This window comes from Rheinheimera muenzenbergensis, from assembly GCF_036984005.1.
Classification (GTDB): Bacteria; Pseudomonadota; Gammaproteobacteria; order Enterobacterales; family Alteromonadaceae; genus Alishewanella; species Alishewanella muenzenbergensis.
The window spans coordinates 1-57,671 of the sequence record NZ_JALAAR010000019.1 but is presented as its reverse complement, the minus strand read 5'-3'; the positions used below and the strand labels follow the sequence as shown (position 1 = coordinate 57,671).

The following is a 57,671-nucleotide window of genomic DNA, read 5'->3' as shown; positions in this document are numbered from 1 at the left end:
GGCAGCAGGCAATATAGGATTGCCGGTGCTGGATGCCATTATGCAACCGGACATTGACGTTTACGTGCTGGAATTGTCCAGTTTTCAGCTTGATACGCTGCATAATCTGCATAGCGTTGCCAGTACAGTGCTCAATGTCAGTGCCGATCATCTGGACCGTTATCACACTATGGCGGCCTATACGGCGTCAAAACAGCGGGTCTATCAGCATACCGCACTGGCGGTGTTCAATCTGGATGATGCCGCCACTATACCGCAGCAGGCAGAGCACAGCCTTGGCATTAAACTGGCTGACGCCGGCTATGGCATCTGCGATCACAAGGGCGAACGCTGGATAAAGGTCGCTGGTGAACCGCTGCTTAGCGTGGCGCAGATGAGCCTGTTTGGTGCCCACAACGAATTTAATGCCCTGGTCGCCTGTGCGTTGGCGCTGGCCGCCGGTGCAAACCGCAACGGTTTGATTCAGGCCCTGACGACATTTCAGTCGTTACCGCATCGCTGCACTCTGGTAGCAGAACACAAGGGTGTGCGCTGGATCAACGATTCCAAAGCTACCAATATCGGCGCCACACTGGCCGCGATTGCCGGCTTAAAGCCAGGCGTCACTGGCCGGCTGATCCTGATTGCCGGCGGCGATGGCAAGGGCGCCGATATGTCTGAGCTGCAAACCGTGCTGGATACTCAGGTCGATGCGCTGATCACTCTGGGGCAGGATGGCCCGGCCATAGCGGCACTAAAACCAGATGCGGTGCAGGTAAAAACCTTGCAGGACGCAGTAAAAACCGCAGCTAAACTGGCAAAATCCGGCGATATGGTGTTGTTGTCACCCGCCTGCGCCAGCCTGGATATGTTTAAAAGTTACAGTGAGCGCGGCGAGCAGTTCAGCGCAGCCGTTAAGGCGGAGGTGCTATGAAACAACTGGCACTTAAGCTATTAAATCAGCCTTGGGCTAACCCGGTGCAGCGCTTTAGCGACTGGTGGCGCTCTGAAGACGGCGCTGCTTACGACAAGTTTTTTGTTACCCTGCTGTTGTTGGTGCTGGCCATTGGTGTGGTCATGGTCACCAGTGCTTCGGTACCGGTAGCGGCCAGGCTGTTTGATAATGAGCTGCATTTTACCATCCGCCATCTTATTTACCTGGCAATAGGTTTTTCTGCCGGACTGATAGTGTTAAACCTGCCGGTACAATGGTGGCATAACAACAACATGCTGCTGTTGTTGGCTGCGCTGGCCATGCTGGTAGCGGTACTGCTATTTGGCCGCAATGTAAACGGCAGTACGCGTTGGCTGGCGCTGGGGCCGATAAATATTCAGGCTGCTGAGCCGGCTAAATTGTTTTTCTTCGTTTATCTGGCGAGCTATCTGGTGCGGCGGCACGAAGAAGTACGTGAAAACCTCAAAGGCTTCGTAAAGCCATTGCTGGTGTTGTTCGCTTTTGCGGTATTGCTGTTAATGCAACCGGATTTAGGTACCGTCATCGTAATGTTTGCCACTGCGGTAGCTCTGCTGTTTTTAGCCGGTGCCCGTTTGTGGCAATTTTTTGGCCTGATATTTACCGGCTTGTTGGCGATAGCAGTGTTGATAGTGTACAGCGAGTATCGCTGGAAGCGGGTAACAGCTTTTCTTGACCCCTGGGCTGACCCTTTTGGCAGTGGCTACCAGTTAACCCAGTCTTTGATGGCGTTTGGTCGTGGAGGTTGGTTTGGTCAGGGCCTGGGCAACAGTATTCAAAAACTGGAATACCTGCCCGAAGCGCATACCGACTTTATTCTGGCTGTTATTGCTGAAGAAACCGGCTTTGCCGGTGTGGCAGTGCTGCTAAGCCTGTTATTTATGCTGGTTTACCGCGCGCTGTGGATTGGTCAGCATGCACTGGCTAAACAAATGAGTTTTCACGGCTTCTTAGCGTATGCGATGGCTATCTGGATAGGATTTCAGTCGGCCGTCAATATTGGTGTGGCTACCGGCGCTTTACCGACTAAGGGTTTAACCCTGCCGTTTGTCAGCTCTGGGGGCAGCAGCCTGATCATTATGCTGATGGCTGCAGCTTTGCTGCTTCGCATCGACTTTGAAGTGCGTTTAAAAGGTAAACAGGCTATCAGCGGAGGCCGGGATGACTAAACCGAGCGCGCTGATTATGGCCGGTGGTACCGGCGGGCACATTTTTCCGGCGCAGGCGGTGGCAACGGCACTTCAGGACGCCGGTTGGCAAATTCATTGGTTAGGCAGTGCCGATCGGATGGAAGCTAAATTGGTGCCGCAATTTGGCTGGCCATTTTATGCCATTAGTGTGTCCGGTTTGCGCGGTAAAGGCGTGCTGGCGTTACTCAAAGCGCCCTTTATGTTGCTGCAGTCGGTGCTGCAAGCCCGTGCAGTGTTAAAAAAGCTACAGCCGCAACTGGTACTGGGTTTTGGCGGCTACGCCAGCGGGCCTGGTGGTGTTGCGGCCTGGCTGCAAGGTTTGCCGTTGCTGGTGCATGAGCAAAATGCCGTCGCCGGCAGCACCAACCGGCTATTGGCGCGGCTGGCGCACAAAGTGTTAGTAGCGTTTCCAGAGGCCTTTGCCGGCAATGCCAAACAGTTACTGGTGGGTAATCCGGTACGTACCGCGGTAATAGATGCCGCGGCCGGTCATGATTACAGTGGCAGTTTAAAGGTATTGGTGGTGGGCGGCAGCCTGGGCGCCAAAGTATTAAACGAGCGCTTGCCGGCAATTTTTGCTGCTGCAGCGCAAATAGCCCCATTGCAGATAAAACATCAAACCGGTGCTGCGTGGCAGCAACAAACCGAGCAGGCCTATCAGCAACAGCAACAGGAAGGCTTAAGTGTTGAGGTCAGCGCTTTTATTGCCGATATGGCGCAGGCCTATGCCTGGGCTGATCTGGTAATTTGCCGCGCCGGTGCCTCTACTGTCAGCGAACTGGCCTGTGCCGGCGTAGCGGCGCTGTTTGTGCCGTTGCCAACCGCCATCGACGACCACCAGAGTGCCAATGCCCGCTGGTTAAGCCAGCAACAGGCCGCTCTGATACTGGCACAGCATGAATTTAACCAGCAAAGCTTATTACCGCTGCTGACACGCTGGTTGCAGGATAAAACTGAATTAAAACAGATGGCCGCCCGGGCGCGTGCCTGTGCGCTGGATAATGCCAGTGCCGAGGTAGTAGCGCAATGTCAGCAGTTGGCAGGCCAGACAGGACAAGCATTATGATTACGACACCACAACAGAAAAAACTGGCCATGCGCCGGGTAGAGCGGATCCACTTTGTCGGTATTGGCGGCGCCGGTATGGGCGGTATTGCCGAAGTGCTGCTGAATGAAGGTTATAACGTATCGGGCTCCGACATAGCGCCTAACGGCGTAACGGAACGCTTAATCACACTGGGTGCTAAGGTGAGTTTTGGCCATGCCGAAGCTAATGTTAGCGGAGCCAGCGTGGTTGTCGTCTCCAGCGCTATTAATCCGGCAAACCCGGAAGTGGCGGCCGCGCGTGAACTGCGCATTCCTGTGGTACGCCGCGCTGAAATGCTGGGCGAGCTGATGAGGTTTCGCCATGGTATTGCCGTAGCCGGTACCCATGGTAAAACCACTACCACCAGTTTACTGGCCTCAATTTTTGCTCAGGCCGGCACCGATCCAACCTTCGTAATTGGTGGTTTGCTCAATTCTGCCGGCTCCAATGCCCGCTTGGGTGAAGGCCGCTATTTAATTGCCGAAGCTGACGAAAGCGATGCCTCTTTCCTGCATTTGCAGCCGCTGGCAACCGTGATCACCAATATTGAAGCCGATCATATGGACACCTATCAGGGTGACTTTGAAAAGCTAAAAGCCACTTATCTGGAGTTTTGTCACAACCTGCCATTTTATGGTGTAGCAGTAGTTTGTATTGATGACCCGGTACTGCGTGGCTTGCTGAGTCAAATTGGCCGTACCGTACTGACCTATGGCTTTAGCGAAGATGCCGACTTTGTGATCAGCGAGTTTAGCCAAACGGGCACCCGCAGCCGCTTTGTTATTACCGATCCGGAGGGGAATCAGCGCGAAGTGGTGCTGAACCTGCCTGGCAAGCACAATGCGTTAAACGCTACTGCTGCTTTTGCACTGGCGCGCGACGAGGGTATTAGCGAGCAGGCAATCTTAACCGCCTTAAATCAGTTTGAAGGCATTGGCCGGCGGTTTCAGCAATATGGTGAATTTAATACCGGTAACGGTCAGGTGTTGCTGCTGGATGACTATGGTCATCATCCAACCGAGGTGGCCGCTACGATTGCGGCGGTGCGCGCTGCCTGGCCAGAAAGGCGCTTAGTCATGGCCTACCAGCCACATCGCTATACCCGTACCCGCGACCTGTACGAAGACTTCGCCAAGGTGTTATCCAGCGTCGATACCCTGTTACTGCTGGAAGTGTATGCCGCAGGTGAAACAGCGATAGCCGGCGCTGACAGCCGCAGTTTATGCCGCACTATCCGTAACCGTGGCGCACTGGACCCAATTTATATAGCGACACCGCAGGATTTGGCCCCCAGCCTGGCAACCGTGTTGCAGGATGGAGACGTGGTACTGACTCAGGGCGCTGGCAATATTGGCGCCCTGGTGAAAAAGCTGGCCGCTATGCAATTAAATATCAACCAGTTAAAAGCCAGTGCAGGAGAGCAAGCATGAGCAGTAATCTGCAAACCTTTGGCAAAGTCGCCGTGATGTTTGGCGGAGTGTCGGCGGAGCGCGAGGTGTCATTGCGTTCGGGTAAGGCGGTATTAACTGCTTTACAGCAGGCTGGCGTTGACGCTTTTGCTTTTGATCCGCAACAGCAAAACCTGGCTGAGCTGGCGCAACTTGGCGCGCAGCAGGTGTTTATTGTGCTGCATGGCCGTGGCGGTGAAGACGGCAGCATGCAGGGAGCTTTGCAACAACTTGGCCTGCCTTATACCGGCAGTGGTGTGCTGGGCTCGGCGCTGGCAATGGATAAAATTCGTTGCAAATGGTTGTTTCAGGCGCAAAACCTGCCAACAGCACCGTTTGCCGTTGTGCACAGCAGTGACGCTGATTTTGCCGGCTTGCTGGCCAGCCTGGGCGGTAAAGTAATGGTGAAGCCGGCCAATGAAGGCTCCAGCATCGGCATGAGCGCCGCCAGCAGCGCCGCAGAGTTACAACAGGCGATTAACCAGGCGTTACAGTACGACAGCGAAATTTTGGTTGAGCGCTGGATTAACGGTCGTGAATTTACCATCGCCATTTTAAATGGCCAGGTGCTGCCGGTAGTAGAAATGCGTACGCCAAGGGCGTTTTATGATTACGAAGCCAAGTATCAGGCCAACAGTACCGAATATCTGTGTCCGGCACCGTTAGATGCACAGCTTACTGCCGCTATGCAGGACAGTGCGTTAAAAGCTTTTAATGCGGTCGGTGCCAGTGGCTGGGGCCGGGTAGATATTATGCTGGACGACAGCGGCCAGCATTACCTGCTGGAAGTAAACACTGTACCCGGCATGACAGAAAAATCGCTGGTACCGATGGCAGCCAAAGCTGCCGGCCTGAGTTTTCAGCAGTTAGTGCTGGCCATACTCAGCCAGAGTAACAGGAGCTAAACCGATGAACTGGCGCTTGCCTACTACAGCGTTGAAGCAGCGTCCGGCGTTTTTCGCCGGCGTGCTGTTTTTTCTCTGTGCGGTGGCAGGGCTGAGCTGGGCAATGGTAGCAGCCAGTGACTGGTTGCATAGCCAGCAAAGTGCACCGGTGCAGGAAATACGCCTGTACGGTGATTTTCAGCATATTGATGCGGTAGCACTGCATCAGGTGCTGACACAGGAGTATGTAGGTAACTTTTTTAGCGTGAACGTGGATCAGGTACAAGCGTTTTTGTTACAGCAACCCTGGGTATATCAGGTGGCCGTGCGCAAACAATGGCCTGATGCCCTGGTTGTGGTTGTTACAGAACAACAGCCGGTAGCTATCTGGAATCAGCAGCAATTACTAAATGACCGCGCAGAAATATTTGACGCGCCACTACAGCAGCTGAAAACGGAACTGCCGATGCTAACCGGCCCACAAGGCAGCCAGCAGGACGCCCTGACCATGTTCCGCCATATGCAGGGCTTGCTGGCCCTGCATAAATTTAATGCCGTATCGCTGGGGTTAACCGAGCGATTTTCCTGGCAGCTTAACCTCAGTAATGGCGTAAAGCTGAAGCTGGGCCGTGAAGATACGTTAAAGCGCGTACAGCGTTTTATTGAGTTGTATCCGGTAATAACAAAACATAAAACCGACGCTGTCGCCGAAATAGATTTACGTTACGACACCGGTATCGCCGTGCGTTACAGCAGTGAACAAAAGAGAAAAGCATGACAAAGTCGTTGGATAGAGATCTGATAGTAGGCCTGGATATCGGTACCGCGCAAATAAAAGCGGTAGTGGGCGAGATTACGCCAGACGATCGCTTAAGCATTGTCGGTGTAGGTACTCATGTATCACGCGGCATGGATAAAGGCGGCGTTAACGACCTTAACCTGGTGGTACAGGCGGTACAGCGCGCGATCGACGAAGCTGAGTTGATGGCCGACTGCCGGGTATCTTCAGTGTATCTAGGCATTACCGGCAAACATATCCGCTGCCAGAACGAAAGCGGCATGGTACCGATTAACGATACGGAGGTGACGGCAGAAGATGTCGCCAGCGTGATCCATGCTGCCAAATCGGTGCCTATTTCAGCCGAGCGGCGCATGTTACACGTGCTGCCACAAGAGTTCTCGGTTGATATGCAAGAGGGCATTAAAAGCCCGGTTGGCATGTCCGGTGTGCGGATGGAAGCCAAAGCCCATATTGTTACCTGTGCCAATGACATGGCCAAAAACATTGAAAAATGTGTCGAACGCTGCGGGCTGCAGGTAGATCAGCTGATTTTCACCGCGCTGGCCTCCAGCTTTGCCGTGCTGACCGATGACGAAAAAGAGCTGGGTGTCTGCGTAGTAGATGTCGGCGGCGGTACCATCGACATTGCCATTTACACCAATGGCGCTTTGCGCCATACCGCCGTGATCCCGGTGGCCGGTAATCAGGTAACCAGCGACATTGCGAAAATTTTCCGCACACCAATCAGCCACGCCGAAGAAATCAAGGTGCAATACGCCTGTGCGCTGCGCAGTATGGTAGGCAAAGAAGAAAGCATTGAGGTACCCAGTGTCGGTGGCCGGCCGGCGCGGTCTATGTCACGCCATACGCTGGCCGAAGTGGTAGAGCCCCGCTATCAGGAACTGTTTGAGCTGGTGATGGAAGAAATTAAAAGTTCAGGCCTGGAAGAGCAAATCGCCGCTGGCGTAGTGCTTACCGGTGGCACCGCTAAAATGGAAGGTGCTGTTGAATTTGCTGAAGATATTTTCCAGATGCCGGTACGCGTTGGCCTGCCAATGCATGTCAGTGGTTTAAAAGAATATGTGCAGGATCCGGCCTACGCCAGTGTCGTTGGCTTGTTACTGTACGGCAAAGATGCCCGCACCCAGCAGAAAAAAGTGGCGGATGTGCGTGACTCAGTCGGCAGTTTCGTGAAACGGATCAGCAGCTGGTTTAAAGGCGAGTTTTAACAATTTAGTAAGCGTAAAAACGGAGAGAGAGCTATGTTTGAGTTAATGGAAAACCACAGCGAAGAAGCTGTCATTAAAGTAATAGGTGTTGGCGGTGGTGGCGGTAATGCTGTCGAATATATGGTTGCCAGCAATATTGAAGGTGTAGAGTTTGTTGCGGCAAATACCGATGCGCAGGCTCTGCGTAATTCGTCAGCCAATGTAACCCTGCAGTTAGGCGCTAACGTGACCAAAGGCTTAGGTGCCGGCGCTAACCCGGAAATTGGCCGTCGTTCAGCTGAAGAAGACCGCGAAACCATCAAGAAAACCCTGCAAGGCGCGGATATGGTGTTTATTGCCGCCGGCATGGGTGGTGGTACCGGTACCGGTGCAGCGCCTATCGTTGCTGAAGTAGCGCGCGAACTGGGTATTCTGACTGTTGCAGTAGTGACCAAGCCGTTCCCGTTTGAAGGCAAAAAGCGCACTACTTTTGCAGATGAAGGCATTCTGGAGCTGGCAAAGCATGTCGATTCACTGATCACTATCCCCAATGACAAGTTGTTAAAAGTGTTGGGTAAAGGCACCAGCCTGCTGGATGCGTTTAAAGCAGCGAACAACGTTTTGTTAGGCGCAGTGCAGGGCATCGCCGAGCTGATTACCCGGCCTGGCTTAATTAACGTCGACTTTGCTGACGTACGTACCGTGATGTCTGAAATGGGTACTGCGATGATGGGTAGTGGTCGTGCTACCGGTCCGGATCGGGCCGAAGAAGCGGCAGAACAGGCTATTTCCAGCCCGTTACTGGAAGATATTGACCTGTCAGGTGCTAAAGGTATTCTGGTTAATATTACTGCCGGCCTGGATATCAGCATTGAAGAGTTTGAAATTGTTGGTAATGCGGTTAAAGCCTTTGCCTCAGAAAATGCTACTGTAGTTGTTGGTGCAGTTATCGACCCGAATATGCAGGACGAACTGCGTGTAACTGTAGTAGCAACGGGTATTGGTGCTGATCGCCGGCCGGATATCAGTCTGGTGCCGGGTAGCCGCCCGGTAGACGTGCAAAAGCCGGTATATGGCACCCATGGTGGCGCTGCATTAATGCCGCAACACGAGGTGCAAACGGTTAAGCATGAGCAAACTGCGGTAAATGCCAAGGCCCAGCCAGAGAGCAAAGCCAATATTGATATCTTTGATATCCCGGCATTTTTACGCAAACAAGCTGACTAAAGCTATACTCGGTTGTTAGCCGGGTTTAGCCGCCGGCAGGCTTAGTGCCGCTTTAAGTTGCGGATCAGTGAAATTTGGCATAATTGTCACGTTATGCTATGCTTCGCCGCCATTTTATGATTGCTTATTATTTGAGCAGGAAGAAATATGATTAAACAACGTACCATCGGCAAAACAGTCAGCTCCATTGGAGTAGGATTGCACAAAGGCGAAAAGGTTACGCTTACTCTCCGACCTGCGCCGGATAACACGGGCATAGTGTTCCGTCGTGTTGATCTTGATCCGGTGGTTGACTTTAAGGTAACGCCAGAATTAGTGGGCGATACCGTGATGTGTACTTGTTTAATCAATGAAAACGGCGTGCGGTTATCGACCACTGAACACCTGATGGCGGCCATTGCCGGCCTGGGCATCGACAACCTGGTTATTGAAGTTGATTCGGCCGAAATTCCGATTATGGACGGCAGCGCCAACCCCTTTGTCTATCTGTTACTGGAAGCCGGTGTCGCCGAGCAACGTCTGGCGAAAAAGTTTATCCGTATTAAAAAAGCAGTACGGGTAGAAGATGGCGACAAGTGGGCAGAATTTAAGCCGCATCATGGCTTTAAAATCGACTTCGCTATCGAGTTTAATCATCCGGTTATTGCAGAAACTACCCAGCATATGCAAATGGATTTTTCTGCTGCTGGCTTTATTAAAGACATCAGCCGGGCTCGTACTTTTGGTTTTTTACACGAAGTAGAATACCTGCGGGCAAATAATCTGGCGCTAGGCGGCAGTTTTGATAACGCTGTGGTGCTGGATGAGTTTCGCGTATTAAATCAGGACGGTTTGCGCTACGAAGATGAATTTATTAAACATAAAATTCTCGATGCAGTAGGCGATTTATATATGGCGGGCTACAGCATATTAGGCGAGTTTAAAGCCTTTAAAACCGGCCACGCCTTAAATAATCAGTTGTTATGCGCGGTATTGGCCAACCAGGAAAACTGGGAGTTTGTCAGCTTTGAAGACAAAGCCGATATGCCAATTTCTTATCTGGCACCCCAGCTGGCATAACGCTAATCGATACTAACAAAACCCGGTTGTACCGGGTTTTGTCGTTTAAGAGTTCTGCCCGCCTGACGTAGCGTTTTCTGCCAGCTTTAATAGCGCTTGTTTTAAAGCGCCGCTGCTGCCCTGTGCTGCAGCACGCAGAGCAGTTGCGGCATTGTCGGATAAATGGTGGCTGTTTTTCTGCGGTATATTCAGCTGCGGTTTGTTTATCTGGCCACTAGGCGAGGCTTCAATTTCTAATCCGGCTAAATCAGGCAAGATTTTTCGGCGAAAATTGTCTAGAATGGCGTCGCGCTGTAATTTTAACCGGGTTAGCCAAGGCGGCGAGGCACACAAAATAACGGCCCTGCCATCACGTATGGTGCTAACCTGGCAAAAACTGAGTTGTTCCAGTTGTAATACCTCAGCCAATACCTTGTTCATCTGCTGCAACAAACTGGCCTGCTGTTGCTGCGAGGCTAAGCTACTGCCGGCCAGTAGCTTGCTAATGTCCTGGGGTTTTTGCGTATAGCGGGCCATGGCCTGTACACCTGCAGCTGTAATTTATACCGCACAGTGTAGCAGCTTCTGCCTGGGCAAAACACGTGCCCTTGAAAGCATTAGCTTCGGCCACCATATCTGGCGTAATATGTTGGGCTTATGCTCTGATTTACCGGCGTAATAATATGCTGCCGGGACTGCAATGCAGTTTTAACTTAACATGGTATTTGGATAATGTTTGGAAAACTCTTTACCAAAGTATTTGGTAGCCGCAACGACCGCTTCTTAAAAAAATTAGAAAAACAAGTCCAGCAGATCAATGCGTTAGAGGCAGAGTTTAGCGCCTTATCCGACGACCAGCTGAAACAGAAAACCAACGAATTCAAACAACTGCTCGCCAATGGCAGCAGCCTGGACGATATTTTACCCCAGGCCTTTGCCACGGTACGTGAAGCCAGTAAGCGCGTATTTAATATGCGTCATTTTGACGTACAGTTAATGGGTGGCATGGTACTGCATCAAGGCAAAATCTCTGAAATGCGTACCGGTGAAGGTAAAACCCTGACTGCCACGCTGCCAGCTTATTTAAATGCATTAAGTGGCAAGGGCGTGCATGTTATTACTGTTAACGATTATCTGGCTAAACGTGATGCGCAAACCAATGCGCCGCTGTTTAGCTTTTTGGGCTTAACCGTAGGCGTAAATGTGCCGGGTATGGCGCATCCGGAAAAACAACAGGCCTATCAGGCAGATATTACCTACGGTACCAATAACGAGTTTGGTTTTGATTATCTGCGCGATAATATGGCGTTTTCTCCGCAAGACCGCGTGCAGCGCGATCAGGCTTTTGCCATTATCGACGAAGTTGACTCTATCTTAATCGACGAAGCCCGTACGCCGCTGATTATCTCTGGCCCGGCAGAAGACAGTTCAGAGCTGTACAAGCAAATAAACGTGCTGGTGCCAAACCTGGTTAAACAAGATAAAGAAGACGAAGAAGGTGCGCACGGTGACGGCCATTTTACTGTCGATGAAAAAGCCCGCCAGGTTTATCTGACCGAGCAAGGCCAGATTGAAGTCGAAAATATGCTGCGTAGCAAAGGCATGATTGGTGAGCACGATACCCTGTTCTCTGCCGCCAATATTACTTTGCTGCACCATGTGTACGCCGCGCTGCGTGCGCATCAGTTGTTTAAGCGTGATGTAGATTACGTCGTAAAAGACGGCGAAATTATTATCGTTGATGAGCACACCGGCCGTACCATGGAAGGCCGGCGCTGGTCTGAAGGCCTGCACCAGGCAGTTGAAGCCAAAGAAGGCGTACGTATTCAAAACGAAAACCAGACGCTGGCATCCATTACCTTCCAGAATTACTTCCGCCTGTACGACAAGCTGGCAGGTATGACAGGTACAGCCGATACTGAAGCTTTTGAATTTCAACAGATTTATGGTTTAGAAACTATAGTAGTACCGACTAACCGGCCTATGGTGCGTAACGATATGGCTGATTTAGTCTATCTAAACGCTGAAGATAAGTATCAGGCGATTATTGACGATATTATCAAAAACCGTGACGCAGCCCGTCCGGTACTGGTAGGTACGGCGTCGATCGAAAGCTCTGAGTATTTATCTAACCTGCTTAACAAAGCCAAGATTAAACACCAGGTGTTAAACGCTAAGTTTCACGCTAACGAAGCGCAAATTATCGCTCAGGCGGGTCAGCCTGGCACGGTAACTATAGCCACCAACATGGCAGGCCGTGGTACCGATATCGTATTAGGCGGTAGCTTACAGGCAGAATTGGCCGCTTTAGCTGCAGATGCCAGCGACGCGCAAAAAGACAAAGTTAAGGCCGACTGGCAACAGCGCCATGATGCGGTAATTGCTGCCGGCGGCTTGCATATCATAGGTACAGAACGTCACGAGTCACGTCGTATCGACAATCAGCTGCGTGGCCGTTCTGGTCGTCAGGGCGACCCGGGCTCAAGCCGGTTTTACTTATCGCTGGACGACGCCCTGATGCGCATTTTCGCCTCAGACCGTATGGCAGGCATGATGCGCCGGCTGGGGATGGAAAAAGGCGAAGCCATTGAACACCCCTGGGTTAGCCGCGCTATTGAAAATGCTCAGCGTAAAGTTGAAGCGCGTAACTTTGATATCCGTAAGCAACTATTGGAATTTGATGATGTTGCCAATGATCAGCGTAAAGTGGTTTACGAGCAACGTAATGACCTGCTGGACGTTAGCGATATCAGCGAAACCATTAACGCTATCCGTGCCGACGTAGTAGACAACGTGATCAGCGAATATATTCCGCCACAGTCACTGGACGAAATGTGGGATGTGCCAGGGCTGGAGCAACGCTTAAAAGCCGACTACGCGCTGAACTTGCCAATAGCTCAGTGGTTAGCGGACGACAAAAAACTGTTTGAAGAAAAGCTGCGCGAGCGCATCGTGCTGGAAGTCGACAACGCCTATCAACAAAAAGAACAGATGGTAGGGCCGCAGGTACTGCGTCAGTTTGAAAAAGCCATTATGTTGCAAAGCCTGGATACGCACTGGAAAGAGCATCTGGCAGCAATGGACCATCTGCGTCAGGGGATTAACCTGCGCGGTTATGCGCAGAAAAACCCGAAACAGGAATATAAGCGCGAAGCCTTTGAGTTGTTTTCGGCCATGCTGGAAAACCTGAAAACCGATGTTATCGGCGTACTTAGCCGGGTACAGGTACGGGCAGCAGAAGACGTTGAAGCCGTAGAAGAGCAGCGCCGCAAAGCAGATGCCGTGCCGCACAATTACCAGCACGCTGAAGCAGAGCATGTCGGTGGCGATGTGCCGGACGACCTGCCGCGTGGCCCGGTGTTCCGTGAGCAGGATAAAGTAGGCCGTAATGACCCTTGTCCTTGCGGCTCAGGTAAAAAATACAAGCAGTGCCACGGTAAGTTGGTATAACACCAGATATAGGTTAAGACAAAGTCAGCTGCGGCTGGCTTTGTTGTTTCTGCAGGAGTTAAAAAATGACAAGCAAGATTATCCATGTCGCGGTAGGTGTAATTCTGCGCGATCAGCAAATATTACTGGCGCTGCGCAGCAGTAAGCAGCATCAGGGCGGTAAATGGGAATTTCCCGGTGGTAAAGTAGAAGATGGCGAAAGCGTGCAACAGGCACTAAGCCGGGAGTTGCACGAAGAAGTTGCCATCGATGTCACGCACAGCCAGGCGTTTATGCAAATAGAACACGCCTATCCGGAGAAAACCGTGTTGCTGGATATCTATTTAGTAAGCGGTTTTACTGGCGAGCCGCACGGCCGTGAAGGCCAACCATTGCGCTGGGTCACTATAGCCGAGCTGAGCAATATCGATTTTCCTGATGCAAATCAGCCGATAGTTGAGCGGATTCAACAACATTTTTCCAAGCAGCAGGGCAGTTGACAGGGTAACGGCTTTGCTACCCAGATCAGTGTTTAAAAAACTCATTATCCTGGGTAATAAACTCTTGTTCTAACTCTGCAAGATATTCTTCCGACAATGCGCTATCTATAGGTGCCTTGTCGGGGATGCGGTGGTTTTCTGCAGCCCAGTCACCTAAATCAATTAGTTTACAGCGCTCAGAGCAAAACGGCCGGTAAGCTGACTTTGCCGTCCACACTACGTCTTTGTCACAGGTTGGGCATTTAACTTTCATAGATTAATTCTCCTTCTAAGCGGCTATTCTACCAGTCATCTGCAACGGCACTAATGGTTTTCTGGCGCTAAAGTTTCAACCGCAGTGGCGGCTTAAATTACCGGCGGTTTGCATTTAGCAGCAGGCTAACTCGAAGTTGATGGTTTTTTCGCTGCTACAACGGCCGCTGTCATCGGATAACAGCATAAAACGGATGGCATAGCGGTATTTGTTGCCGCTCACTGTAGGGTAAGCCCCCACAGCAGGCTGGTATCTGATGCGCAGCAATTCGTGTTGTTCGGTGTTGCTTTGATAAAAACCGTTATCTGCCGTTACAGTGTTAAACTGGCCTTTACCGCGGCAAAACTGCAGTACCAGCTGCAACGCTTGCTGCAGCAGATTAAATTCGGTATACCACACTGCAGCGGCTTGCTGGCGCACATCAGCTGGTAAATTGAACCAGTATTGCAGTTGTGGCAAGTCAAAAAAACAGGTGCCGCCCGGTACTGCAAAGCGTTGGCGTAATGGCGCCAGAAACTTATCATCTTTTAAACTGGTTACAAATTTACCGCAGCGCAGCAAATCACTTTGCAGCCTGACAGCCTGTTGCAGCAGCGCCTGCAGTTTGTCGTCGGCCACCGACGGATGGCTGGCCCATTTTACCAGGGCGGCCTCGCTGCGCTCACAGTCTTTAATCAGATCCGGGCGGATATCATTGCGATCCAGCACCTCGATCAGATCGAACAGAGTATTAAAAAAGGCTTGTTGCTGCCATTCGTTTTGTAACGGCGTTAGCTGGTGCAATTGCTGTAGCAAGTACTCCAGGCGCAAGTAGGTGCGTAGTTTTTCGTTTAACGGGTGTTCGTAAGTAAGCTGTGTCATCAGTGTCTGCTAAATGTCCTGTTATAGCAGCACACCGGGCTTATGGCGTTAAGCCTGCCTGCTGCAGATAAAATGTGTGCAAACGCGCAACCTGTGTCTGCAAAGCTGCTATGCTGGTGTCGTTATGTACAATGTCGTCGGCGGCGGCCAGCCGGTCTTGCCGCGATATTTGTGCCGCCATAATGGCTCTAATTTGCTGCTCGCTGGCATTATCGCGCGCCATAGCACGCTGTAACTGCAACGGCTCGGGTAAGTCTATTACCAGTACCCGGTTAACATAAGTGTTAAGGCCGTTTTCCAGCAACAAGGGCGCAACCAGTAAAGCGTAGGGCGATGTTAGCTGTGCCAGCTGTTGTAACAGCGCCTGGCGTATTGCCGGGTGTAATAGTTGCTCGAGCCAGGCTTTGTCTGCACTGTGGCTAAATACACGCTGGCGCAATGCAGCGCGATCCAGTTCGCCATTTTGCAGCAAGATGTCACTGCCAAACTGCTGCTGTATCGCCTGCAGGCAGGGTGTGCCGGGCATTACCACCTGGCGGGCAACAATGTCAGCGTCTACCGCCTGTATACCCAAATCAGCAAAGCATTGCATCAGCGTGGTTTTACCACAACCGATGCCGCCGGTCACACCAACAATATAGTTAGTCACAATAGTTAGTCACAATAGCTAGACACTACAAGCCAAGATAACGCAGATAGGCAGTAGTGAGCTGCTCACCCCATAACAGCGCTATCCAGCCTGCTGCAGCGATATAAGGGCCAAACGGAATAGGCGTAGCTTTATCTTTGCCCTGTACCGTTAATAAAACTATCCCCACTACTGCACCAACACAGGAAGACAACAGGATAATTAACGGCAGCTGTTGCCAACCGAGTAAAGCACCAAACACGGCCAAAAGTTTAAAGTCGCCATAGCCCATGCCTTCTTTGCCGGTAAGCAGTTTAAACAACCAATATACGCTCCACAGGCTAAGATAACCGGCAGCGGCGCCAATAATGGCTTCGGCCGGGTTAACCATGGCTGAATCGCTGAGGCTAAACAGCAGCGCGAGCCATAACAGCGGCAAGGTAAGCTGATCGGGCAGCAGCATTTTGTCGATATCAATAAAACTAAGCGCAATCAGCAGCCAGGTTGTAACAATAACAACTGCCGCAGCTGCGCCAAAACCCAGCTGCCATGCCACAGTGGCCGATAACAGCCCGGTTAGCAGCTCTACCAGCGGGTAACGCGCACTTATCGGTGCCGCGCACTGCCGGCACTTGCCTTTTAGCAGCAACCAGCTTAGCAGCGGGATATTGTCACGTGCCTGTATTGGCGCATTGCAGCAAGGGCAAGCCGAGCGGGGCACCGCCAGGTTAAAACGCGCTGGTGTGGCAGGGGCAGCAGCGGCAGTATCCGGCGTAAAATAAGCCTGGTACTCCTGCTGCCATTCGTTTTCCATCATTTTTGGCAGCCGGTAAATTACTACATTTAAAAAACTGCCTACCACTAAACTAAGCAGCAGCACGGCGCCGGTAAACAGCGCTGGATACTGCTGCAATAAACTGATTAAATCTGTCATCAAATTAACCAACCACCTGGCCCATTTGGAAAATAGGCAGGTACATGGCAATAATCAAGCCGCCTATTACCACCCCCAGCACCGCCATGATCATCGGCTCCAGCAGGGCAGTTAAGCCATCTACCGCATCGTCTACTTCCTGCTCGTAAATATTGGCTACCTTAGACAGCATTGAATCGAGCGCGCCGGATTCTTCACCAATAGACACCATTTGCACTACCATCTCAGGAAACTGGTCGGTTTGCTTCATCGCCAGGTACATCTGGTTACCGGACGAGACTTCTTCACGGATAAATAAAATGGCATTTTTATACACTTCATTGCCGGCAGCCCCGGCGGCCGATTCCAGCGCCTCTATCAGCGGTACACCGGCGGCAAAGGTGGTAGACAAGGTGCGGGCATAACGGGCGACCGCGGCTTTATTCAAAATGCTGCCTAATACCGGCAAGCGGATAATACGACCATCGGCCCAGGTACGAAAGGTGAGATTATTGCCATAGGTTTTTTTAACGACAAAAAACAACGCTGCTATTGCAGCCAGTACCACCCACCAATACTGTTGCATCATTTCAGAAATGCCCAGTACAAATAAAGTAAAGGCCGGCAGCTCGGCACCGAAGCCGGCAAAAATTTCGGCGAACTGTGGCACCACAAAAATCAGCAAAATAGAGGTAACAATAGATGCCACGACCAAAACAGCGATAGGGTAAAACATGGCTTTTTTGATTTTTGATTTAAGCGCTTCGGCCTTTTCTTTATAAATGGCCAGCCGGTCGAAAATGGCATCCAAAGAGCCGGAGGCTTCGCCGGATTTTACTAAGTCGCAGTATAGATCATCAAAGTACTTCGGATGTTCGCGCAGTGTTTCTGACAGCGGCAAACCGGCCTGTATTTTTACTGATATTTTTTGCATTAGGGTGCGCAGGCTTTTATTTTCAGAGCCATTGGCTATTAAATCAATAGACTGCACCAGCGGCACGCCGGCGCCTAGCATAGTAGCAATCTGGCGGGTAACAATAGCAATATCCAACGGCGAAATCTTTTTTTCACCGCCAAACAGTGATTTTGGCTTACGCTTAACGCCGGATGGCGTAATGCCCTGCTGGCGCAATAAGGCCTTAACCTCAGCAATGCTGGTGCCTTTTATTTCGCCATCTACCTTGCTGCCCTTGCGGTTTACGCCTTTGTAGACGTAGGCTTCCAGCTCTTTTATTTTAAATTGTTGGGTTTGAGCCATTTGTTTTGTCCTGTTGCTGCGCTACTGCGCAATATTCACAATGTTATATCAGCTAACCAATAAAAACTAAACACTCACCATTCAACACTAAGCAAAGCGTTTAGCCTTTAGTCACCCGGTTAATTTCGGCCAGGCTGGTTAAGCCGGCTGCTGCCTTTACCAGGCCAGACTGGCGCAGGTTATTCACGCCTTCTTTTTGCGCCTGGGTGGCAATATCCAGCGAGTTACCGCCCTGCATAATAATATCTGCCATAGCTCCGCTTACCGGCATAACCTCGTAAATACCGACCCGGCCTTTGTAACCATTGGTGCAGTGCTCGCAGCCAATGGGTTTAAATATTTTTACTGTCGAAAGCTGGGCGTCGGTAAATCCCTGCCTTAACAGTTCGGCTTCGGGCAGTATTTCTGACTGTTTACAGTGGCTGCATAAGCGCCGTGCCAGGCGCTGGGCAATAATTAACGACACTGAACTGGCGACGTTATAAGCCGGAACGCCCATATTTAACAAACGGGTTAAGGTTTCCGGTGCCGAGTTAGTGTGCAGGGTAGAAAGTACTAAGTGGCCGGTTTGTGCTGCTTTAATGGCAATTTCGGCCGTTTCTAAATCACGTATTTCACCTACCATTACCACGTCCGGGTCCTGGCGTAAAAAAGCTTTTAATGCCGAGGCAAAGGTTAAGCCAGCGCGCGGGTTTACCTGCACCTGGTTAATACCGGCCAGATTTATCTCTACCGGATCTTCAGCGGTAGAGATATTGGTTTCTTCGGTATTCAAAATCGCCAGGCCGGTATATAACGACACCGTTTTACCCGAACCGGTAGGGCCAGTTACCAGTATCATGCCCTGTGGCTGGGCTAATGCGGCTAAATACAGTTGCTTCTGATTATCCTCGTAGCCCAGCACATCTATACCCAGCATGGCACTGTCTGAGTCGAGAATACGCATTACTATTTTCTCGCCCCACAAGGTAGGCAGGGTGCTTACGCGAAAGTCGATAGATTTTTTTGCTGACAGCTTTAATTTTATCCGGCCATCCTGCGGCACACGTTTTTCGGCAATATCCAGCCGCGACATAACTTTTAGCCGCGCCGACAAACGGGTAGACAGTGCCACTGGCGGGCTTGCGACCTCATGCAAAATGCCGTCGATACGAAAGCGGATACGGTAGCTTTTTTCATACGGCTCAAAGTGTAAATCTGATGCGCCTTTACGTATGGCATCCAACAGCATTTTATTAATAAAGGCAATAATTGGCTGATCTTCTTTATCTACCTGTACACCAGCGCCGTCTTCTTCTTCTTCCTGCACTATACCGAGCGAGCCAAGATCCCAGTCGCTCTCTGAAAAATCGCCGCCCAAGCTGCTGTCAAACAGCTTATCCAGCAGTTTATGCAGTTTGTCGTATTCAACCACCACCACTTCGGCGTTTAAGCCGGTGTTAAACTCAAAATCTTCAATGGTCTGAATATTGGTCGGGTCTACTACCGCCAGGTACATACTGCGGCCGCGCTTACCCAGCGGCAACATATCGGTTTTGCGGATCAGCTTTTCGTTGCGTAAATCTTCTGGTACATAGTCGATATCATACTGCTCTATATCCAGGCAAATGGCCTGGCTTATACCGGCCGCAGCCAGGGCCAGCTTTTCTGAGGTTATCAGTTTTTCGGTTATTAACAGCTCAGGCAGAGTCTTAAACTGGCCGCCTTTGTCGGTAACAATTTTAGTCGCCTGTTCGCCGTTAAGCAGGCCCAGCTGAACTAAGCGTTTAAACAGGGTAGAAGTGGTGGTAACGGCCATTAAGCGAAAACATCCTGATTTTGCTAATAAGACTTTGCATAATCAGTTGATTATGCCACTAAACCAGCGTTATTCAAGTTTAAGGCGTGCTTACAACAATAAAGCTAAATGTAAGATGCACAATAAATAAAAAGCCAGCTAATATGGCTGGCTTTTCTCTAGCAAGATCTTATCGATTTGGCTTTAAATCAATAATTAAGCTGCAGTACAACCAGCAGGTCTGAACTTAGCGTCGGCATCAGTTGTACAAGACCATACACCTGCAGCAGAGCGGTTAAGGTTGATCTTTTTGCCATTTACAGCAGCATTTGCATTTTTGATAGTACATTCAATAACAGTTGTGCCTGTCAGAGCGAGTGTACAGTAACGACCGCCGTTAGCTGTTTGGCCAACATAGCCTGCGTCTGTATCTGTCAACGATGGGGCAACTGGCTGATTCATGGCTACTTCAAAGTTAGTTTTTAAAGAGCTAACTTCAGCATAAGCACCGCCAACTTGTGACTTGGCTGTGTAGTCTTGGTACTGTGGCAGAGCGATAGCTGCTAAGATACCGATGATCGCTACAACGATCATTAATTCAATTAAGGTAAAACCTTGTTGTACGCGTTTCATAATTTACTTCTCCTGATGTTTAATTAGCCGCTGGGGCTACGGTCTATTTTGGCAATTTCTGGCCAAGCCGCAAGCGAAATGTTACTAAATTTTTCAAAATGGCACAAATAGTTGTATTAAAAAGAAATATTGTCTATTGCCGCTTGTTCGTTAAACAAACGCTATAGTACAAAAGTGCTAGTTTAATAGCTCTAAAATATAACCAAAAAAAATTACCAGACTATTTATCGCTGTTACAGCACTGCTTAACGTATGGCTTTGTCGCCTTTAGCAGCGCTGAAATGGTGATTAAACCAGCGGATTTTGCCTTTGCTTCGGAGTTCTCTTCTGCCAAAAGGCTATGATTTTGCTGTCAGGTCGCGCAGGATTGTGCAGTGTTTTATGCTTCTTGACGCATTAAAAATTAGCAAAGCTAAGGAAGATTTTCTCAGGCTGTAAGCAAAATCTGGCGAACTTGCTATGGCGTTTGATGAAAGCAAATTACCTTATGCGGTAGATGTGAAAATACTGCTAGACATGCAAAGCATGCCATTGCGTGAGCTTATACACCCGTTGATAAACTTATTTATCCGCTGTTGGCCTAAGCCGCCCACAAGGCCATGCGGGCCAGGAACGCCTGGCCCCAGGGCGATAACAGCCAGCTTACCAGTAAGGCGTTGCCCAGGATAACAAAGCCAAACTCACGCCGGAACGATAGCTTACTGCGCTTGTGCGCCAGCTGTTGCTGGGCAATATAGGCACCGGGCCAGCCGCCGATAAGGGCAAACAGTTGCAGGCTTTCTTCGGCCAGGCGGTTGCCGTGGCGGGCGATGGCGGCTTCTTTGTCGGTTTTATACAGCCAATAAGTCATCAGGCTGGCTTCGATATACAGCAGCGGTAAGACGTAGGGTAATTTACCAAACAGTAGTGCCAGCACGACGGCGGCTAAAAAGGACAGACGAAACAACAGCGAAAACTGGCTGGCCTGGTTAATTGTCGCCGCACTGCTGTGGCTGGCCGGTGCCGGGGTGTTACTGCTGGCTTTGTCGTTGTCAGAAAAACGCCACTGACTGGCAATAGGCCGGCCGCGTTTGTCGCTGCCCTGAGTAAAGTGCAGCCGGTCGCCTGGCTCGGGCCGGGCATTGCCGCCGGCCTGATCACGGATATGAAAAAATAGCTGTTGCTGGCTCTGATCGCACTTAACAAAGCCAAAGCCTTTGTCGTCATGCCAGGACACCACAGTACCGCTAAGTTGCATTTTATGTTCCTGTATTACCGCCTCATCCATGAGACTGAGTTACTATACAGAAGTTTAATCAGTTGTGGCCTATTCAGCTGTTGTGTTGTTACTTAATGTTATCTGCAGTTTTACCAGTGAAGCGGTTAATTCGGGTAAGGCTGTTGTTGTGGTGTCCCAAACGACATCAAGGTTGATGTCAAAATAACCATGCGCGATACGATTACGCATCCCTTTCATGCTGCGCCAGGGAATGTCATTATGAGCCGCCGCAAACTCCGGATCTGCTTGCAAGATTTTTGTTGCTGTTTCACCTAGCACCAGCAGATTAAGTACCACCGCTTGCTGCGTTTTCTTGTCGGCTAAAAAATCTATTTTTGTCATGCCGTCGATGTACGAGCATGCCAGATATACCGACTCTTGCATTTGTGCGATATAAGTTGCTATTCGAGGCGCTGTCATACCGGAATGGCTTGGCTTAGTATTGCACTGCGTAATTTGTCAGGCAAATCGCCAGGTGTTAACAAATCCACCGGCACGCCCAGTGCTTCCTCCAGGGAGATTTGTAATTCTCCCAGATCAAAAAGCGTAGCGCCCGGCAGCGCGTCCACCAATAAATCCAGATCACTGTTATCAGTATCTTTTGCGATAGCTACAGAGCCGAAGATTCTGGGGTTTGTTGCTTTACAGCTTGCTACCAGTGCGCGTATCAGGGCTCTGTTATGTGATAAAGCTTCAGACGGCCGCATAAAAAACTCTCCGAAGTTGCTGTTAGCACTCAGTATAGTACTGCAGTGTTTACTTAGTTGCTATTGCGTTTGCTGGTTAATGTTTAACCGCATAGATAAGTCTATTGCCTGCACATGCTTAGTTAAGGCGCCGCTGGAGATGTAATCTACACCGGTTGCGGCCAGTTCTGTCAGGCGCTCGCTGGTAATATTGCCAGACACTTCTAATTTGGCCTTACCCTGGTTAATGGCGACTGAACGTTGAATGTCTGCCAGTGAAAAGTTGTCCAGCATAATAATGTCGGCACCGGCGTCCAGCGCTTGTTGCAGCTCTGCCAGGTTTTCGGTTTCTACTTCTACCGGCTTACCGGGGAAATTCTGCCGCGCTGTGGCAACAGCATTGGCAATAGAGCCAGCCGCGGCTATATGGTTTTCTTTAATTAAAAAGGCATCAAACAGGCCAATACGATGGTTTTTACCGCCGCCCACTGTTACCGCATATTTTTGTGCGAAGCGCAGGCCGGGCAGAGTTTTGCGCGTGTCCAGCAAGCGGGTGTTGCTGCCGTGCAAAAACTGCACATAGTGCGCCGTGGTAGTGGCGGTAGCGCTTAACAGCTGCAGAAAATTCAGCGCGCTGCGCTCACCGGTTAGCAGAATACGTGCCGGGCCGGTTAGCGTGCACAACAGCGTATCGGCTGCTACCTGGTCGCCATCTTTTACCTGCCAGCTCAGTTGTACTTCATTACCCAGTTGGCGAAACACTTCATCGACGAAAGCGGTGCCACAAACCACGCAGGGTTCGCGGGTAATAATAGTGGCACTGGCCTGCTGTGCCTGCGGTATTAACGAGGCGGTAATATCACCTTCGGCCAATGGTAAAAAGCCCAGATCTTCGGCCAGAGCGGCGGCCACGGCGCGGGTACATTCTTGTTGCAACATAGCGGTGTAAGCAGTAGTCATAAAGTATGGTTCGCAAGGTTGTGCTGTTTGTCTGTAGTTAACAAAGTAGCTAGTGTTGGATCAGCGTAAGCTGATTGCCTTGTTGGTGGAATTCTAACTGTTTCAGTGCGCTCATGCCCAGTAATATCTCGGTGCCGGTAAGGTTGGGCACTATGCTGGCCGGAATGTCGTACAACACTATATCGCCCAGTTGCAGCCGGTCAATGCGGCTGCGCCAGGCGGTAGTCAGGCCGTTGGCGGTACTGACCTGCATGGGTGCACCAAAGGGCAAACCGAGCTTTTCGGCACTGTCGGCGGCAATCGCCACTGTCGTGGCGCCGGTGTCCAGCATAAAATCTGCCGGCTGATTATTTAGCAGCGCGGTGCCAACATAGTGGCCGCTTTTATTGCGGATCAGTACGGTGCGGGTTTCGCCTGTGCTGCCTTGTACACTATGCAGCTGCTGGTTGGGGTTTAGCTGCTTATCTATGGTGTCCTGAAAAAACAGATACAGCATAACCATCACTATTAACCAGGCAATAATGGCAAAGGTCTTACCATAACGGTTTGTTGGTGGTGACGCTTGCATTACACGGCTCCGGCAGAGACAATAGCGCTATAGCTTACTAACCATAGCGGTTAAAGGCAAAACTTCTGATGTCAGCGCCTGTCATTTTGCAACGTCCCAGCCCCCATTGCGATGCCCGCCCCGCCGGCGAAAGCATTAGCTTATTGGTGATCCACAATATCAGCCTGCCTGCCGGCCACTTTGCCAGCGTGCCCGAGCATAGCTTTGTTGATGCATTATTTATGGGCAGCCTGGATTGCAGCGCTAAGCCGGATTTTGCCAGCCTGCGGGACGTAAGAGTGTCGGCGCATTGTGTGATCTGGCGTGATGGCCGTGTTTTTCAGTATGTACCCTTTGCCAAACGGGCCTGGCATGCCGGCGTAAGCCAGTTTGCCGGCCGTGAGCGCTGCAACGATTTTTCTATTGGTATTGAGTTAGAAGGCACCGACAATTTGCCGTATACTGAAGCGCAATATCAAAGCCTTATTCAGCTGACAGAGTTGATATGTCAGCAGTATCCGGCTATTACGCCACAGCGTATAACCGGGCATAGTGATATTGCACCGGGGCGTAAAACTGACCCCGGCATCGCGTTTGACTGGATGCGTTACCGCAGTGCAATAATAGAGTGGAATAACAAGCGCGACCAAGGAGCTTTGTAAATGACATTAATCAGTATGTTGCTGGCATTAATTATTGAACGCTTAGCCGTGCGCAGCGACAAATGGCAGGCGGCGGGGTATTGCCGGGCTTATGTACGTTTTAGCGCAAGTTCAAAACTAAGCCTGTTGGCATCGAACCGGCTGGGGCAGTACCTGTGGCTGGCGTTACCGGGGGCTGTGGTGGCGTTGTTGCTGTGTCTGGCCGACAGCCATTTGCTTAGCCTGCTGGTTAATACACTGGTGTTGCTATTGGGTATAGGTTGCTGGCACTACCGCGTACTGTATAAACAGTATTTAAATGCAATGGACAGAGGCGACGAAGAAGCGGCCTTTATCAGCATGCAGCAAATTCGCAGCCAAATGGGCAGTACACAACAACAAAGTAGCTATGGCCAGTTGCTGCTGTGGCTTAATTTTCGTTATTACGCTGCGGTAGTGTTTTGGTTTTTAGTATTAAGCCCCTTTGGTTTGGCTGCTTTTGGTGTAATGACCTATGCGTTGGTGCGGCATTTACAGGAAGCGGTAGACGAGCAAGATAGCGCAGATTATGCCGCAGTCCTGGGGGATGACAGTAAGATAAATTGTATCGCTCACTGGGCGTTCTGGTTTCCGGCGCGGTTATTTGGCTTAGGCTTTGCACTGGTGGGGCATTTCTCCCGCGCGTCTAATGTGTTGCTAAGTTACTTTCTTGATTTTACTGCCGACAACGAACAAGTGGTGGTGGCAGTGGCAACCGCCGCTGAAACCTTACCGGACGAGAGCTTAAATACGCTGGATGACAGCAGTTATATGGTGCAGCTGGCAAAGCGCAATATGCTGTTTTTTTTAGCTTTTACCGCTATTTTAACCTTAACCGGCTGGTTGGGGTAAAACGAATCTCCCCCAAGCCCCCTCTTTGCTAACGAGGGGGTTTAACCGCATTAGGCGGCAACTCTCATAGCATAGCCACAAACCCATTTCGCGTAGCGCAGCCGGTCCGCCAGCTTGAAGGCAGGACTGCCGAAAGCCCGTTGTGGCTGGCACAGCGGCAGTTATCGCCGACGGCAAGGCTGGTATTGTTATTGCGCTCCCTTTCTGGTCAGACCAATTCTTCTGGTCGCTGTCATACTTGTATCATCTTGAGTTATTACTCTAACTATTTTCCGCTTTTGCCTTTGCTTCGGATCTCTGCTTTATTTACATGCTGGACAGAAACTGCTACCTTAGCGCCACCAAAATTAAATTGGTAATACCAATTTACAAAAGGCGCAAGCCAACAGGACCTATCAGCACGGCATGGCAGATTTTAAAATTAAACCGGCGAAACTCTCCGATCGCATTGTCGAGCAACTGGAAAACATGTTGCTGGAGGGCAGTTTTGCGCCAGGACAAAAGCTGCCAGCAGAGCGTGATTTAGCTGAAATGTTTGCGGTATCCCGGCCGTCGCTGCGCGAAGCCATTCAAAAGCTGGAGGCCAAGGGGTTATTAAGCCGCCGGCAAGGCGGTGGTACTTACGTTTGCGATAATTTGGCGGTGGGCTTAACTGATCCGCTGTTTGCCTTAATTGCCCGCCATCCGGAGTCGCAGTTTGACTTACTGGAGTTTCGCCACGCCTTAGAGGGCATTTGTGCCTATTACGCCGCACTGCGTGGTACGGCGGCAGATTTTGAACAGATAAAACGCCATTACGACGCAATTTGTGATGCGCAACAGTTAGTCGATTTGGATGCCGAGGCCAAAGCGGTCGGCAGTTTTTATTTAGCGGTGGCTGAGGCGTCGCACAATGTGGTGTTACTGCATTTGGTGCGCGGATTAACACCGTTGGTGGAGCAGAATATCCGGGTAAACCTGGAAACGCTGCAGCAGAAGGACGGCATAGTAGGCCAGTTAAATTCGCACCGGCAAAGACTGATGCAGGCGGTGATCAATGGCGAACCGGAGCAGGCGCGCCAGGCCAGTAATGATCACCTGGCTTTTATTGAAGAAGCCATGCTGGAAGTGGGTAAAGAACGCTCGCGTATTGAACGTTCGTTACGCCGCACCCAGCAGGGTTAACTATATTTTTAACGCCGCTGCGCAAGCATAGTGCAGGCGTGCATAACCAAAGGAAACCTCGATATGTCTGAAGTCAGTAAAGTTGACATCGACGCTCTGGAAACCAAAGAGTGGCTTGAAGCGCTGGAATCGGTAGTTCGCACTGAAGGGGTAGAGCGGGCGCAGTTCCTGCTGGAAAAAGTGCTGGAAGAGGCCCGGTTAGAAGGCGTAGACATGCCAACCGGTGTTACCACCAACTACATCAACACCATTCCTCCGCAGCAAGAGCCGGCTTATCCGGGCGATGTTAACCTGGAACGACGTATCCGTTCGGTGATCCGCTGGAACGCCATTATGATAGTACTGCGCGGCTCGAAAAAAGAGCTGGATTTAGGCGGCCATATGGCGTCTTACCAGTCTTCGGCGGCGTTTTATGAAACCTGTTTTAACCACTTCTTCCGCGCGCCGAATGACAAAGACGGCGGCGATCTGGTGTATTACCAGGGCCATATTTCACCGGGTATTTATGCCCGTGCCTTTGTCGAAGGCCGCTTAACTGCCGAGCAACTGGACAGTTTCCGTCAGGAAGTAGACGGTAAGGGCTTATCAAGCTACCCGCACCCGAAATTAATGCCGGAATTCTGGCAGTTCCCTACGGTATCTATGGGCCTGGGCCCGATCACCGCTATTTATCAGGCGCGTTTCTTAAAATATTTAAACGGCCGTGGTTTAAAAGACACCAGTGCCCAGCGCGTGTATGCCTTTTTAGGTGACGGCGAGATGGACGAGCCGGAATCACGCGGTGCTATCAGCTTTGCCGCGCGCGAGAAGCTGGGCAATCTGTGCTTTTTAATTAACTGTAACCTGCAGCGCCTCGATGGCCCGGTAATGGGTAACGGCAAGATTATTCAGGAATTAGAAGGCCTGTTCCGCGGTGCCGGCTGGAATGTGATCAAAGTAGTGTGGGGCCGTGGCTGGGACAAGCTGCTGGCTAAAGACACTACCGGTAAGTTACTGCAGCTGATGAACGAAACGGTAGACGGCGATTACCAGACTTACAAAGCCAATGACGGTGCCTATGTGCGTAAGCACTTCTTTGGCCGTTATCCGGAAACGGCAGCGCTGGTTGCCGATATGACAGACGAAGAAATTTTCGCGTTAAAACGCGGTGGCCACGAGCCGTCCAAGCTGTTTGCTGCCTTTAAAGCGGCACAAGAGTGCAGCGACAAGCCAACGGTTATCTTAGCCAAAACGGTTAAAGGTTATGGCATGGGTGAAGCGGCTGAGGGTAAAAACATTGCCCACCAGGTGAAGAAAATGGACATGACGCATGTGCTGCAACTGCGCAAGCGTTTAGGCCTGGAAGATTACATCAGCGAAGAGCAGGTTAACGAGTTAGCCTACATCAAGCTGCCGGAAGGCTCGCCTGAGCTGGAATATCTGCACGCCCGGCGTAAAGCGCTGCTGGGTTATACCCCGGTACGCTTACCAAAATTCAGCCAGAAACTGCAACTGCCAGAGCTGAGCGCCTTTGACGGCTTGTTAGAAGAGCAAAAGCGTGAAATCTCTACCACTATGGCCTATGTGCGGGCACTGAATATCCTGCTGAAAGATCAAAATATTGGTAAGCAAATAGTACCGATTATTGCCGACGAAGCCCGTACCTTTGGTATGGAAGGCCTGTTCCGTCAAATTGGTATTTATAACCCGGGCGGCCAGAACTATACGCCGGAAGACCGTTCAGTAGTGAGCTACTACAAAGAAGACACCGGCGGCCAGGTACTGCAGGAAGGTATTAACGAGTTAGGCGCTATGTCATCCTGGGTAGCGGCGGCCACGTCTTACAGCACCAACGATTTGCCAATGATCCCGTTTTACATCTATTACTCGATGTTTGGCTTCCAGCGCGTAGGCGATATGGCCTGGCTGGCCGGCGATCAGCAAGCACGTGGCTTCTTATTAGGCGCTACTGCAGGCCGTACCACGCTAAACGGCGAAGGCTTACAGCACGAAGATGGTCACAGCCATATTCTGGCTGGCACAGTACCGAACTGTATCTCGTACGACCCGACCTATGCTTTTGAGCTGGCGGTAATTTTACAGGACGGTATCCGCCGCATGTACGGCGAAGCGCAGGAAAACATTTATTACTACATTACGGTAATGAACGAAAACTACCATCACCCGGCTATGCCAAAAGGTGCCGAAGAAGGTATCCGTCGCGGTATTTACAAGCTGGAAAGCTTAAACGGCGACCGTGGCAAGGTACAGCTGCTTGGCTCGGGCACCATTTTAAATGAAGTGCGCAAAGCCGCTGACATCTTAAGCAAAGACTATGGTGTAGCCTCAGACGTTTACTCGGTAACCTCGTTTAACGAGTTGGCGCGTGATGGCCAGGACGTAGAGCGCTTTAACATGCTTAACCCGGATGCTACCGAGAAAACGCCTTACATTGCTACCGTGATGAACAGCGCACCGGCCATTGCCGCAACCGACTACATGAAAAACTACGCCGATCAGGTACGTGCTTTTGTACCGTCGGTGTCTTACAAGGTGTTAGGTACCGATGGTTTTGGCCGCTCTGACAGCCGCGAAAACCTGCGTCGCCATTTTGAAGTAAACGCCGGTTATATCGTAGTAGCAGCACTGAGCGAGCTGGTGAAGCAGGGTGAGCTGAAAAAGTCGGTAGTGAGCGATGCGATTAAGAAATTTGGCATCGACAGCGGCAAAATCAACCCACTGTACGCATAAGAGGATTATTCATGACTATTGAAATTCATGTGCCGGACATTGGTGCGGATGAAGTTGAAGTAACCGAAATTCTGGTGAAGGTAGGCGACAAGGTCGCCGCCGATCAATCACTGCTAAGCGTTGAAGGCGACAAAGCGTCGATGGAAGTTCCAGCTGCAGAGTCTGGCGTGGTGAAAAGCATCAACGTTAAGGTTGGCGATAAAGTTAAAACCGGCAGCCTGATTATGACGTTCGACGATGAAGCCGCTGCACCGGCCAAAGACGAGGCAAAAGCTGAAACCCAGGCTGCAGCCAAAACAGAGCCAAAAGCCGAAGCCGCTGCCAGCAGCGCACCTGCTGTGCAGGAAGTAAAAGTACCGGATATTGGCGGCGATGCGGTAGAAGTCACTGAGATTATGGTCAAGGTAGGCGATAGCGTTGCTGCCGACCAGTCACTGCTAAGTGTAGAAGGTGACAAAGCCAGTATGGAAGTACCGGCGCCGTTTGCTGGCAAGGTAACAGAGATTAAAATCAGTGTCGGCGACAAGGTGTCTACCGGCAGCCTGATTATGGTTTTTGAAACTGCAGGCGGTGCTACTGAGACTACAGTAGAAACCAAAGCAGAAGCCAAAGCTGAAACAGCAAAAACTGAAGCCAAAGCCGAGCCTAAAGCAGAGACTGCGCCGGCTGCGGCAACGCCATCTGCCAGCAATGACGGCTTTGTCGAAAACAGCGCCTATGCACATGCCTCGCCGGTTATCCGCCGTTTAGCGCGTGAGTTTGGCATTAACCTGGCTAAGGTGAGTGGCACAGGCCGAAAAGGCCGGGTAGTGAAAGAGGACGTACAAAACTACGTTAAGCAACTGGTGAAGCAGGTTGAAACTGGTGCAGTAAGTTCAGGCTCAGGTGCTGCCTCTGGTGCAGGGAGCAGCATGGGCTTTGACCTGATTGCCTGGCCAAAAGTCGACTTTGCCAAGTTTGGCGAAGTAGAAGCCAAGCCGCTGTCACGTATTCAAAAGCTATCGGGTGCCAATTTGCACCGTAACTGGGTGCGCATTCCGCATGTTACCCAGTTTGACGAAGCCGATATCACTGGCCTGGAAGAGTTCCGTAAAGAACAAAACGCGCTGGCTGATAAAAAGAAAATGGGTGTTAAGTACACGCCGCTGGTGTTTATCATGAAGGCGGTGGCCAAGGCGCTGGAAGAATTCCCCACCTTCTGCAGTTCACTGTCAGACGACGGCGCCAGCTTAATTCTGAAGAAATACGTACACCTGGGTATAGCAGTCGATACGCCAAACGGCCTGGTTGTGCCGGTAGTTAAAGACGTTAACAAAAAAGGCATTATCGAGCTGTCACGCGAGCTGCAGGATATTTCGGTAAAAGCGCGTGAAGGTAAACTAACCGCCAGTGATATGCAGGGCGGCTGCTTTACTATCTCCAGCCTGGGTGGCATTGGCGGTACCGCCTTTACGCCTATCGTTAACGCGCCGGAAGTGGCCATTTTGGGCGTGTCAAAATCTGACATTAAACCAAAATGGAACGGCAAAGAGTTTGAGCCTAAGCTGATGCTGCCACTAAGTGTTTCTTACGACCATAGGGTAATTGACGGCGCGCTTGCTGCCCGTTTTACTGCCACCCTGGCCAGCTATCTGGCCGATATTCGTCAGATCATTATGTAAGCGGCGCGCTTACGGCAGATAAAACTGCCGTAAGCCTGAAATCTTAGGTTACAGAGCGGCGGCTCTGATGTTAAAATTCCGCCACTTTTTTCGCCTGACAGCCTCACCCTACATCTGGCTGTTGGAAAATCGGTCCGATAATGAAAGGTAATACGATGAGCAACGATATCAAAACTCAGGTAGTAGTCGTGGGCGCAGGCCCTGGCGGTTATTCTGCAGCATTTCGTGCAGCAGACTTAGGTTTAGAAGTTACCCTGGTTGAAGCGCGCAGCACCTTAGGTGGCGTGTGCTTAAACGTAGGTTGTATCCCATCTAAAGCCTTATTACACGTTGCTAAGGTTATTGACGATGCCCGCGATATGGCATCACACGGTGTAACCTTTGGTGCGCCGCAAATTGATTTAGATAAAATCCGCGCCTGGAAAGACAAAGTAGTCGGCCAGCTGACGAACGGCCTGGCCGGTATGTCAAAAATGCGTAAAGTGAAGGTCGTTACCGGCTACGGTAAATTTACCGGTGCTAACACCTTACAGGTTGGCGACACCACTATTACCTTTGAACACGCCATTATTGCTGCAGGTTCAGAGCCGGTATCACTGCCGTTTATTCCAAAAGATGACGACCGTATTATCGACTCTACCGGCGCACTGGAATTAAAAGACATTCCGGGTGAAATGCTGGTATTAGGCGGCGGTATTATCGGCCTGGAAATGGGCACCGTATACCGCGCGCTGGGCTCTAAAGTATCAGTAGTAGAATTTGCTGATCAGTTAGTGCCGGCTGCTGACGCTGACATCGTTAAAGCCTACACCAAGTACAACAAAGACAACTACAACATCATGTTGTCTACCAAGGTTGTTGGCGTAGAAGCGAAGAAAGACGGCTTATACGTGACTTTTGAAGGCAAAAACGCGCCAGAAAAAGCAGTACGTTACGACAAGATCCTGGTTGCGGTTGGCCGTAAACCAAACGGCGCGCTGTTAGACGCGGCTAAAGCCGGTGTTAACGTAGACGAGCGTGGCTTTATCAATGTTGATAAGCAACTGCGCACCAACGTTGGCCATATTTATGCTATAGGTGATGTTATCGGCCAGCCAATGTTAGCGCACAAAGCGGTACACGAAGGCCACGTAGCAGCTGAAGTCATCGCTGGCCAGAAGCACTACTTCGACCCGCGCTGCATTCCATCAGTTGCCTACACCGATCCGGAAATGGCCTGGACTGGCGTTACCGAGAAAGAAGCCAAAGAGCAGGGCTTAAAAATTGAAACCGCTACCTTCCCATGGGCAGCATCAGGCCGTGCTATCGCTTCAGCCCGTACTGAAGGCTTCACCAAGCTGATTTTCGACAAAGAAACGCACCGCATTTTAGGTGGCGCTATTGTTGGTATCAACGCCGGTGAAATGCTGGGCGAAATCTGCTTAGCAGTAGAAATGGGTGCCGACGCTGAAGATATCGCGTTAACCATCCACGCTCACCCAACGCTGAACGAGTCTATCGGTTTAGCGGCAGAGATTTACGAAGGTTCAATCACAGACCTGCCAAACCCGAAAGCGAAGAAGAAGTAAGCTTCTTTTTACTGAGTAAAACAAAGGCCGCAAATGCGGCCTTTGTTGTTTTATAACAGCGACAGCCACATTGGGCCGATGTTTTGCCTATAGCGTTTTTACCGCAGTTGTACTCGGCTGTGGCATACTGCGCTGACACATACCGCAGCAGGAGAATGCTTTGCCGATAACTGAAATTACTGATCTGAGTAGCTTGCTCCTGCGCATGTTAACGCAGTGCCAGCCATTGTACAGCAGCGGCAAAGTGGCGGATTATATACCGGCATTGGCGCAGGTGGCGCCGCAACAGGCTGCGGTTGCAGTGGCCACGCTGGACGGTAAGATATTCAGCGCTGGCGCAGCGCAGCAGAATTTTTCCTTGCAGAGTATTTCAAAAATTTTCGGCCTGGTGATGGCAATGAACCGGCTGGGAGATGGCTTGTGGCAGCGAGTCAATATGGAGCCTTCTGGCCAGCCGTTTAATTCTATTGTGCAATTGGAATGGGAGAAGGGCATACCACGTAATCCGGTGATCAACGCCGGCGCTATTTTGGTTGCGGATGTGCTGGTGAGTCATTACTCGGCCAGCAAAACGGCATTTTTAACGTTTTTGCGCCGCTTAACCGGGGAGGAGGCCATTTATGCCGATCAGCAAGTGTATCTGTCTGAGCTGGAACACGGTAACCGTAATGCGGCCCTGGCCTACCTGATGAAAAGTTTCGGTAATATTGAAGCCGGTGTGCCACAGGTACTGGAGCATTATTTCCACCAATGCGCCACGGCGATTAACTGTGAACAACTGGCCCGCTCGTTATTGTTTTTAGCTAATCGTGGCGTGCAGCCGCACACTAACGAGCAAATATGCAGCCGGCGTGACGCCCATCGGGTAAATGCAATTTTATCCACCAGTGGTATGTATGATCAGTCTGGCGAGTTTGCCTTTAAAGTAGGCTTGCCGGCCAAAAGCGGGGTAGGCGGCGCCATAGTGGCGATAGTACCGCAATTTGGTGTAATAACCGCCTGGAGCCCGCCGCTAAACCGCTTTGGTAACTCGGTAGTGGCGATGCAGTTAATTCAGCAATTGGCTGATGAGCTGGGGCTATCGCTGTTTTAATGCACTCAGGCCATGTTAAGTGTGCGTCGCTACAGCTGTGAGACTGTGTGTTTTTGTCATAAAGAGATTATTGCAGCGCCATCATAGTGCAACACCTGATTTCGCCCTTGACGTTTAGCTTGATACAGCGCTTGGTCAGCGTGTTGAACCAGCAATTGCCAGTCAGAGACATCTGTTGAGGATGTTGCCACACCAACACTAATGGTCAGTTTCAGCTCTGGCAGTGCACTAAGTTCAGATTGCTCAATGTGTTTACGGATGCGGTTAGCTATATTTAGTGCGGAGCTTAAAGGCGTATCCGGCAGGCAAATTAAAAACTCTTCACCACCGTAACGGAACATAGCATCATACGTGCGTAGCTGTTTTTGGACGACTTCTGCTACGTGGCATAGTGCCAAATCGCCGGCAACATGGCCCAAAGAATCATTTACTTTTTTGAAGTGATCAATATCTATCATAACAATGCTGACATGCTGTTTTGAGCGGCTGGCACGTTGCAGCTCATTTTGCAGCTTTAATGGCAGATTATGACGGTTGAACACGCCTGTCAGTGGGTCGCGTTCCATATTATCACGCATTTCGATGCTACTTTTTTTGTAAACTAAACAGAGGCATGAACCCAAAGTTAAAAACGCATAAGTCGTCAAACCGTAGTAGCCAAGGCTGTGTATCAGCGTTGTTTGTGAAGGGGAAACCAGATCAAATTGAAGCAGAATAAGCAGTGTAAAACGGGTGCCAAGCTGAATAATATTAACCACAAAGGCGAAAATTAATGCCCGATAAACACCACTAAGCTCACTTTTCGTCTGGGCTAATAGTTGCTTTATCGCCAATAAATTCAAGACAATAATTAGTGGGAAATTGACTAATATCCGATTGACGGTGGATACTTGGGCAAAATCAGTGTGATTGAGTGCGTAAGCCAATGCCAGTACGCCGAACAGCCAATGATATTTAACTCTGCGCTTTGTGACTACATAAATGGCACTTAGTATAAAAGCACTAAAGCTTATCGTCGCAAGATTTGCGCCTGCAGGGACCAACCAATATGGTGCCTCAACTCCTGAGCGTATTACTACACCACAAATTGAAGTGACGCATAACGCAAAGCTTGCCGACAGCCAAAATAGTAAATGCCGTTCTGATTGAGCATTCTTGTAAATTAGCGATAGTAAAATAACACCGGCTAAGCCGATGAGTAAATTTACATAGCTTAGAGTCATGACATCCATTCGTAAAATCCCTATTGTAGGCCGGTAGAGAATTTAACATAGCTAAATTAGGTAAGGGTAAAAAATGTACCTAAAAAAGATGATAAATTTCTAACTATGGTGTTTTTGCAAGGTTTTTGCCGGAATAATGACGTGCGCTATTTAAACCCCAAGCTCCGGTGGGGCTCGCCTTGAAAGTTGCACTTGAACTTTCAGGAAGAAAATCCAAACGCTTACTAAAGTGGTGGCTTAAACACGTGCCGGGTGGTTTGCATTTGCTGGTGTAATATCCGCCGCACATATAGATCCTGCTGGCGGTTGCGATAAAAATAGTATTTAGACAGCTTATACATGGTGCTGTTGCTTCAACAGGTCGGCAATCTGACTTAGTGTTAAATCACTTTCTCCGCTTTGTTCACCTGCAGCAACAGCTTGTCTTAGGACTGCCATTTGGTTTTCCTGGTGCTCGAGTAAGTGCAGGGCTGAGCGCATTACTTCGCTGGTAGAGCCATAGCGGCATGACTCAAGCAATTGACTGACCAAAGCATCAAGGTGCGGGTCTATGTTAACGCTGGTGGTTCTGGCCATAACCTCGTCTCTGTGTTAATAGTTAACACAAAATGTCGCATCTGCAGAAATCAGCGCAAAGATGGTTATGTAATCAAGGTGCTGGGTCCGAGGTGGGAGCCAAGGTTTAAGTTAACTGTTTTAATCAGCTATGGAAAAGCATGGGGTCGCGTCTCGCCTTTTTCTACTTTAATCAGCAATCGATAGGGTCAGTGTAATTGATATTCTTAGAGCTGCAGAAGCACGCTACAGTTATGGTTTCCAAGGGAAATCATAGTAATTGCTCATGGTTCTTGCTGCTCGCTTCATCTCTTGCTAGCATCCCTATTCCATAAATCAGGGACGCCTTATGCGCTGGATGCGTTTTACTTTACCGCTATTACTGGTTATCTCCCCGCTGGTCTTTGGTCAGAAGCAATATACCGAGGGCGCGTGTTTGCTGCTGCAGCATCAGATGGTGCAATTTTCCTCTCAGCCGAATAGCCATAACTACCAAAGCGCTAAACGTGAAGTGGATAACCACTGCCAAAACACGATACCGGCGCCGGTAAAAGATCTGGTGCTGACTAATATTCCCGCCAAACCCGTTGCGGTTGGCAGCGTTAAAAATACTGCAACCGCCAAGCCGGTGAGCGCAAATGTTGCGGTTAAAGCTGCAACACCGCCGCCGGTCAAACCGGCACCTGCCGCGCCGCCAAAGCCTGCTGATGTGCTAACCGCTTTATTCGCCCCTGTGTTTGCGTTGCTTGGCAGTATGTTGGCTATGCTGCTGTTGTTTATTTTTGTTATAGGCGTGCTGGCATTTATTGCCGCCCGCTATGGCGCACGGATTAAAGGCGCAATGGGGGAATGGGCGTTACATCGGGTGTTGGTTAAGGAGCTACCGGCCAGCTATCAGCATTATCGTAATTTGGTTATACCGGCAGAAAAAGGTGATTTTACCGAGGTAGATCATCTGGTATTAAGCCCCTTTGGTATCTTCGTTATTGAGGTTAAAAACTACCGTGGCTGGATCTTTGGTAGCGAAAGACAACCACAATGGATAGTGCAACGTTTTCGCAGTAAGCACCAGTTTATGAACCCGCTACACCAAAACTACAAACACACTGAAGAGGTAAAGCAGCTACTTGGATTAAGCGGCCAAGACGGCGATAGCGTGCATTCCATTGTTGCTTTTAGCCTGCGCGCGCAGTTTAAATTTCAAATACCACAAAACGTGATGTATACCGATTTGGTCGGCGATTACATTAACCGCTTTTATCAGCCGTGCTTCAGTGATGACCAGCTGCGCCAGTTTAGCGCCAGGCTAAATATGGCCAAGGCAGGCAAAAAAGTGCTGAGTAAATTGCACCTGGCTCAGGTAAGAAAGCGTGAGGCAGCTTAGCATCAACCGTTAAAAATGGTATCGGACGTAGCACCGCTATTTGCATTTATTTATTGAGCATTTGCCGCGTCATCTGTATCGCTTTGACCGTGTGCAGCAGCTCCATTTTGTTTTGTTCGATAAGTGCTGCGTAAGCCATCGATATGTTCGTTTAGCTTTGCCGGAACAACTTGCCACATGGGATCAAGGATAAAATCGACTCCTTCGCGCCGGGCCAACTTTGCAGCGGGCACAAAATCAGAGTCTCCGGCGATGAGGATAATTTGGTTAACCTGCTGCTTTAAGGTCAGCGTAGTGATATCAATACCAATACGCATATCTACGCCTTTTTGACGGGTACTGATAGTAACCTCTGACTCCAGCAAAGGAGCCGTTGCTAAGTTGCGCTGACCTTTTAAAATGGACTGAGCTACCAATGGTTTTATCACCCATTCCGAAGCCTTCGACAGTTCGCCAAGCCTTAAAGCCAGTTTGCGTTTTTTCAGCAGTCGCTGATGTAGTTCAAGTCGAAATTTAGCTTCGTCAGATTTTGAAAAATCAATTGCAAGGCGAGAAACCGGGTTGTGCATTTTCTTTTCCAACGGGGCGCAGTCATAGAAAAATATTCTATAAAGTGAACGCTCGGCCCGTTCTCCGTCTTTTAAATGCAGCATCGCGCAGCGTACAGCTAAATCGGCGATACGCTGAGCGTTAAAGTAGTTTGCGGGCTCAAAATGGCGGATGCGTTTTATAAAAAAAGCGCCGTCGATCAATATCGCGGTAGACATTTGCTTTAGCTCTAAATAGAAAAACCCCGAGGCTCGGCATGCATCTAGATAGTTGATGCAAGCTTACTGCTCAGGGTTGGATGGCGTAATCGTAGCAATCGGTTTATATAGCGTCAACACAAGATGTGATATTTACAACGCTCGAGGGCAGTTTCAATGATACAAAGCTCAATGTGGAGTCAGTTGCAAAAATAATTGGATCAGATCATCCTGCAATACGCCGTATTTATCGCGCATACTTAAGGCGTAACTGCTCGATGATTTTATCGGCGTTTTCCTTTTTCAGCTGCATACCTTCGTATTGCAGGCTGGTCTAGTAGTTCTGCTGTTTAGGCATAAACTTAACCGGCTTTTCTTTAACGCTGTGAGAATAAGACTTGGTCATATTTCCTCCTGACAGTGGCTAAAGTTTACTCTGATACTGTCGTAACTGCCAGTTTTGCTGCTTTGTCTCAGTTGGCGCAATACCAGTTCAACATAGCTTGTTGTTCTGAATAAAGCTCTCAATATCAAAGTGGTTTACCTCGTCCAGGATCTGGCTTTTAGTGCCGATATGAAAGCCGCGAAAGTGGATGCTGCACTTCAGCTCTGAGCTGTTGTAAACGCCCGGCCCGCCACCGAAAATGTACGTGGTGTTGTCCTGATACGCGTGCTCCGCATCTATGCTGGTTAACCAGCGAGCGGTTATTTCAGTCAGTTGCTCTGGCGCATTCTGGTAGAAAAAGCGCAGTTTATCGGCGGCAATGGCGCCTTCGCTAATCTTGGCTTGTGTTAGTAATACACCATTTGTTGGTATCAGGTAGCGGCGGGCATCGTGTTGGTACGGCAAAGGCTCGCCGCTGGCTTGATCAAAAATAACGTAAAATGCCCCGACATAATTAGCCGGCAGAATATAGTGCTCAGCCTCGCGCTGCTGTTCAGGGTCGCTGCAGGCGGCAATGAAACAACAGAGTAATACCACTGAGAATTTTAACCCTGGCAATTGTGGGCTCAGGCAGCGGGGCATAACCCAATGTCCTTACTGTAGGTGGTAAATTTTGCGCGACTGCCATAGTGCTCTATCGGGCACTGTTGATAGCCGTGTTGTTTTAATTGCCATAGCAGGTATTGGTTGGCGAAAAAACCACTAAGGGGTAAACCCAAAGTCAGCGCGATAAATACCCAGCTTTGCATCTTACGTGCTTTTACGGCAGCAGCTTTGTTGGTGTAACGTCGTGCAGCAATGCTCATCAGGTGCAACAGTGGCAATAGTAGTGGCAGCAACAAAAATGCGCTGCCGCTTTGAATGTCTACCGCTTCGGCTTGTTGCATCGCAACATAATGCTGTTGAAGCAGCCATAGATAAAACAGCGCAAAAGCTACTGCCAGGGTATGCATTAACAGCAACAGACATGTTTTAAGCAATATAGCCATCTGATTGCACTTTCCTGGTTTTGCTCATGCCAACTAACTTAGTTAAACCGTACTTGCTGCAAATGCGGATTGGCTACCGTGACTTCCAGCAGTGCAATATCATCCAGCACTACCTGCTGCTCAGTATCATTTTGCGTAATGACCAAACACTCTTGTCGCTGGTCGTTATAGCGCGTGGTTAGCGCTGTGCCGCTAAGCACGGCGCCTGAGCTTAGTGTTAGCTTAAGCGGATAACGATACAGGCAGACAATTTCAATATAGTCATGTAAGTCGCATTTCAGCATGAGAGCCTCCTAAGCGAATACGGTAACGGTTTGCCGGCTGATGGCGGCCAGTTTGCCATCCGGTTGCCATAATTTGGCGGCGATATGATGATAGCCGTCGGCGCCGTAGTCTATTTCAGCCAGGTAGCGCCACCAATCAGTGGTATTGAAGGGTAAATCATGGGCGATAAACTCCAACGTCCAGGTCAGTGAGCTGGCTGGTGCCGGTTGATTAAGCAACGTCAGGCTAACCGGCGGCCAGGCGTCAACCAGTGCCAGCAGCTCCAGTATGCCGGCCTGGCTGCTTTCGTTACCGGACATGCGGATATCACCGCCCAGCTGGCGCAGTGGGCTGGCGCTAAACGGCAGTTGACCGTGGGCAATGCGGTAATCAAAGTGGTTGGTAAATTCCGGTGCCGGGCCCTGTTTGGGCAGCGTCAGTGCGCTGTCGGTTGGCCATAGTGGCGCGGTGTCGGCACTAAGTTGATGGGCCGACGGGCGGGCCGCTCCAAAGCTGGCTAGTAACACCAGGGCGATTTGGCCGTCTTGCTCAATATTAACCTGCGCCTGTATTACCGATTTGCCCTGGCGCAATATGCGGCGTTGCACCGTGGCCTGGCCGGCGTTTAACGGTGCAACAAACGACACCGACACCGAACGCAGCGGCATATGTTGCGGTATAACCGGTAGCAAATGCGCCATGGCTAAGGCTGCGGCCATACCGCCAAAAACAGCGCGGCCCTGGCCCCAGGCTGATGGCACAGCAATTGGCATGCTGTCGGGTTTATCTGCACCGAATTGCTGCATTACCTGAGAAAAGTGCATAGCAAAAACTCCTGATCATTTGTTTGGCCGCATTATATCAGCTTGTGTGTGTTTGGCTGGCAATAGGTTAACTTAGCGCTAACTGCACGGCTATAAGTTGGTTAAATTAGTGGGTGTTTATTGCCTGTGTTGCTGCTAGCATAAGGGCTTGGGAGATTAGAGATAAATTATGCAACGGACCTTTTATTTTTTATTGCTCTTAGTTTTGTGGTTACCGCCAGCTAAGGGGCAACAGCAGTATACGGAAGGTGCGTGTATTTTATTACAGCAGCAAGTCGACCGCTTTAGCAACCAAAAGCAAAGTAGCAATTATCGCAATGCAAAAAGCGAATATAATCGATTTTGCGCTAAACCCGTGTCTGCGCTGCAGCTGCAGGCAGCTAAAGCCAGTGTTAGGGCGCCAGTCGCTGATACTGCGCCGGTAAGTACTTCTGCACCGGCTAACGTGACCGCGCCAACTGAAACGGTAGCGCAAACTGATGCTGAATTGAGCAATACTGTGCTGCCAGCTAAGCCCAAGGCTGAACTTAGCGCAGTTAGCCCGCAACCCTTGGCTGAACCTGAGTCTACCAGGCAGTTAGATCTTGCCGCAGAGCAAAATCACGCTGTGTCGGCAGTTAACAGCATTGACGTAAAGCAGGCAAACACGCCGGTTGATAGTACAGTTGCACCTGTAGTGGCAGCACCGGCTGATCATCTCAGCATGCCTAATACAACAAGGCCTGATGAAATCTGGATGTCTATCCTTAGCAGTATTCCGTTGGTTGCGGCGCTCTTGTTCGCATTGTTATTGTTAGTGTTTTTGCTTACTTCCTGGTTTGGCCTTAATTTACCCGGTTTTAAAGGCATATTTGCCGAGTACAAATTAAACCGGCTATTACGCTGGCGTTTGCCGAGAAGCTATCTGCATTTTCGCAAACTGAAGCTACTGACCGAAAAAAACGAGCTGATTGTCGTCGATCATCTGGTATTAAGCCCGTTTGGTGTTTTTGTTATAGCGGTACGTGGTGAGCGCGGGCGTATTTATGGCAGTGAAACCGAGGCAAACTGGCGACGGGAATATTTAGGCAGAAACAAATTATTGATGAACCCACTGCATCAGAATTTCAAAAATACCGAAGCGGTAAAACAATTACTACGGATACTCGCTTATGACGCCAGTGAGCAGCTGCACTCTGTGGTTGCTTTTAGCCGGGTGGCGCAAATAGAAAGCGCGATGCCTGCTAACATTACCTACGTTGATCAGGTATCAGGGTACATTAACCAATTTACCCAGCCTTGCCTGACGGATGAGCAATTTAACCGTTATGCCGCACTGCTAACACAAGCCAGCACAGAGCATTAACGGTTGCTGAAGTGACTTAACTTATCATGATGTTGCGCCGTTAAAATTCTGCCTGCGTCTTTTTGGCCGGTAACGCTGCCACAACAGCAATATGCCGGTCAGGGTAAAGAGTAACGACGCACCTGCTGTTGTAATCAACAATGGGTTGTTAAAGTTACTGCGCTCGTCGTAATCCATAATGTGCAGCATCCAGAAAAAATCGAACCAGCGCCAGCCGTCGGTGCGTACCCTAAGCACGGCCCCGGTGGCCGGATCCAGGTAAAACACGGTGTTGTCGCTGTCGGCAAACTGTAGTTGCCATAGCGGGGTGGGTAACTGGCGAACTTCGGCCGGTGCCTGCTGCAGTAATACCGCCTGGCCCCGGCTACCGTTACCCTGATATTGCGCCAGGGCCAGCTCAGCAATCTGCGACGCTGATAACGCCGTCAATGGCTTGCCGTCAACGGCGCTGTAGCGAAAGCGCTGGCCGGCGTCATCTACCAGATACACCGGCAGCACGCTAAGCCCGTTTGTCTGCATCCTTAATTGCTGGCTAAGGCTAAAGCTGGCGTTCAGGCTATGATTCGCCAGTACCAAGGCCGGGCTGATCAGCGCCTGCTGCCACTGCGCAGAGGGCGTAGTGCGTAAATGCTCACCTCTTACTTGTTCTATCGGTAATATGGCCATCACCAGACCGCTTAAAAACCACAGCAGGATTTGTACAAACAGGATTAAACCCAACCAGTTATGCAGATGACGACACCATTTCAACATAGGATGTTAGCCGTAGCAGGAAATGCGGTTATCTGAACAGAATTTAGCGGATATTGCAAAGCGGCAAAATGCCGCAGTGCCGATCTGGGTCTGCTGTTATCTTAATACTGCCGGCTACGGCGGTTATCACGCACCAGCCACCACAGCAAATAGCCGAAAATAATCAGCGGCAGTAAAGTCACCGCTAATGAAATGCCTACGCCGATAATAGCGCCGAAAATACCAATAATAATGGCAAAAATGGTCGCGGCCATTGCCAGTAAAGAAGGTAAACAGTAAATACCAACGGCAACCAATAAGATAATGACGATAGTTCTGTGCATATATTGATCCTTTTGTCGTAAAGCAGAAGTCTGTCTTTATAAGTTAATCAAACACTATGCCAATATTTAAATTAATAAAAATCAATAACTTAAATTGGTTGCGTGTAAGCTGCTATATCGGCCAGGCTGCGTTTTGGTTTTTTTAACCATTAGTTAGTCATAACGGCCAACAAACAGTAGATTAAAGCTTGTATCGCATCGTGTTCTGTATCAGGCCGTCAGCTAGACAGCAGGCTAACTGCCGACAAAGAGGCTATAGTTTAGGCGTGTCCTTACAGGAGTTGGCGGCTATGGACAGCAAGACTATTTACCGGCAGCGCAGACGGCGCTGGCTTATCTGGCACAGTTATTTTTTACTTGCTGGATTGTTGTTAATGTTGTTTCAGTTACATGCTCAGGCGCTGCGTGTGGCTATTTCGACAGAGGACTACCCACCGTTTTATTATCAACAGGCGGATAAGCTCAGTGGCTTCTCGGTTGAAGTGATGCAGGCAGTAGCGCTGCAGCTTGGGCTAACACTGCGTTGGCAGCGTTTGCCCTGGAACAGAGTGGTGCAGCATGTTGCCAGTGGCAAGGCCGATGTGATTACTGTGCTATATAAAACCGAAAACCGAACTTCACAATTTTACTACAGTGCACAGAGTTATTTGCGTGATCCTATAGTGCTGCTGTGTGCCCAGCCTTGTCCGCTGCAATTTGATGGCAATTTGGCCAGCCTGGCACAGCAGCCGGTGGCGGCTGTGCGGGGGTTTTCTTATGGTGATTTGTTAGACGCTGCAGAATTTAGCAAGGTGGCATTGGTCGAGTCAGACCCGATGCTGTTTAAAATGCTGTCAAACCGGCGCGTGCAACTGGGGATAGCGTCATTACTTACCGCCCGCCATTCTGCCGAATTGCAACAAGCGGCAGATAAGGTAAAGGTGTTGCAGCCACCGCTGGATTTTGTCGATATCTATTTTGCTTTTAGCAGACAAAGCGCGATCACACCGGAATTTGTCGCTAAGTTTGACCAAGCGCTGCAGCGCTACAAAAGCTCTGCTGCTTACACTGCTTTGTTACAGCGTTATCAATTGCACTGAAATACTGCAGCTTCGCTAAGCCGGCCTGACAGTCTTACCTGGTGGCGGTTAATCAACACTGCGCTGGCGGTTAATTAATTTGCTATCACCTGCCAATATTTGCCGCTAGGCTATTAATCATCTGGTTAATTAAGGCAGTTTTTATGGCAAATGCATCCGGACGCCCATTGTCCGCTGACGATACCCAAAGCCGTGAGCGCTTACTGAACGCAGCGCGCGGGCAATTTAGTAAACGCGGCTATGCTGCGACAACTACCCGTGATATTGCCAGGCTGGCCGGTACCAACCCGGCCCTGATCCGTTATTACTTTAATAACAAAGCCGGTTTGTTTCAGGCGGTGTTGCACGAAACTATCCAACCAATGCTGAGCCTGATGCGCTCCGCGCCGCTGCAAAGTGAAAAGCCCGATATGCTGGCGTTGGTACAGCAGTATCATCGCATGATGGCACCGCATCCTGAGTTGCCGCGCATGATATTTCGCGCGTTACACAACCCGGCATCAGCCGAGTATCAGATAGTGAGTGACACCTTCAATGGTGTGATCCGCACAGCGGTTGAACACCTGCTGGCACAACTGGCCAAAAGTGCCGGGCAGGCCAGCGAAACTAAGCGCCAGGCGCTGGTGATCAGTGCTCTGGCATTGGCGGTGTTTCCGTTTTTAATGCCGGATGTAGTACGGCAGATTTTACAGTTCAGTGCAACGCCAGACGAGTTGGCGGCGATAGCCAGCTGCGCAGCGCCACTGTTTGCCACCAAGGTAACCGATACAGCCGGAGGTCAGCGTGGGTAAGTTCATTCTGCTGGCAGTTGCCTGCTGCCTGAGTGCTTGCCAGGGGCAGGAACCCAAAGCTGCCTTTGGCACGGTAGAGCGCGAGGTGCTGCTGGTCAGCACCGCTGTTGATGGCCTGATCACAGAGGTTACTGTGAAAAAAGGTGACCAGGTAAGCGCAGGGCAGCTGTTGCTGCAGCAGGAAACCACAGAGCAGCAGCTGCTACTGACGCAAGTGCAGGCTGAACTTGCCGCTGCGCAAGCGAAACTGGAACTGATGCAACTGGGCAGCCGCACCGAGCAGCGTGAACTGGCTAAAGCTAACCTGGCACGGGCAGAGGCAAAACTGCTTGATGCGCAGCTGACCCAGCAACGTCAGGCAGGGTTATTAACGCAGCAGTTAAATTCACAGGCGGCTGTGCAGCAGGCTGATGCCGCACTAGCAATAGCGCTGGCGGAACAGCGGGCAGCACAGCAGCAGCTGGCTGAAACATTGGCCGGTAACCGGCAGCAGGATATAGCGCAGGCTTCGTGGCAGGTTGCGCAGCTACAAGCCAGAGTAGAACAGTTACAGTGGCAGCTGCAACAAAGCAGTACCTATGCTGGCCGTGACGGTATTATTGATGATGTGCTGCGTTACCGGGGCGAGCGGGTGCAGCCGGGCACTACTTTGATGACACTGGCGGTGTCTGATACGGCCTATGCCAGGGTGTATTTACCTGCCAGCGCGATTGCACACTGGCAGGTTGGGCAGCAGCTGAGTGTCTGGTTACAGGGCCGTGAAACAGCCGTTAATGGTACTGTACGTTATATCAGTACCGAAGCCGCGTTTACACCTCATTTTGCCCTGCATCAGCACGAGCGCAGCCGGCTGGTGTATCTGACCGAAATCAGCCTGGCAGACAATAAAGACCTAATCAGCGGCACGCCGGTACGGATTGAACTGCCATGACTGATATCGTTATTGAAACCCGCGGTCTGACTAAATACTTTGGTGATTACTGCGCGGTAAACAACCTGGACCTGAGTATTCGCCGTGGGGCTATTTATGGCTTTCTCGGGCCGAACGGCTGCGGTAAGTCGACCACTATGCGCTTATTAACCGGGTTATTAACGCCGTGCGCCGGTGAAGTGCGGGTACTTGGCAACGAACTGCCACAGCAAGCTGAAGCGCTGCGGCGCAAAATTGGCTATATGACACAGAAATTTTCGTTATATGACAGCCTGAGTGTAGCGGAGAACCTGCAGTTTGTAGCAAAAATTTATGGCCTGGCAAGACGGCAAAGTCAGCAGCGGATAGCGCAGTTACTGGCGTTGTATCATCTTGAAGACAAGCAACAGGTGCGCGCCGGTGCGTTAAGTGGCGGCCAGAAACAACGCCTGGCGCTGGCCGCTGCTACCTTGCACCAGCCGCCGTTGTTATTGCTGGATGAACCAACGTCGGCCGTTGATCCGGAGAACCGGCGCGAATTCTGGGAACGGTTATTTGATCTCAGCGATGCGGGGACCACAATTTTGGTATCAACGCATTATATGGATGAAGCCGAGCGCTGCCATGGCCTGGCCATTCTTGAGCTTGGGCAAAAACGTGCCGACGCCAGCCCGCAGCAACTAACCCGACAGCTTAAAGCCAGAGTGTTTTTACTGCAGGGCGACAACCTGCGCCAGGTGGGCAAACAGTTGGCACCCTTGCCTGAGGTGATTTCCAGCGCTCAGATTGGTAATACCTTGCGGGTGCTGTTGGCCCCCGGGCTGGCTGAACCACAGCAGTGGTTGCAGCAGCAATTGCCGGGGACTGCGCTGCAGCGGGTAGAGCCGAATCTCGAAGATGTGTTTGTTGCGACAACCGGAGTGGGTTATGCCAAGTCTGCGCAGAATTAATGCGATTATGTTTAAAGAGTTGCGTCAGCTGGCCCGCGACAAAATCACTTTTGCCATGATAGTAATGATACCGCTTATTCAGCTGGTGCTGTTTGGCTATGCCATTAATACCGATGTGCGCCAGGTGCCCTCAGCTGTGGTGGATTTGGCGGGCACAGCACAGAGCCGGCAGCTGATATATGATTTGGAAGCATCACAGGTAGTACAGTTTAGCCACCGCTTTGACAGTGTCGGGCAAGCCGAGCAGGCCATGATCAGTGGCGTTGTGGCCGCCGTGCTGGTAGTGCCGGCTGATTTTCAGCGCCGGCTGGCACTGCGTCAACAAGGTACGCTTAAACAGCCGGTTGCGCAGTGGATAACCGATGGCAGCGATCCGTTGCTAAGCGGCGCGGTCAGTGCGCTTAGTCAGTTACCGCTGACAATGCAGGGGCTCAAAAGTGATAACAGCCCGGACGCAGTTATGCAGGTCGTGCGTTATTTTAACCCGGAGCAGCGTACCGCAGTGAATATAGTGCCGGGGTTAATCGCTGTGATCCTGACGATGACTATGGTGTTGTTTACTTCTGCGGCCGTGGTAAGGGAGCGCGAGCAGGGTAATATGGAATTTCTGATCACTACGCCGATGCAACCGTTGGAACTGATGCTGGGCAAAATCGTACCTTATATTGCTGTGGGTTGTATTCAAACCGGCATCATACTCGGCCTTGGCCATGTGCTATTTGCGGTACCGTTGCCTGCGCACTGGCTGTCACTTCTGGTGGTGACCTTGCTGTTTATTCTGGCCAGCCTGACATTGGGGCTGATTATTTCAACCCGTGCCACCACGCAATTGCAGGCGATGCAGATGACAGTATTTATCTTACTGCCGTCTATATTACTGTCGGGCTTTATGTTTCCTTATGCGGCTATGCCAACGGCGGCGCAGTGGCTGGCTGAAGTGCTGCCCGCGACACACTTTGTGCGACTGATCCGCGCAGTAGTGCTGCGAGATGCCCAGTGGTGGACGCTCAGTTATGATGTAGCTTATCTGGCCGCTTTTACGCTGGTTGGTTTAATTATCGCTACGCTGCGCTTTAAAAAGCGGCTGGATTAATAGCGCTCAGAACCCTGCTGGTAGCAAATACGCCTGTTGTTGATGATTTCGCAGCGTTTTTGTGGCTCTGACCTGGCCGGAGTCAGCGTATCTACCAGTTTTTTTACAATCTTAATGTCCGTTTCTAACCCCATAGCGCCAAACTCAGTGTATGGCTCATGCTCTGCTGCTGTCGACATTAGCGGGCGATCGTTGTCCAACTTCTCGTTAACTCTGTTATCTGCGATCATGCCAATGACGGTACAACCACTCAGTTGCATACCGCCTAACAGTAGAAAACACCTAGTAAGCTTTTTCATTCGGAACCTTAACGCAGTTTTAAACGCCACTAATTACGCACAGTCAATTGTACCTCGTTTGGCCTAAAGCTAAACATTAAGTTTCACTGTGGTAAATAAAAAGGTGAATGCCAGGCAGCCGGCGCTGCCTGGTTGGGCTGGCGTTATGCCAGTGAGTATGGCAAGCCATCTTTGCAGGTAAATTGCTTATTGCCTTTGTGGGTGCAGCTAACCTGGCGGCCGCTAATCATGCTAAACCAAATGCTGTCAGGCGCTGAGGTTTGCAGCTGAATATCGTCGATGCTGGCTTTGTCCTGGCAGCCGTTAATACCACTGCGGTTTAAAATCAGCTCGACATGGCGGCCATTGTTATTTAGCACAATAGAGCAGGGTGCTTCGCGGTGGCCACTTAAGGCAACAAACTGTGCCGGGTTTTGTAAGCCGCTGGTACTGCCATCGGCAAAAAACGCCAGCAATTGCTGGTAGTACACCACATAACTGCATACTTCTTTGTGCGAACCTTGCTGTAGCGGAAAGGTTTTGTCTAAAAAGCCTTTAGAGTAATCCATTACCTGCTTAACATGACGCTGGTTCAGCTCGTTAATCACGCTAAGCTCGGTCGCCATCCAGGCAGTGTGGCTCTGTGATGGTGTGCTGTGTTGTTGGGCCAGTGTTGTCATGATGTCATCCTCGTCTCTTGTGATCTCTTGTTGCCGGTAATTGTGTATAGCTTTGGTCCGCAATTCCTACTGTGCTCGCCACAGCAACTCGGTGCCGCTTACGCTTTCGCTCAGACACTCTGTGGCTGCGCTATCAGGATTCCGGACCGTCGTCTCTGCCGCGTCTGTCAGAACACAGACCAGTTGCTATCGGTTAAAAACTAGTCTAGGCTAAAAATCAGCATAATTTCACAATAAAAATTTTACAGTGTGAATTTTACAAAATGAAACTAAACAAAAGCCTGCTGCGTAAATCACATTTCCTTGGCACCAAGATAAGAAACTTGCGTAAACGCAATAACTTAACCATGGAAGACTTGTCTACCCGCTGTATTAGGGTTAACCCGGAATATGCGCCGTCGGTGTCGTATCTATCGATGATCGAGCGTGGCAAACGTACGCCAGGCATAGAAATGCTGGAAGTGATTGCCGAGGTTTTTCAAAAAGATATTGACTGGTTTTTGGATGGTGAAGATGCCGGTGAAGATTTAACACCACAAAAGGGCAGCAAGGGCGGCATTAATGGCATGGCGCTGGAGCCGGGCTTTTTGTTTTCCAATGATATATTGCAAATTGCCATACCGGAGATGCTGTCGCAAACCGGTACCAGTGGTAAGCAGTTTGCCCAGTTACTGATCCGTGCGCATCAGGAACATCAGCAAAACCACTTTCCGGAACTGGAGCGGGCAGCCGAAGACGTAGGTCAAAAACAGATGCCGCTGGGTGTTGACGACTTGCTGGCGATTGTAAAGCGGTTTGGACTGCAGATCAGTTGGTTTACTGAAGCGCCAAAAGAGCTGCTGGATGAGCTCGGTGTGTTGTCAAAAAATGTGTCGACCTCATTTTTTACCCCGCCCAATACTTTGCATTTAAACAGCTTATTACAACAGTTTCCCACGCGGTTAAAGTATGAGCTGGCCGTGCATATTGGCCATGCTGTGCTGCACAATAAAGATGGCGTTAAAAGCAGCATGACGGTAGGTGGGGCGCACGATGACGAGTTGTCGAGTTCGACAGCGGTGCAACCGCAAGACATTTTGCATGCCTGGCGTGACTTTGAATCAAGCTTTTTTGCCGGTGCATTACTGTGTCCCAAGCTACCGTTTCGGCAGTTACTGGACAGAAATGGCTATGAGATCAGCACGCATAATCAAGCCGGGGTATCAGCATCGGTAGCCATGCGCCGCATGACAGCCGTGTCGCCTTATACGCACTGGCATTATTTTGATGCCTATACGCCGGGAAAATTAAAAGCGGTGTATCGCGGCAATGGCATACCGCTGCCCTGGGGCAATATGCGTCAGGTTGAAGATCCGTGCCAGCACTGGGCGGTGTTTCGGATGTTTGATGTCGATGGCGTAGCCAGCAGCGCGCAATTGTCTTTGCTGGATGTAAACGGCACGCCGCGTATCTATTGTTGTGAATCAACAAAAGTGGCCGATTTGGCCGGCAATGCCCATGTACTGTGTGCTGGTATCGATTTAAACCCTGCACTGCTGGCGCAGGGAGTTGATGCTGACAGTATGGCGCAGGAGCTAAAGCAGTTATGTGTCGGCAGCAGCGGTGGTGCTAAGGTGCCGAAAACGATACAAACGGCGCTTACAAGCGTGGCGAATATCCTGAATATTAATTGGGTGGCGCGCAGCTTACAAAAGCCGGCGCAGCTGATTTGCGCCCGCGGTAACAGCTGCCCGCGCAAACCCAGCTGTTATCAGTGTAACTTGTAGAGTTTTGATAAATTACAGGGGCTTCAAACCGGTTTACCCACACCAACACGCCGTAAATACATCCCTGTAGGCTCGATTATAAACTTCATCCATGAAGTTTATCCGGTGGACCAGCTTCGCTGTTCAAATTCGCTCCCGGCGAATTTGTCGGCCATCCTGGCCTGCAACGGTTGGCTTAGGGTAATCCGGTTCTCGCTGGATGCAGGTTCAGCGCGCATTCTCGCCCAGCAACTGCAGGTTCTCGTCCAGCAATGCTGTCAGCAGTGCTTTGCCGCTGCTATCCACCTTAAACCGGCCATAGCGCGCTGGTTCGTACAACTTAGCGCTGCCCTCGGTAAAGAAAAATGCATTTGGGCCAACGCTATAAATGCCATCGCGCTGGCGCAATAACAGGCCAATTTTGTCTTGTTGTTGTGGCAGCTGATGACTCAGGCTATGAAAACGGGCAACACCTTGCTCGGTGAGCGTAAGCCAGACATAGCGATGCCGGGCGACATCGTCTGGCAGCGCACGATCAATGGTAAAAGCCAATGCCATATAGTCGCCCTGCATAATAGAGCGCGGATCAACCGGCGCCAGTTCAATCAGTACGGTTTGCCCTGTGGCCAGGGTGTGTTCAAAACGCCAGATTGCCAGCGCGCTGGCAGCCAGTATTAATAGTACGGCGACGCCGATGGCCAGTTGAGTCAGTCGTGGGCTCATAGCAACCTCCGCTGATAACGTTGCAGTAATAGCCAGGCGGCCAACACCAGTAAGCCGGACAGCGCCAACAGGCCAGATTTATACAGCAGGTTTAATTCTAAACTGTAATAAAACTGGCTGATAGCACACAGCATGCTTAGCAGACAAAGCGCATACCAACGATAATTGCAGCCGTAAAAACAAGCCAGCATAAGCGCCGTACTGACTAACATACCGGATGCCGGGTACAGCAAGAAGCACAGCAGGCTGGTAATACTAAGCAGGGCCAGCCTGCTGGGTACTGTCGCCTGGCGGCTTAGCCAGAACACCGTACTAATTAATATTATGCTGCCAAGCGCACTGTGCAGGCTGCGGGCAGTTGCTAATTTGTCATCCAGCCAGTTGCTGCTGTCAATCAGTAGCAGACACTGACCAAATAACGTCAGGCCCAGTGCAGTAAGTGTGCTGACTTCCAGCAGGCTTTTAATACGGCGGGCGTGTGTTAGCCCTGCCCAACGTGGCCGGTTGCACCATAAGTACACCGCTGCTGCAGCCAGTGCTGAACTGACAACGGCAATGGCTGGCGCAGAGTGAATTAGCGACAATAAGCAGCTATAGGCGATGAGCAGGCTGACGCGTTGATGCAGCTGGTTTAACGGACTACATAACAGCAGGAAACTGCTCAGTGCACAGGCGTAACGTGCTAGTTCGTCATGCCGGTCAAACAGGTGATACACGGCATACACCAGCAAGCCCTGGCCGGCCAGCGCTATCGCCACCGACATTTGCTGCATAAATTCCTGCGGTTTAGTGGCCAGCCAGATAGCTGCGATAAGCAAGATGGCGGCAGCAATCAGCCGCCCGGCATTGTTGTCGGCTAAAGCCAGCAGTGGGCCGATAAAAGAGCTGATAATGAGTATCGAAGCTATCCAGGCGGCAAAAGCCAATAACAGTTGCAGCCACCAGGGACTGCTGGCCTGCGTTAGCTGTTGGGCGGTGTCGGCTGTAATAATGTCAGCCTGCTGCAACTGGCTGATTAACGCCTTGTTATTGGTCATGCTGCGCCTCCTGCAACAACTTTTTCAGCCATACAGCGGCAGCCGCGCTGCTGCCAATAACATACAGGGCCAGTAAGTTAACCAGCATAAAGCCATCAGCACCGTCCATAAGCCGGCTTAGCATTGCGGTGCTGACAGCGATGGCGCTAAACAGCACTAAAGCAAAGATCAGCAGATCAGGCTGCAGGCGGAAATACCACAGCGCCAAAACACCGGCGGTTAGCAGATAACTTAGTAAATTTAACTGGTAATTGCTTTCCCACACTCCCAGGATGCCGGCAAAAGTTAGCGGCGCAAGCAGTGTCAGCGCAGCCAGCCACAGTAGCGGCTTGTGCTGTGTTACCCCCAGACGGCGCAGCGCAAACTCGGCAAAAAGCAACCACAGCAGGTTGGCTAAACTAGCGAACAACAGTAGCTGGGCATGATTAAGCGACCAAAATCCGGCGTTGCTGTCCAGATAACGCCACAGCGCAAGCTGCAGTAGCACAAACCACAGCAGATAACTGGCGCGGCTTTTACTCAGCAATACCAGCGGGCTAATAAGCGCCGCCCAGCCGGCGAATAACTGCCAGATATCGGCACCGGTCTGGTAAGTCTGGCCAATTAACGCCAGTAAGGCGCCGGTTAATATGGCGCAAGTGAATAAAGCCGCACGCCTTTGCAAACTATCGCTTGCACTCACGACAGCAATACCGCCACTTAACAGTACTGCGGTACCGGCCAGAGCCATTTTCGCCAGGTAATGCAGCAGCGGCCAGTTATAGGCAAAAAAGAAAATAACAGCACTGCATAGCAACATGACTGCTGCTAACAGCAACAGCCGGTTAGCTTGAGCTAACCAGTCGGTTGTCACAGCTTGCAGCTTAACTTGCTCTGCTGCCTGCTGTAATTGCTGCGATGTAAGTTGCTGTTGCTCTGCCCAGTGTAGCAACTGATTTGCATGGCGCAGGTTATCCATAAGCGTCTGTGTATTGCGATTAAGTAACTAGCATCATAGCGTTTTTATAACTTGTTACAACTTCGTGTTGTTGCTGGTTTGGCATCAAAGCGACAACAGAGTAGTATGGTAAGGCGTAACATATGTAACCCAAACAGGATAACAATAATGAAAAAGCTTACCTTAGCCGCCGCCTCGGTCGCGCTGGCACTTGGCCTTACGGCGTGTAACAAACAGGACACCACAGCAACGCCAACTCCGGCAGTGGCAGCAGTAAAAGCGCCGCTGGTATCGGGTGTTGATAGCCAGTACTTTGACCCGGCAGTCAAATTTTCAGAAGATTTCTTTATGGCCATCAACGGTAAGTGGCTGGCCGAAACGGAGATCCCGTCTGACAAAGCTTCGTACGGCTCTTTCCACGTACTGGCGGATAATTCGCAAAAAGCAGTAAAGGCGATTATTGATGAAGTATCAGCCCGCACTGACTTAAAAGCTGGCTCTGACGAGCAAAAACTGGGTAGCTTTTACAACAGCTTTATGGACGAAGCCACGATTGAAAAGCTGGGGTTAACCCCGCTGACACCGCAATTAGATGCTATTAAAGCTGTAACGGACAAAGCACAATTGCCGGCGTTATTTGCCCGCTTGCAGCGCGATGGTGTGGGCATTCCATTTGGCTGGTTTGTAAACAACGATGCGAAAAACTCGACCGAATATGCGGTGTATTTAGGTCAGGGCGGTTTAGGCCTGCCAGACCGCGATTACTATTTTAAAGACGATGAAGCGTCACAGAAAATTCTGACGGCGTATCAGCAATACTTAAAAGATATGTTCAGCCTGGCAGGTTATGCCGATGCTGAAGCGGCGGCACAGCGCGTATTCGCGTTGGAGAAAGCCCTGGCCGAGCATCACTGGACACGTTTAGAAAGCCGCAATGCCGATAAAACTTACAATAAAATGTCAGCGGCAGATTTAAATGCCAGCATGGGTTCCTTTGACTGGGCAGGCTTTGCCGCCGGGGTAAAACTGGCCGGTGTCAGCGACATTATTGTGCGTCAGCCAAGTTATTTCGAAGGTTTTGCTAAGGTATTGCAAGCTACTGATCTGCAAAGCTGGCAGGATTACCTGAGCATGAAGACCATTCATGGTTATGCCGACAAGCTAAGCAGCAATTTTGCTGAGCGCCGTTTTGCGTTCTACGGTACAACCCTTAGCGGTATTCAGGAGCAGCAACCACGTTGGAAACGCGCAGTAGATGCATCAGATGAGGTATTGGGTGAGCTTACGGGCAAACTGTATGTCGAGCGTCACTTTAAGCCAGAAGCTAAAGCGCGGATGGAGCAGCTAGTCGCCAATTTGATCAAGGCTTATGAGTTGTCCATTAATGAATTAGAGTGGATGACCGCTGAAACTAAGGTTGCCGCGCAGGACAAACTAAGCAAGTTTACGCCGAAAATCGGTTATCCGGACAAATGGAAAGACTACAGCAAGCTGGAAATTAAAGCCGATGATTTAGTGGGTAACTTCGTCCGTGCCAGCCATTGGGGTTACGACGAAATGGTCGCCAAGCTGGGTAAGCCAATCGACAAGAGCGAATGGTTTATGACGCCGCAAACGGTTAACGCTTACTACAACCCGGTGAATAACGAGATCGTATTCCCGGCTGCTATTTTGCAACCGCCGTTCTTTAACATGGATGCGGATGACGCGGTAAACTACGGTGGTATCGGTGGTGTTATCGGCCACGAAATCGGCCACGGTTTTGACGATCAGGGCGCGAAATATGACGGTAACGGCAATCTGCGTAACTGGTGGACAGAGCAGGACAAAGGTCAGTTCCAGGCCCGTGGCGCCAAGTTAATTGGCCAATACAACAAGTTCGAGCCACTGCCAGGCGTTAACGTAAATGGTGCGGTAGCACTGGGCGAAAACATTGGTGACTTAGGCGGTATGACGGTGGCACTAAAAGCCTATCAGTTGTCGCTGGACGGCAAAGAAGCACCGGTACTGGATGGCTTCACGGGTGAGCAACGTTTCTTTATCAGCTGGGCGCAGGTATGGCGTACTAAGTTCCGTGAAGAGGCGCTGCGTCGTCAGTTAAGTACTGGCCCGCATTCTCCGGCGCATTACCGCGTTATTGGTGTATTGCCGAATATCCCGCAGTTTTACACGGCCTTTGATATTAAAGAAGGCGATGCGATGTATTTACCGCCGGAGCAGCGCGTTAAGATCTGGTAATCTCTGGATAATAAAAATCTGCTACACTGCACAGGCTGAGTAGGTGACTACTCAGCCTGTTGTTTTTACAGCTTAGCCCGCCGGTTGCAATTCCCGCCCTGGCTCGTCACAGCAACTCGCCCTAATGCCTACGGCAGGGCTCAGACACTCTGTGACGCCCAGTTCGGGATTCCAACCTCTGTTGGGTTGGCGAGGTCTGACCACTATAACAAAGAATATATAACTCCGGGTTTTGTATTCACGAAATTTATAACCACTATAACCTGGGTGGTTAACAGCCGGATGTCAATCTGGCCCGAATTTTCATATAATTACGCCCATTCATTCTGTTGAATGACGCTGCAGTGGCAAGACTGCAGCCAACGACCAAGAGGATCATACTGTGCTACAACAATATCGCGAACATGTGGCCGAGCGCGCTGCGCAAGGTATCCCACCAAAACCACTCAATGCTGAGCAGGTAGCCGCTTTAGTTGAACTGTTAAAAAACCCGCCAAAAGGCGAAGAAGACACCTTAGTTGACTTGCTGGTAAACCGTGTACCACCAGGTGTAGACGAAGCGGCCTATGTCAAAGCCGGCTTTTTAGCCGCGCTGGCCAAAGGTGAAGCCAGCTGCAGTTTAATCAGCGCTGAGCGTGCTACAGAATTGTTAGGCACTATGATGGGCGGTTACAACATTGAGCCGCTGATCAGCCTGTTAGACGATGCTAAGCTGGCGCCTATTGCAGCTAAAGCGCTGTCACACACCTTATTAATTTTCGATGCCTTCCATGATGTTACCGAAAAAGCCGATGCCGGTAATGCTCATGCTAAACAAGTACTGCAAAGCTGGGCGGATGCCGAGTGGTTTGAAGCCAAGCCAGCTTTAGCAGAAAAAATTACCGTTACCGTGTTTAAAGTGTCGGGCGAAACCAACACTGATGACTTATCACCGGCACCAGATGCCTGGTCACGCCCGGACATTCCACTGCACGCCTTAGCGATGCTGAAAAATGCCCGTGAAGGCATTAACCCGGATCAGCCGGGTACTGTGGGCCCGATCAAGCAGCTGGACGAGCTGAATAAAAAAGGCTTCCCGCTGGCTTATGTTGGTGACGTAGTGGGTACCGGTTCATCACGTAAATCGGCGACTAACTCAGTGCTGTGGTTTATGGGTGACGATATTCCTTACGTGCCAAACAAGCGCGGTGGTGGCTTTGTACTGGGCGGTAAAATTGCGCCTATCTTCTTTAATACCATGGAAGACTCTGGCGCACTGCCAATTGAAGTGGACGTATCTAAGCTGGAAATGGGCGATGTGATCGATATTCTGCCATTTGAAGGCAAGGTAGTACGTCATGGCAGCGGCGAAGTACTGGCCGAGTTCAGCCTGGCAACCGATGTATTAATTGACGAAGTGCGTGCCGGTGGCCGTATTCCGTTAATCATTGGCCGTGGTTTAACTGACCGTGCCCGTGAATTTTTAGGCCTGGATCATTCAGACAAATTCCGCCGGCCACAAGCCAAAGCGGACTCTGGCAAAGGCTTTACGCTGGCGCAAAAAATGGTGGGTAAAGCCTGCGGCGTCAAAGGTGTTCGCCCGGGTACTTACTGTGAACCAAAAATGACTACTGTGGGCTCGCAGGATACTACCGGCCCGATGACGCGTGACGAGTTAAAAGACTTAGCCTGTTTAGGCTTCTCTGCCGACTTAACCATGCAGTCATTCTGTCACACTGCAGCGTATCCGAAGCCGGTTGATGTTGATACTCACCACACGCTGCCGGATTTCATCATGAACCGCGGCGGTGTCTCACTGCGTCCGGGCGATGGTATTATCCACAGCTGGTTAAACCGTATGTTACTGCCTGATACCGTTGGTACCGGTGGTGACTCGCACACCCGTTTCCCAATTGGTATTTCATTCCCGGCCGGTTCTGGCCTGGTAGCCTTTGCTGCTGCCACCGGCGTTATGCCACTGGATATGCCTGAGTCGGTACTGGTGCGCTTTAAAGGCGAAATGCAGCCAGGTATTACCCTGCGCGACTTAGTACATGCTATTCCGTACGCGGCGATCCAAAAAGGCTTATTAACCGTTGATAAGAAAGGCAAGAAGAACATCTTCTCTGGCCGTATCCTGGAAATCGAAGGCTTACCACACTTAACGGTTGAGCAGGCGTTTGAGTTATCTGATGCCTCGGCAGAGCGTTCAGCGGCAGGTTGTACTATCAAGCTGTCACAAGAGTCTATCGCTGAGTACTTAGAATCAAACATCGTAATGCTGAAATGGATGATCGCCGAAGGTTACGGCGATGTACGTACCATTGAGCGTCGTATCAATGCGATGCAGGCCTGGCTGAAAGATCCGCAGCTGATGTCTGCCGATGCTGATGCTGAATACACAGAAGTGATTGAAATTGACCTGGCCGATATTAAAGAGCCGGTATTGTGTGCACCGAATGATCCGGACGATGCACGTTTACTGTCTGAAGTTGCCGGCGACAAGATTGATGAAGTCTTTATCGGTTCTTGTATGACTAACATCGGCCACTTCCGTGCTGCCGGTAAGTTACTGGATAAATACAAAGGCCAGCTGCCAACCCGTCTGTGGATTGCACCACCAACCAAGATGGACCAGGCTCAGTTAACTGAAGAAGGTTACTACAGCATTTTTGGTAAAGTCGGTGCCCGCACTGAAATGCCAGGCTGTTCGCTGTGTATGGGTAACCAGGCGCGCGTTGCAGAAAACTCAACGGTAGTGTCTACCTCTACCCGTAACTTCCCTAACCGTTTAGGTCAGGGCGCTAACGTGTACTTAGCCTCAGCCGAGCTGGCAGCAGTAGCGTCTATTATCGGTAAGTTACCCACGGTAGCCGAGTATCTGGAATACGCTAAGCAAATCGACGCCACGGCGGCCGATACTTACCGTTACCTGAACTTCCACCGCATGGAGCAGTACACCAAAAAAGCGGATAACGTGATTATCCAGCAAGCGGTTTAAGTACTAACTTACTGTGCAAAAGGCCTGCAACTGCAGTAATGCCGATCAGATAAGAATTTTTCAGATCAGTTGACCGATCCAGAGGCTGGTATATAAAGGCCTACAGAATAACT

The 57,671-nt window shown here is 50.5% G+C and carries 55 protein-coding genes (1 of these 55 running past the window's edge); 28 read left to right on the top strand and 27 right to left on the bottom strand.

Going from position 1 to position 57,671, the window contains the following annotated elements:
* The 9 genes from murD to lpxC form a co-directional block, all read left to right on the top strand.
* Positions 1-913, top strand: partial view of a UDP-N-acetylmuramoyl-L-alanine--D-glutamate ligase gene (gene murD, locus MN202_RS17855; protein ID WP_335737501.1) — the 3' portion only. It extends 413 nt beyond the left edge of the window; the window shows 913 of its 1,326 coding nt (coding positions 414-1,326); its start codon lies off the left edge, out of view; it ends in the stop codon at positions 911-913.
* A complete protein-coding gene (ftsW, locus tag MN202_RS17850; protein WP_335737500.1) occupies positions 910-2,121 on the top strand; it encodes a putative lipid II flippase FtsW in 1,212 nt (403 codons plus the stop codon). Before murD ends, ftsW begins: the two co-directional genes overlap by 4 nt.
* Positions 2,114-3,208: an undecaprenyldiphospho-muramoylpentapeptide beta-N-acetylglucosaminyltransferase gene (gene murG / locus MN202_RS17845; protein WP_335737499.1), complete on the top strand. Its 1,095-nt coding sequence runs from the start codon at positions 2,114-2,116 to the stop codon at positions 3,206-3,208. The genes ftsW and murG overlap by 8 nt, the downstream gene beginning before the upstream one ends.
* Positions 3,205-4,659, top strand: coding sequence for a UDP-N-acetylmuramate--L-alanine ligase (murC, locus tag MN202_RS17840; RefSeq protein WP_335737498.1), 1,455 nt, complete (start codon positions 3,205-3,207; stop codon positions 4,657-4,659). Before murG ends, murC begins: the two co-directional genes overlap by 4 nt.
* Complete coding sequence (locus MN202_RS17835; protein WP_335737497.1) at positions 4,656-5,582, top strand: D-alanine--D-alanine ligase; 927 nt, start codon at positions 4,656-4,658, stop codon at positions 5,580-5,582. The genes murC and MN202_RS17835 overlap by 4 nt, the downstream gene beginning before the upstream one ends.
* A 4-nt stretch (positions 5,583-5,586) precedes the next feature.
* Positions 5,587-6,339 (top strand): cell division protein FtsQ/DivIB, encoded by a 753-nt coding sequence (locus MN202_RS17830; RefSeq protein ID WP_335737496.1) that lies wholly within the window; start codon positions 5,587-5,589, stop codon positions 6,337-6,339.
* A complete protein-coding gene (ftsA, locus tag MN202_RS17825) occupies positions 6,336-7,571 on the top strand; it encodes a cell division protein FtsA (protein WP_335737495.1) in 1,236 nt (411 codons plus the stop codon). Before MN202_RS17830 ends, ftsA begins: the two co-directional genes overlap by 4 nt.
* Positions 7,572-7,604: 33 nt before the next feature.
* Positions 7,605-8,777, top strand: coding sequence for a cell division protein FtsZ (ftsZ, locus tag MN202_RS17820; RefSeq protein ID WP_335737494.1), 1,173 nt, complete (start codon positions 7,605-7,607; stop codon positions 8,775-8,777).
* 147 nt (positions 8,778-8,924) lie between these two features.
* Positions 8,925-9,836 (top strand): UDP-3-O-acyl-N-acetylglucosamine deacetylase, encoded by a 912-nt coding sequence (lpxC, locus tag MN202_RS17815; protein WP_335737493.1) that lies wholly within the window; start codon positions 8,925-8,927, stop codon positions 9,834-9,836.
* A 45-nt stretch (positions 9,837-9,881) separates the two neighbouring features.
* Here lpxC and MN202_RS17810 read toward each other — a convergent pair whose 3' ends face one another.
* Positions 9,882-10,352, bottom strand: a complete 471-nt coding sequence (locus MN202_RS17810; protein ID WP_335737492.1) for a DciA family protein — start codon at positions 10,350-10,352, stop codon at positions 9,882-9,884.
* Positions 10,353-10,547: 195 nt separating this feature from the next.
* Here MN202_RS17810 and secA point away from each other — a divergent pair, with 195 nt between their 5' ends.
* Together secA and mutT are read left to right on the top strand one after the other, a co-directional pair.
* Positions 10,548-13,265, top strand: a complete 2,718-nt coding sequence (secA, locus tag MN202_RS17805) for a preprotein translocase subunit SecA (protein WP_335737491.1) — start codon at positions 10,548-10,550, stop codon at positions 13,263-13,265.
* A gap of 65 nt (positions 13,266-13,330) precedes the next feature.
* Positions 13,331-13,744 carry an 8-oxo-dGTP diphosphatase MutT gene (gene mutT, locus MN202_RS17800; protein ID WP_335737490.1) on the top strand — a complete coding sequence of 138 codons (414 nt, stop codon included), beginning with the start codon at positions 13,331-13,333 and terminating at the stop codon, positions 13,742-13,744.
* A 25-nt stretch (positions 13,745-13,769) separates the two neighbouring features.
* Here mutT and yacG read toward each other — a convergent pair whose 3' ends face one another.
* From yacG to MN202_RS17740, 12 genes are all read right to left on the bottom strand, one after another.
* A complete protein-coding gene (gene yacG / locus MN202_RS17795) occupies positions 13,770-13,997 on the bottom strand; it encodes a DNA gyrase inhibitor YacG (protein WP_335737489.1) in 228 nt (75 codons plus the stop codon).
* Between the two features lie 114 nt (positions 13,998-14,111).
* On the bottom strand, positions 14,112-14,858 hold the full coding sequence (gene zapD / locus MN202_RS17790) for a cell division protein ZapD (protein ID WP_335737488.1): 747 nt from the start codon (positions 14,856-14,858) through the stop codon (positions 14,112-14,114).
* Positions 14,859-14,898: 40 nt separating this feature from the next.
* Positions 14,899-15,507 (bottom strand): dephospho-CoA kinase, encoded by a 609-nt coding sequence (gene coaE / locus MN202_RS17785; protein WP_335737487.1) that lies wholly within the window; start codon positions 15,505-15,507, stop codon positions 14,899-14,901.
* 25 nt (positions 15,508-15,532) lie between these two features.
* Complete coding sequence (locus MN202_RS17780) at positions 15,533-16,420, bottom strand: prepilin peptidase (RefSeq protein WP_335737486.1); 888 nt, start codon at positions 16,418-16,420, stop codon at positions 15,533-15,535.
* A 4-nt stretch (positions 16,421-16,424) separates the two neighbouring features.
* Positions 16,425-17,657, bottom strand: coding sequence for a type II secretion system F family protein (locus MN202_RS17775; RefSeq protein ID WP_335737485.1), 1,233 nt, complete (start codon positions 17,655-17,657; stop codon positions 16,425-16,427).
* Between the two features lie 100 nt (positions 17,658-17,757).
* Positions 17,758-19,455 carry a type IV-A pilus assembly ATPase PilB gene (gene pilB, locus MN202_RS17770; RefSeq protein WP_335737484.1) on the bottom strand — a complete coding sequence of 566 codons (1,698 nt, stop codon included), beginning with the start codon at positions 19,453-19,455 and terminating at the stop codon, positions 17,758-17,760.
* 195 nt (positions 19,456-19,650) lie between these two features.
* The gene (locus MN202_RS17765) at positions 19,651-20,067 is read right to left on the bottom strand and encodes a pilin (protein ID WP_335737483.1); all 417 of its coding nucleotides are present in this window, start codon (positions 20,065-20,067) and stop codon (positions 19,651-19,653) included.
* Between the two features lie 580 nt (positions 20,068-20,647).
* Positions 20,648-21,304, bottom strand: a complete 657-nt coding sequence (locus MN202_RS17760; RefSeq protein ID WP_335737482.1) for a cold shock and DUF1294 domain-containing protein — start codon at positions 21,302-21,304, stop codon at positions 20,648-20,650.
* A gap of 69 nt (positions 21,305-21,373) precedes the next feature.
* Complete coding sequence (locus tag MN202_RS17755) at positions 21,374-21,745, bottom strand: HepT-like ribonuclease domain-containing protein (RefSeq protein WP_335737481.1); 372 nt, start codon at positions 21,743-21,745, stop codon at positions 21,374-21,376.
* Positions 21,742-22,032, bottom strand: coding sequence for a nucleotidyltransferase family protein (locus tag MN202_RS17750; RefSeq protein ID WP_335737480.1), 291 nt, complete (start codon positions 22,030-22,032; stop codon positions 21,742-21,744). The genes MN202_RS17755 and MN202_RS17750 overlap by 4 nt, the downstream gene beginning before the upstream one ends.
* 60 nt (positions 22,033-22,092) lie before the next feature.
* A complete protein-coding gene (gene nadC / locus MN202_RS17745) occupies positions 22,093-22,971 on the bottom strand; it encodes a carboxylating nicotinate-nucleotide diphosphorylase (protein ID WP_335737479.1) in 879 nt (292 codons plus the stop codon).
* Between the two features lie 49 nt (positions 22,972-23,020).
* Entirely contained in the window at positions 23,021-23,539 is a 519-nt protein-coding gene (locus MN202_RS17740; protein ID WP_335737478.1) for a retropepsin-like aspartic protease family protein, read from the bottom strand.
* A 68-nt stretch (positions 23,540-23,607) separates the two neighbouring features.
* Between MN202_RS17740 and ampD the strand changes: the two genes are divergently transcribed.
* The 7 genes from ampD to glsB all read left to right on the top strand — a co-directional run bounded on the left by ampD (position 23,608) and on the right by glsB (position 33,266).
* Entirely contained in the window at positions 23,608-24,180 is a 573-nt protein-coding gene (ampD, locus tag MN202_RS17735) for a 1,6-anhydro-N-acetylmuramyl-L-alanine amidase AmpD (protein WP_335737477.1), read from the top strand.
* The gene (ampE, locus tag MN202_RS17730; protein WP_335737476.1) at positions 24,181-25,050 is read left to right on the top strand and encodes a regulatory signaling modulator protein AmpE; all 870 of its coding nucleotides are present in this window, start codon (positions 24,181-24,183) and stop codon (positions 25,048-25,050) included.
* A 405-nt stretch (positions 25,051-25,455) separates the two neighbouring features.
* Positions 25,456-26,214, top strand: coding sequence for a pyruvate dehydrogenase complex transcriptional repressor PdhR (gene pdhR, locus MN202_RS17725; RefSeq protein ID WP_335737475.1), 759 nt, complete (start codon positions 25,456-25,458; stop codon positions 26,212-26,214).
* Positions 26,215-26,277: 63 nt separating this feature from the next.
* On the top strand, positions 26,278-28,944 hold the full coding sequence (gene aceE, locus MN202_RS17720; protein WP_335737474.1) for a pyruvate dehydrogenase (acetyl-transferring), homodimeric type: 2,667 nt from the start codon (positions 26,278-26,280) through the stop codon (positions 28,942-28,944).
* Positions 28,945-28,955: 11 nt separating this feature from the next.
* Positions 28,956-30,605 (top strand): pyruvate dehydrogenase complex dihydrolipoyllysine-residue acetyltransferase, encoded by a 1,650-nt coding sequence (aceF, locus tag MN202_RS17715; protein ID WP_335737473.1) that lies wholly within the window; start codon positions 28,956-28,958, stop codon positions 30,603-30,605.
* Positions 30,606-30,760: 155 nt separating this feature from the next.
* Positions 30,761-32,173 carry a dihydrolipoyl dehydrogenase gene (gene lpdA / locus MN202_RS17710; protein WP_335737472.1) on the top strand — a complete coding sequence of 471 codons (1,413 nt, stop codon included), beginning with the start codon at positions 30,761-30,763 and terminating at the stop codon, positions 32,171-32,173.
* 160 nt (positions 32,174-32,333) lie between these two features.
* Positions 32,334-33,266: a glutaminase B gene (gene glsB, locus MN202_RS17705; RefSeq protein ID WP_335737471.1), complete on the top strand. Its 933-nt coding sequence runs from the start codon at positions 32,334-32,336 to the stop codon at positions 33,264-33,266.
* 56 nt (positions 33,267-33,322) lie between these two features.
* On the opposite strand, the gene MN202_RS17700 is transcribed toward glsB, so the two are convergent.
* Positions 33,323-34,498, bottom strand: coding sequence for a GGDEF domain-containing protein (locus MN202_RS17700; RefSeq protein ID WP_335737470.1), 1,176 nt, complete (start codon positions 34,496-34,498; stop codon positions 33,323-33,325).
* 324 nt (positions 34,499-34,822) lie between these two features.
* Entirely contained in the window at positions 34,823-35,065 is a 243-nt protein-coding gene (locus MN202_RS17695) for a type II toxin-antitoxin system ParD family antitoxin (RefSeq protein ID WP_335737469.1), read from the bottom strand.
* A gap of 328 nt (positions 35,066-35,393) precedes the next feature.
* Here MN202_RS17695 and MN202_RS17690 point away from each other — a divergent pair, with 328 nt between their 5' ends.
* Complete coding sequence (locus MN202_RS17690) at positions 35,394-36,428, top strand: nuclease-related domain-containing protein (protein WP_335737468.1); 1,035 nt, start codon at positions 35,394-35,396, stop codon at positions 36,426-36,428.
* A 50-nt stretch (positions 36,429-36,478) separates the two neighbouring features.
* Here the strand turns inward: MN202_RS17690 and MN202_RS17685 are convergent, their stop codons facing one another.
* The 5 genes from MN202_RS17685 to MN202_RS17665 form a co-directional block, all read right to left on the bottom strand.
* Complete coding sequence (locus MN202_RS17685) at positions 36,479-37,195, bottom strand: NYN domain-containing protein (protein WP_240224406.1); 717 nt, start codon at positions 37,193-37,195, stop codon at positions 36,479-36,481.
* 472 nt (positions 37,196-37,667) lie between these two features.
* A complete protein-coding gene (locus MN202_RS17680) occupies positions 37,668-38,201 on the bottom strand; it encodes a DUF6843 domain-containing protein (protein ID WP_335737467.1) in 534 nt (177 codons plus the stop codon).
* Complete coding sequence (locus MN202_RS17675; RefSeq protein ID WP_335737466.1) at positions 38,186-38,608, bottom strand: DUF1240 domain-containing protein; 423 nt, start codon at positions 38,606-38,608, stop codon at positions 38,186-38,188. Before MN202_RS17675 ends, MN202_RS17680 begins: the two co-directional genes overlap by 16 nt.
* Before the next feature lie 38 nt (positions 38,609-38,646).
* The gene (locus MN202_RS17670) at positions 38,647-38,892 is read right to left on the bottom strand and encodes a Rho-binding antiterminator (RefSeq protein ID WP_335737465.1); all 246 of its coding nucleotides are present in this window, start codon (positions 38,890-38,892) and stop codon (positions 38,647-38,649) included.
* Between the two features lie 9 nt (positions 38,893-38,901).
* Positions 38,902-39,696: an acyl-CoA thioesterase gene (locus MN202_RS17665; RefSeq protein ID WP_335737464.1), complete on the bottom strand. Its 795-nt coding sequence runs from the start codon at positions 39,694-39,696 to the stop codon at positions 38,902-38,904.
* 169 nt (positions 39,697-39,865) lie between these two features.
* On the opposite strand from MN202_RS17665, the gene MN202_RS17660 reads away from it, so the two are divergent.
* Positions 39,866-41,041 carry a nuclease-related domain-containing protein gene (locus MN202_RS17660; RefSeq protein ID WP_335737463.1) on the top strand — a complete coding sequence of 392 codons (1,176 nt, stop codon included), beginning with the start codon at positions 39,866-39,868 and terminating at the stop codon, positions 41,039-41,041.
* 24 nt (positions 41,042-41,065) lie between these two features.
* Here MN202_RS17660 and MN202_RS17655 read toward each other — a convergent pair whose 3' ends face one another.
* Positions 41,066-41,794, bottom strand: coding sequence for a PepSY domain-containing protein (locus MN202_RS17655; protein WP_335737462.1), 729 nt, complete (start codon positions 41,792-41,794; stop codon positions 41,066-41,068).
* A 101-nt stretch (positions 41,795-41,895) separates the two neighbouring features.
* Positions 41,896-42,117 (bottom strand): hypothetical protein, encoded by a 222-nt coding sequence (locus MN202_RS17650; RefSeq protein WP_335737461.1) that lies wholly within the window; start codon positions 42,115-42,117, stop codon positions 41,896-41,898.
* Between the two features lie 290 nt (positions 42,118-42,407).
* Here MN202_RS17650 and MN202_RS17645 point away from each other — a divergent pair, with 290 nt between their 5' ends.
* The 5 genes from MN202_RS17645 (at position 42,408) to MN202_RS17625 (ending at position 46,940) form a co-directional block, all read left to right on the top strand.
* Positions 42,408-43,196 carry a substrate-binding periplasmic protein gene (locus MN202_RS17645; RefSeq protein ID WP_335737460.1) on the top strand — a complete coding sequence of 263 codons (789 nt, stop codon included), beginning with the start codon at positions 42,408-42,410 and terminating at the stop codon, positions 43,194-43,196.
* A 143-nt stretch (positions 43,197-43,339) separates the two neighbouring features.
* A complete protein-coding gene (locus tag MN202_RS17640; protein ID WP_335737459.1) occupies positions 43,340-43,987 on the top strand; it encodes a TetR/AcrR family transcriptional regulator in 648 nt (215 codons plus the stop codon).
* Complete coding sequence (locus MN202_RS17635) at positions 43,980-44,918, top strand: HlyD family secretion protein (protein ID WP_335737458.1); 939 nt, start codon at positions 43,980-43,982, stop codon at positions 44,916-44,918. The genes MN202_RS17640 and MN202_RS17635 overlap by 8 nt, the downstream gene beginning before the upstream one ends.
* Positions 44,915-45,847, top strand: coding sequence for an ABC transporter ATP-binding protein (locus MN202_RS17630; RefSeq protein WP_335737457.1), 933 nt, complete (start codon positions 44,915-44,917; stop codon positions 45,845-45,847). The genes MN202_RS17635 and MN202_RS17630 overlap by 4 nt, the downstream gene beginning before the upstream one ends.
* On the top strand, positions 45,825-46,940 hold the full coding sequence (locus tag MN202_RS17625) for an ABC transporter permease (RefSeq protein ID WP_335737456.1): 1,116 nt from the start codon (positions 45,825-45,827) through the stop codon (positions 46,938-46,940). The genes MN202_RS17630 and MN202_RS17625 overlap by 23 nt, the downstream gene beginning before the upstream one ends.
* Here MN202_RS17625 and MN202_RS17620 read toward each other — a convergent pair.
* Positions 46,937-47,239 carry a hypothetical protein gene (locus tag MN202_RS17620; RefSeq protein ID WP_335737455.1) on the bottom strand — a complete coding sequence of 101 codons (303 nt, stop codon included), beginning with the start codon at positions 47,237-47,239 and terminating at the stop codon, positions 46,937-46,939. The two genes, MN202_RS17625 and MN202_RS17620, sit on opposite strands and share 4 nt — an antisense overlap.
* 143 nt (positions 47,240-47,382) lie before the next feature.
* A complete protein-coding gene (locus MN202_RS17615; RefSeq protein ID WP_335737454.1) occupies positions 47,383-47,898 on the bottom strand; it encodes an aldolase/citrate lyase/malate synthase family protein in 516 nt (171 codons plus the stop codon).
* Between the two features lie 263 nt (positions 47,899-48,161).
* Here MN202_RS17615 and MN202_RS17610 point away from each other — a divergent pair, with 263 nt between their 5' ends.
* On the top strand, positions 48,162-49,664 hold the full coding sequence (locus MN202_RS17610) for a DUF3612 domain-containing protein (RefSeq protein WP_335737453.1): 1,503 nt from the start codon (positions 48,162-48,164) through the stop codon (positions 49,662-49,664).
* Between the two features lie 207 nt (positions 49,665-49,871).
* On the opposite strand, the gene MN202_RS17605 is transcribed toward MN202_RS17610, so the two are convergent.
* From MN202_RS17605 to MN202_RS17595, 3 genes are read right to left on the bottom strand one after another with little or no spacing between them, the layout of a single operon-like run.
* Complete coding sequence (locus MN202_RS17605; protein WP_335737452.1) at positions 49,872-50,366, bottom strand: GDYXXLXY domain-containing protein; 495 nt, start codon at positions 50,364-50,366, stop codon at positions 49,872-49,874.
* Positions 50,363-51,403 carry a DUF4401 domain-containing protein gene (locus MN202_RS17600; protein ID WP_335737451.1) on the bottom strand — a complete coding sequence of 347 codons (1,041 nt, stop codon included), beginning with the start codon at positions 51,401-51,403 and terminating at the stop codon, positions 50,363-50,365. Before MN202_RS17600 ends, MN202_RS17605 begins: the two co-directional genes overlap by 4 nt.
* Positions 51,393-52,361 carry a DUF2157 domain-containing protein gene (locus MN202_RS17595; RefSeq protein ID WP_335737450.1) on the bottom strand — a complete coding sequence of 323 codons (969 nt, stop codon included), beginning with the start codon at positions 52,359-52,361 and terminating at the stop codon, positions 51,393-51,395. The genes MN202_RS17600 and MN202_RS17595 overlap by 11 nt, the downstream gene beginning before the upstream one ends.
* 147 nt (positions 52,362-52,508) lie before the next feature.
* On the opposite strand from MN202_RS17595, the gene MN202_RS17590 reads away from it, so the two are divergent.
* Positions 52,509-54,578: a M13 family metallopeptidase gene (locus tag MN202_RS17590; RefSeq protein WP_335737449.1), complete on the top strand. Its 2,070-nt coding sequence runs from the start codon at positions 52,509-52,511 to the stop codon at positions 54,576-54,578.
* Positions 54,579-54,960: 382 nt separating this feature from the next.
* Positions 54,961-57,558 (top strand): bifunctional aconitate hydratase 2/2-methylisocitrate dehydratase, encoded by a 2,598-nt coding sequence (gene acnB, locus MN202_RS17585; RefSeq protein ID WP_335737448.1) that lies wholly within the window; start codon positions 54,961-54,963, stop codon positions 57,556-57,558.
* Positions 57,559-57,671 lie beyond the last annotated feature (113 nt).

Bases quoted from the DNA above. Each gene is read 5' to 3' on its own strand.
- MN202_RS17640 (WP_335737459.1), top strand. From the start codon at position 43,340: ATGGCAAATGCATCCGGACGCCCATTGTCCGCTGACGATACCCAAAGC.
- MN202_RS17810 (WP_335737492.1), bottom strand. From the start codon at position 10,352: ATGGCCCGCTATACGCAAAAACCCCAGGACATTAGCAAGCTACTGGCC.
- murG (WP_335737499.1), top strand. From the start codon at position 2,114: ATGACTAAACCGAGCGCGCTGATTATGGCCGGTGGTACCGGCGGGCAC.
- pilB (WP_335737484.1), bottom strand. From the start codon at position 19,455: ATGGCCGTTACCACCACTTCTACCCTGTTTAAACGCTTAGTTCAGCTG.
- mutT (WP_335737490.1), top strand. From the start codon at position 13,331: ATGACAAGCAAGATTATCCATGTCGCGGTAGGTGTAATTCTGCGCGAT.
- MN202_RS17605 (WP_335737452.1), bottom strand. From the start codon at position 50,366: ATGAGCCCACGACTGACTCAACTGGCCATCGGCGTCGCCGTACTATTA.
- MN202_RS17780 (WP_335737486.1), bottom strand. From the start codon at position 16,420: ATGACAGATTTAATCAGTTTATTGCAGCAGTATCCAGCGCTGTTTACC.
- lpdA (WP_335737472.1), top strand. From the start codon at position 30,761: ATGAGCAACGATATCAAAACTCAGGTAGTAGTCGTGGGCGCAGGCCCT.
- MN202_RS17620 (WP_335737455.1), bottom strand. From the start codon at position 47,239: ATGAAAAAGCTTACTAGGTGTTTTCTACTGTTAGGCGGTATGCAACTG.
- MN202_RS17760 (WP_335737482.1), bottom strand. From the start codon at position 21,304: ATGCAACTTAGCGGTACTGTGGTGTCCTGGCATGACGACAAAGGCTTT.
- aceE (WP_335737474.1), top strand. From the start codon at position 26,278: ATGTCTGAAGTCAGTAAAGTTGACATCGACGCTCTGGAAACCAAAGAG.
- MN202_RS17655 (WP_335737462.1), bottom strand. From the start codon at position 41,794: ATGTTGAAATGGTGTCGTCATCTGCATAACTGGTTGGGTTTAATCCTG.
- MN202_RS17615 (WP_335737454.1), bottom strand. From the start codon at position 47,898: ATGACAACACTGGCCCAACAACACAGCACACCATCACAGAGCCACACT.
- MN202_RS17835 (WP_335737497.1), top strand. From the start codon at position 4,656: ATGAGCAGTAATCTGCAAACCTTTGGCAAAGTCGCCGTGATGTTTGGC.
- MN202_RS17765 (WP_335737483.1), bottom strand. From the start codon at position 20,067: ATGAAACGCGTACAACAAGGTTTTACCTTAATTGAATTAATGATCGTT.
- MN202_RS17830 (WP_335737496.1), top strand. From the start codon at position 5,587: ATGAACTGGCGCTTGCCTACTACAGCGTTGAAGCAGCGTCCGGCGTTT.
- MN202_RS17700 (WP_335737470.1), bottom strand. From the start codon at position 34,498: ATGGATGTCATGACTCTAAGCTATGTAAATTTACTCATCGGCTTAGCC.
- ftsA (WP_335737495.1), top strand. From the start codon at position 6,336: ATGACAAAGTCGTTGGATAGAGATCTGATAGTAGGCCTGGATATCGGT.
- MN202_RS17650 (WP_335737461.1), bottom strand. From the start codon at position 42,117: ATGCACAGAACTATCGTCATTATCTTATTGGTTGCCGTTGGTATTTAC.
- ampD (WP_335737477.1), top strand. From the start codon at position 23,608: ATGTCAGCGCCTGTCATTTTGCAACGTCCCAGCCCCCATTGCGATGCC.
- aceF (WP_335737473.1), top strand. From the start codon at position 28,956: ATGACTATTGAAATTCATGTGCCGGACATTGGTGCGGATGAAGTTGAA.
- murC (WP_335737498.1), top strand. From the start codon at position 3,205: ATGATTACGACACCACAACAGAAAAAACTGGCCATGCGCCGGGTAGAG.
- zapD (WP_335737488.1), bottom strand. From the start codon at position 14,858: ATGACACAGCTTACTTACGAACACCCGTTAAACGAAAAACTACGCACC.
- MN202_RS17665 (WP_335737464.1), bottom strand. From the start codon at position 39,696: ATGCACTTTTCTCAGGTAATGCAGCAATTCGGTGCAGATAAACCCGAC.
- MN202_RS17675 (WP_335737466.1), bottom strand. From the start codon at position 38,608: ATGGCTATATTGCTTAAAACATGTCTGTTGCTGTTAATGCATACCCTG.
- MN202_RS17625 (WP_335737456.1), top strand. From the start codon at position 45,825: ATGCCAAGTCTGCGCAGAATTAATGCGATTATGTTTAAAGAGTTGCGT.
- lpxC (WP_335737493.1), top strand. From the start codon at position 8,925: ATGATTAAACAACGTACCATCGGCAAAACAGTCAGCTCCATTGGAGTA.
- yacG (WP_335737489.1), bottom strand. From the start codon at position 13,997: ATGAAAGTTAAATGCCCAACCTGTGACAAAGACGTAGTGTGGACGGCA.
- MN202_RS17660 (WP_335737463.1), top strand. From the start codon at position 39,866: ATGCAACGGACCTTTTATTTTTTATTGCTCTTAGTTTTGTGGTTACCG.
- ftsW (WP_335737500.1), top strand. From the start codon at position 910: ATGAAACAACTGGCACTTAAGCTATTAAATCAGCCTTGGGCTAACCCG.
- MN202_RS17610 (WP_335737453.1), top strand. From the start codon at position 48,162: ATGAAACTAAACAAAAGCCTGCTGCGTAAATCACATTTCCTTGGCACC.
- MN202_RS17740 (WP_335737478.1), bottom strand. From the start codon at position 23,539: ATGCAAGCGTCACCACCAACAAACCGTTATGGTAAGACCTTTGCCATT.
- MN202_RS17670 (WP_335737465.1), bottom strand. From the start codon at position 38,892: ATGCTGAAATGCGACTTACATGACTATATTGAAATTGTCTGCCTGTAT.
- MN202_RS17680 (WP_335737467.1), bottom strand. From the start codon at position 38,201: ATGCCCCGCTGCCTGAGCCCACAATTGCCAGGGTTAAAATTCTCAGTG.
- secA (WP_335737491.1), top strand. From the start codon at position 10,548: ATGTTTGGAAAACTCTTTACCAAAGTATTTGGTAGCCGCAACGACCGC.
- MN202_RS17595 (WP_335737450.1), bottom strand. From the start codon at position 52,361: ATGGATAACCTGCGCCATGCAAATCAGTTGCTACACTGGGCAGAGCAA.
- MN202_RS17775 (WP_335737485.1), bottom strand. From the start codon at position 17,657: ATGGCTCAAACCCAACAATTTAAAATAAAAGAGCTGGAAGCCTACGTC.
- ftsZ (WP_335737494.1), top strand. From the start codon at position 7,605: ATGTTTGAGTTAATGGAAAACCACAGCGAAGAAGCTGTCATTAAAGTA.
- pdhR (WP_335737475.1), top strand. From the start codon at position 25,456: ATGGCAGATTTTAAAATTAAACCGGCGAAACTCTCCGATCGCATTGTC.
- MN202_RS17690 (WP_335737468.1), top strand. From the start codon at position 35,394: ATGCGCTGGATGCGTTTTACTTTACCGCTATTACTGGTTATCTCCCCG.
- MN202_RS17695 (WP_335737469.1), bottom strand. From the start codon at position 35,065: ATGGCCAGAACCACCAGCGTTAACATAGACCCGCACCTTGATGCTTTG.
- MN202_RS17685 (WP_240224406.1), bottom strand. From the start codon at position 37,195: ATGTCTACCGCGATATTGATCGACGGCGCTTTTTTTATAAAACGCATC.
- MN202_RS17600 (WP_335737451.1), bottom strand. From the start codon at position 51,403: ATGACCAATAACAAGGCGTTAATCAGCCAGTTGCAGCAGGCTGACATT.
- MN202_RS17630 (WP_335737457.1), top strand. From the start codon at position 44,915: ATGACTGATATCGTTATTGAAACCCGCGGTCTGACTAAATACTTTGGT.
- nadC (WP_335737479.1), bottom strand. From the start codon at position 22,971: ATGACTACTGCTTACACCGCTATGTTGCAACAAGAATGTACCCGCGCC.
- MN202_RS17755 (WP_335737481.1), bottom strand. From the start codon at position 21,745: ATGACAGCGCCTCGAATAGCAACTTATATCGCACAAATGCAAGAGTCG.
- MN202_RS17750 (WP_335737480.1), bottom strand. From the start codon at position 22,032: ATGCGGCCGTCTGAAGCTTTATCACATAACAGAGCCCTGATACGCGCA.
- MN202_RS17590 (WP_335737449.1), top strand. From the start codon at position 52,509: ATGAAAAAGCTTACCTTAGCCGCCGCCTCGGTCGCGCTGGCACTTGGC.
- MN202_RS17645 (WP_335737460.1), top strand. From the start codon at position 42,408: ATGGACAGCAAGACTATTTACCGGCAGCGCAGACGGCGCTGGCTTATC.
- ampE (WP_335737476.1), top strand. From the start codon at position 24,181: ATGACATTAATCAGTATGTTGCTGGCATTAATTATTGAACGCTTAGCC.